The following is a 55,508-nucleotide window of genomic DNA, read 5'->3' as shown; positions in this document are numbered from 1 at the left end:
GCGAGCATCCGTACGACGCGCTCCAGCGCGTCCGACGGCAACTCGGATCGGTCAAGCGCGGCTGCGACGTCATCGACGGTTACGCTCCCGCGCTCCCTTCCCTTCGCGACGAGGTCCGCCACCTGATCTACGGATGGCGGACCACTTGGCAGCACCGATGCACCCACGGGAGACAGTCTGCAGTATTGGTTCCATCAAATGGCAGACCCATTTTTGTCACCGAAGGTAAGACGATCGTGTTTGCCGAATTGAGATCGTGATAATGTTTAGCCAGAGTTTGATCAGGATAGTAAAGCCAATTACGCGATCAGCATTCACGCGTCCGGCGACGCCGAAGGGCCGGACGCACCTCTTTCGCTGCCTGGAAGTCCTTGTCCGCACCCTTTGTCACCTCGTGGACCGCGCCAAATTTCCTGGTCAACCACCCTGGTTTGACGCTTGCGATCGCTGCCGAACCGTTACCGACCGAGCGTGATCATCGGCCCGCCGGAGCCCGCGGGCACGGGCGTCCCGCACGGCCCCCGGCCTTTACGATCTTGCCTCGGGCGCCCGCCTCCCGCCCCTCGGGCCCGTCCCCGGGCCGGGGATCGCCGCCCACGCTGCGTGACGGCCGGTCGGCCCGGGCTTTATGCAGCTCTTATGGCCGACATTCCGTTCTTCGTCATTCGCGGGAATTACCGGTGTTCAACTGCCACCGGCGACGCGGGTGCGCAGCACCCGGCGCTGCTGCTCCAGCGCCACCAGCTCCCCGAACAGCTTGTTGTACTCCTGCTGCTGCTCCACCGGGTTGAGCCGCTGGATCCGCGACTTGACCTGCGCGATCGCCCGGTCGAGCGGCATGGCCTCGGCGGCCGTCAGGATGTCGCCGGCGTAGCGCTCCTCGGCGTGCGCGTCCACCTGGATCGCCTCCACCGCGAAGCGGGTCACCAGCGCCCGCGCGCCCTCCTCGTGAGCGTGCTGCACCAGGCGCTCCACCCACTCCCGCCCGCCGGCCCCCGCCTGGGCGAGGCCCCCGGCGGCGACGATGACCCTGTGCAGCAGCACGTGGTCGGGCGCGGTGAACGCCTGCGGGTCGAGCGCGTCGAAGCGCGGCCCGAGCAGGGCAGGACGCTGCACGGCCAGCTTGAGCAGCTCGCGCTCCACGCGCACGCTCGGGTCGACCGGCGCCGCCTTGGGCGCGCGCTGCTGCCGGCCCTGCTGGGCGCCGCCCACCTCGGCGATGCGCTGCATGACGAACCGCTCGTCCATGAAGCCCAGCCACCGGTCGAGGTCGATGGCGTAGCGCTTGCGCAGGCCGGCGTCCTTGATGCCGGCCACGATCGGCGCCGCGGCGTCGAGCGCGGCGATCTTGCCTTCGTTGCTGCGCAGGTCGTAGCGGGAGATCGTGCTCCTGATCGCGAACTGGAACAGCGGCTCGCGGCTGGCGATCAGGTCGCGCACGGCGGCGTCGCCCTGCTTGATCCGCAGGTCGCACGGGTCGAGCCCGTCGCTCTGCACCGCCACGTAGGTCTGCGTGACGAACTTCTGCTCGTCGGCGAACGCCCGCAGCGCCGCCTTCTGCCCGGCCGCGTCGCCGTCGAAGGTGAAGATCACCTCGCCCCTGAACTCGGCCTGGTCGAGCAGGAAGCGGCGCAGGATCTTGATGTGCTCCTCGCCGAACGAGGTGCCGCACGTGGCCACCGCGGTCGGCACGCCGGCCAGATGGCAGGCCATCACATCGGTGTATCCCTCGACGATCACGGCCTGCGCGCGCTTGGAGATCTCGCGTTTTGCGAGGTCGATCCCGTAGAGCACCTGGCTCTTCTTGTAAAGCGGCGTGTCAGGCGTATTCAGGTATTTCGGCCCATCATCGGAATCAAGTAGCTTCCGTGCGCCAAATCCGATCACATCGCCCGTCGCGTCCCGGATCGGCCAGATCAGCCGCCCGCGGAAGCGGTCGATCGGCCCCCGCCGGCCCTCCTTGGCCAGCCCGCCCTTCACCAGCTCCTCGGCGGTGAACCCGCGCGCCATGAGATGGCGGCTCAGCGCCTCCCACTCGGCCGGCGCGTAGCCGACCCCGAACGTCTCGGCGTCGGCCCGCTCGAACCCGCGCTCCGACAGGAAGCGACGCCCCGGCGCCGCGTCGGGCCCCATGAGCTTGCCGGCGTAGAACTCGGCCGCCGCCCGGTGCGCCTCGATCAGCCTGGCCCGCTCGCCGTGGTCGCGCCGGGGGACGTAGCCGCCCTGCTCGTACTGGAGCTGGATGCCGGCCCGCTGCGCCAGCCGCTCGACGGCCTCGCCGAACGACAGGTGCTCGATCTTCTCGACGAACGTGATCACGTCGCCGCCCTCGGAGCAGCCGAAGCAGAAGTACATCCCGCGCTCGGGGGTGACGTTGAACGACGGGGTCTTCTCGTCGTGGAAGGGGCACAGGCCCTTGAGGTTGCCGCCTCCCGCGTTACGCAACTGGATGTGCTCGCCGATCACATCGGCGATGGGGGAACGCTCGCGTACGAGCGCGATGTCGACATCACGGATCCGGCCAGCCACGCCGGGAAGTCTATGCCGCCCCACCGACGGTTCTGCGCCCCGGACGTGTCCCGGACCGGTGCGGCGGGGAGGAAGGCGGAGGTTACCTCGTGGCTGCTAAAGGGGGAAACCGGTGATGCGGGGTCTCCGGGTCGGCTACAAAGGTAAAGGTTGTCGGTGGAAACGGTGACACGGGTGGAGATCATGCGATCGGGGCTTGTCGGACGATGGGCGGCCGTCACGGGCGCTGTGCTGTTGACCGGTGCCTGCACCCAGGCGACCGGGCTGGCGGGTGTCGGCGCCACGTCGCCCTCCACCGCCCCTGTGACCGGCACCCCGGTGGCGACGGCGACGATCCCGACGCCCAGCCATCTGGCGGCCGAGCAGCCGCCCGAGGGCGGCGAGCCGGTCAAGGTGCCGCCGCCGAAGCTGTCGAAGTACACCTACACCTTCCCCCTGAAGGGCTGTAAGACGGAGTACCAGCGCAAGCTGCTCGTGCTGCCCAAGACGACGATCTGGGCGCCGCAGGGATGCGCGTTCGTGGCGCCCGTCGGCGGCGTGGTGGACGAGGTGAACGTGCAGGACAGGTGGTCGCCGGGCACCGACGTGGGCGCCACCCGCGAGGGCAGGTTCGTCACGATCATCGGTGACGACGGCGTGCGCTACCTCGGCGGGCACCTCGACTCGGTGGCCGACGGGATCAAGCCGGGCGCGCGGGTCAAGGGCGGTCAGCTCCTCGGCCGAGTGGGCCGCACGGGCAACGCCCGCGACACCGGGCCGAACCTCTACTTCGCGATCTCGTGGAAGACCGGCCCTGCCTTCTGGTGGGTCCGCAGGGGCATGGTCGAGCCGTGGGACTACCTCGACGCCTGGCAGGAGGGCAACCGTACGCTGTCGCCGCGTGAGGAGACGCTGAAGCTGCGCGGGAAGCTCGGCGAGACGCCGCAGTGCGCCGTGCAGTGCGCCTCGGCCCGGCAGCAGCAGGAGCCGCAGGCGAGCAAGACCCCGCGGCCCCGCAAGAGCAGCAACCGCAACGACGATGACGACGACGTCATCACGCTCACCCCGACGACAGCTCCTTTGGATGGACGGTGACGCCGGACCTGATGAGCTCCTGGATGTCGTCCACGACGTCCCAGACGTTGACGTTCATGCCGGCGATCACGCGGCGGTCCCGCAGCCAGTAGGCGATGAACTCCATGCTCTCGGGGTCGCCCCGGTAGACGATCTCGTCGTGGCCCTCGATGTCGCCGGAGAACTCCATGCCCAGCTCGTACTGGTCGGTGTAGAAGTACGGCAACATGTCGTGGACGACCTCCTGGCCGAGCATCGACCTGGCGGCGGCCGGGCCGCCGTGCAGGGCGTTGGCCCAGTGCTCGACGCGGACGCGGCGGCCGTACAGGGGGTGGAAGGACTCCGCCACGTCGCCCGCCGCGTACACGTCGGGGTGCGAGGTGCGCAGGGAGGCGTCGGTGAGGATGCCGTGGCCGACGTCGAGGCCCGCGTCTCGGGCGAGCCCGACCTCGGGTGCGGCGCCGATGCCGGCCACGACCAGGTCCGCGGTGAGCCGCTCGCCGGAGCTGAGGCGCACGCCGGTCTCGGTGACCTCCGCGGCGGCCGTGCCGAAGCGCAGGTCCACGCCCTTGCTCGCGTGCAGGCGGGCGAACAGCTCGCCGAGCTCCTGGCCGAGCGCCCGGTTGAGCGCGGTGGGCTCGGGCTCGACGACGGTGACCTGGCAGCCGGCCGTACGCGCCGCCGCCGCCGTCTCCAGGCCGATCCAGGAGGCGCCGACGATCAGCACGTCCCCGCCTTCGGCGAAGCGGCGCTTGAGCGTCTCGCTGTCCTCCACCGTGCGCAGGTAGTAGGCGGGTCCCGGCAGGCGTCTGGGCACGGCGCCGGTCGCGATGAGCAGCTTGTCGTACGGTTGCCGCGACCCGTCCCCGAGCCTGACCAGGTGATGAGCCGGCTCGATGCGGGTGACCCTGGTGCCGAGCCGGAGATCCACGTCGTTGTCGGCGTACCAGCCGGGTTCGTGGACGAAGATCTCCTCCCGTCCGCTACCGCCCTGGAGGTACCCCTTGGACAGGGGCGGTCTCTCGTAGGGCCGCTCGGTCTCCGCGCCGATCAGCACGATCTCGCCGTCGAAGCCCTCCTCGCGCAGCGTCTGCGCTGCCTTCGCGCCGGCGAGCCCGGCTCCGACGATCACATATGTGGCCATGGGCGCAGTATGCGCCCGCCGGGGTCGTCGGGAAAGCCGGTTGTGCCAGGCGACCTGCCTCGTTGACGAACTCTTGATCAGTCTCTTGAGATCGGTTCCTTGATCAGCGGGAGAGCCTGCGGTGCCAGGCGACCGCCGACGTGTCGGTGAGCGAGGCGATCTGGTCGATCACCACGCGGACGCGGGCGGCGTCGTTCGCGGCCTCCAGGAACGCGGGCCGGAAGGCGGGCTCCAGCGTGCCCGGCGCGCCGAGCGTGATCAGGGAGGCCAGCTCGGTGATGAGGTCGCGCTGCCTGGCCTGGTTGGCGTGGTGGTCGGCGGTGGTCATCACGTAGTGCGCGGTGACGCCCTTGAGCAGCGCGCACTCCAGCCTGGTGGCGTGCGGCACGACCAGGTCGGCGCGGTGGCGGGAGCCGTACACCTCCTTGGTGGCGGCCTGCGCGGAGCGGCAGAACCGGCCGATGAGGCCGCTGGTGAGCGCCTTGAGCCCGGCCAGGTCGGCCATGGTGGCCTCGAAGCGGCGCGGCCAGAGCGGGTCGGCGATCAGCTTGGCGAAGACCTCCTCCAGCTCGTTGAGGTCGGCGCCGGGGGCGTACCAGGTGCGGGTGATCCGGCACACCTGGGCGCGCTCGACCGGCGACTGGAGCGCCTCGGGGGTGACGTGGCCGGAGTGCAGGGCGTCCTCCAGGTCGTGCACGGAGTAGGCGACGTCGTCGGCCCAGTCCATGATCTGCGCCTCGAAGCTCACGCGGCCCTCCGGCGCGCCCTCCCTGATCCACTCGAACACCGGCAGGTCGTCGTCGTACACGCCGAACTTGGCGCCCTTGTCGCACGTCCACGGGTACTTGATGGAGGCGTCGAGCGCGGCCCGCGTCAGGTTGAGGCCGGCGCTGCGGCCGTCCCCGGTGAGCACCTTGGCCTCCAGCCGGGTGAGCAGGCGCAGGCTCTGCGCGTTGCCCTCGAAGCCGCCGCACGAGGCCGACAGCGCGTTGAGCGCCATCTCGCCGTTGTGCCCGAACGGCGGATGCCCCAGGTCGTGGGCCAGGCAGGCGGTCTCCACCAGGTCGGGGTCGACGCCGAGCGTGGCGCCCATCTCCCTGCCCACCTGGGCGCATTCGAGGGAGTGGGTCAGGCGGGTGCGCGGGATGTGCTGGCCGCCGCCGAGCGTCTCTCCCGGGCCCACCACCTGCGTCTTCGCCGCCAGCCTGCGCAGTGCGGCACTGTGCAGCACCCGGGCCCGGTCTCGCTCGAACGCGGCGCGTTCCGGATTGCCGGGAAGTTCCGGAACCCAACGCTCCTGGTCATGCTCGTCGTAGTACGGCATCAGTGAAGTGATTTTATCCAGTTTCCGGTCTCCGCTAGTGTCAAGCCTCGCGAGAAACCCTTCCCCGGGAGCCCTCCCCCATGACGACAGCGTTCCGAGCAGTGCTGGCCTTTACCCTGCTCGCCGGCTTCTATGTGCTGGTCGGCCTCATCCTGGCGGCCGCGGTCTTCATCGACGTCATGCTCGTCGTCGACTTCCACGCCAACACGATCAAGTTCGCGGTCGTGCTCACCCTGGCGGCGGGCGCGCTGGTCCGCGCGCTGATCATGGTCAGCCGCCGCCGCGGCGGCGAGCAGCCGGGGGTGCCGGTCGGGCGCGAGCACGAGCCGGTGCTGTGGCAGACGGTCGAGGAGCTCTCACAGCGCGTACGCACCGCGCCGCCGGACGAGATCCGCCTGGTCGCGGAGGTGAACGCGGCCGTGTCCGAGGACACCCGCCTCCTCGGGCTGCGGGCGACGAGGCGGCGCATGTTCATCGGGCTGCCGCTGCTGCAGACCCTCACCGTGGACGAGATGCGCGCGGTCCTCGGGCACGAGCTCGGCCACTACAGCGGCGCGCACACCCGCCTGGGCGCGCCGGTCTACCGGGGCCGGGTCTCGCTCATCGCCACCGTGCAGGGCCTGCACAACCACCCGTTCATCCAGCGCCTGTTCACCTGGTACGCCAAGCTGTACCTGCGCGTCTCGCAGGCCGTCTCGCGGCGTCAGGAGCTGGAGGCCGACCAGCTCGCGGTCGCCATCGGCGGCCGGCAGGCGATGGCGGGCGCGCTGCGCAAGATCCACGCCACGGCGACCGGCTGGGACGTCTACGTCAACAACTACCTGTCGCTGACCGGCGCGGGAGGCGCCCGGCCCGCGTCGGTGTTCGGCGGCTTCCACGCGCTCATGTCCGACCCCGACCGCCAGGCCGAGATCGCCAAGCTGGGCGAGCAGCCCGAGGAGGTCTCCCCGTACGACTCGCACCCGAGCCTGGCCGACCGCCTGGCCGCCATCGAGCACCTGCCGGAGCCGCAGCACGTGCCGGATCCGCGCTCGGCCCTGACGCTGCTGGTGGACCCGAACGTGGCGGTGCAGGCGGTGGAGCAGTCCATGTGGAGCCAGGAGGCCCTGGCGACGCTGCGGCCGGTGTCGTGGGAGGAGCTGGTCTCGCAGGGCATGTACGCGGGCCGCAACGCCGACGCCGTACGCGACCTGGCCGTGGCCGGGCAGCAGGTGATGGGGGCGGCGCGGCCGTACCTGGACGCGGCGTTCGAGGCCATCGCGCGGGGGCGGCAGGCCGAGCTGGAGGCCAAGCTGCTGGAGCAGGGCTGGAACCCGTCCCCCACGTTGCTGGCCGGGGTGCTGGGGCAGGCGCTGGAGGCGGTGCTGATCCAGCTCGGCGAGGCCAGGTGGACGCTGTCGTGGTCGGGGCCCGCGCGGCTGCTGTTCGACGACGGGGAGGAGGTCGCCCTGTCGGAGTACGCGGCGCAGGTGGCGGCCAACCCCGCGGCGGTGGCGGGGCTGCGGCAGTGGCTGGGCGATCACGGCATGCGCCACGACTACGTGCCGCTGGAGGAGCCCAGCCCGGCCGCGCTGGGATAGCCACCGACCGGCGAGCCGGGGCCGGGTGCCCATGACTTCCGGGTCGGGGTGCCCGTCCCGGCTCCTGGATCAGGGAGCGAGTGCCCGTTCCAGGACGCCGCGGTGCTGGGCGACCCAGTCGTGGGCGGCCCCGACCTGCTCCACGACGCCGTCCGCGCACAGCCTGACCGCGTGCGGCAGCCCGGCCTCCGCGTCCGCCTCGATGCCGCGCCGGCACCGGTCCTGCCACCACAGCACGCTCTCCACCACCTCACCGCGCTCCGCCAGCCCGTAGCCGTCGCAGATCACCCGCAACCGCCGCGCCGCCTCCCCCGGCTCCGCGCCCGGCGCCAGGCCGGCGTACTGCCAGCAGACATGCGCCACGTCGTGGATCCGCCTGCCGGGCCCGGCGAGGTCCCAGTCGATGAACGCCACGGGCCGCAGCCCCGCGCCGCCGTCCCGGTAGACGGTGTTCTTCGGTGACAGGTCGTTGTGGCAGACGACCTCGCCGTCCCCCGCCGGCGGCGTGCCCGCCGTGAGGTCGTGGAACTCGCGGACGAGCCCCGCCACCCGCGCCAGGCTCCCGTCCGACGTGACCCCGTCCGGCTGGGTCCGCTCCCACGCCACGTGGCCGTCCACGAAACTGAGGATCTCGCGGCCCTGCTCGTCGAGGCCGAGGAAGCGCGGCGCGCCCGCCCAGCCGCGCCGCTCGAACAGGCGCAGCAGCTCGTGCACGTACGCGGCCCGCCGGCCGGGGACGCGCCGGACGGTGTCCCCGACGCGGACGACGGCGTTGACGAAACCGCCGGGAAGAGGTGTCTCTGACATGCACTCCAGCTTGCCCGGCCCGCACGTGCTTTGAGGCTTTGCGCGCCTCTTCCCGGATATCACGCTCGAAAGTCTCACTAGGCAGTGCAGTGAGACGATTGAGGGGAGCGAAAGGAGCCTCGACATGACAGAGGACGACATCATCACGTTCGTGAGCGGCCTGCCAGGGACCGCCGTGTTCACCGCCGGGCCCGGCGACGGGTCGCCGGAAGTGGCGTGGGGAGACTCGTTCTTCTTCTACGACCCGGACGGCCTGGACAGCATCCCGGCCGACGGCCGCCTGCCGTACGCGACGATCGTGACCAAGGACTACCCGGGCTTCGACACCGCCTCCGGCCTCGACCGGCCGGGCGTCTTCCGGCTGAACGTGGCGGTCGGCCGCGTCGTGTTCGAGCGGCTCGTCGGATATCCGCCCGCCGCGCACGCCGAGCACCACGCCGGCACGGACTACGCGGTTCTCGACCGGGTGATCCCGCATCCGCTGTACGCCACCCAGTCGTGGATCTCCATCCTGAACCCCGAGGACGCCGAGCCCGCCCAGGCGATCCTGCGCGACGCGCACGCCCGCGCCACCGAGCGCCACCGCCGGCCGCCCGGCAAGAGCCCCGCGTGATCGCTTCCCCGGCCCGCCGGGCGGCGTGGAGGGCCACGCGGGCCCGCTGAACGACCGGCGGGCTCGCGGCGGCGAGTTTCCTGGACGGCCTTGCCACACTGCGGCCGGTGACCGTACGGTCACCCTTAGCATTCGCCAGCCGAAGGAGGCGCTGTGAGCAGGAACGACGGCGGACCCCAGCCAGGCGCGACAATGCTCCCCCACCTCGCCTGGCGAGTGGAGGCGATGATCGCCGGCATCGCCGAGCGGCGCCCGCCCGCCACCGGCGCGATCGCGCAGGCGCTGCGGAAGGTGCCCCGCCACTGGTTCGTCCCCTCCCTCGGCCTGGTGCTCGACGACGACGGCGGGGCCTCCCCGATCGATCGCGACATCGACCCGCACGCGTGGTGGGACGCCGTCTACTCCGACCGGCCGATCGCCACGCCGCTGGCCGCGGGCGGCACCTCCTACACGTGCGTCAACCCCTCTCCCAGCGCCGTCGTCGACGTGCTGGAGCTCCTCGACCTCCGCCCCGGCCATCGGGTGCTGGAGGTGGGGACGGGCAGCGGGTGGGTCACGGCGCTGCTGTGCCGGCTGGCGGGCGAGTCGGGCCGCGTGACGTCGGTCGAGGAGGACGCCGGGGCGGCGGAGGCGGCCCGGCGGAACCTGGTGGCCGCCGGGGTCCGCCCGTACCTCGTCACGGGCGACTGCGCGCGCGGCTGCCCGGAGCGGGGCCCCTACGACCGGATGCTCGTGCCGTCCGCCGCTCCTGGGCCGTGGACCGCGCAGGCGGCGCCCGGAGCGGTGATCGTCGGCGGGAGCGGCCAGGCCGTGCGGCTGGTGGTGGCGGGGGCCGAGGACGAGCCGCGCGGGCCCTAGCCCGCGCGGGTCATCGTCTCCAGAACAGCAGGTGGGTGACGCCGCTGGGGCTCGGCACGGTGTCCAGGTGGAAGCGGTCGAGCAGGTCGGTGTGGCTCTCCCACAGCCGTTCGCCCCGGCCGAGCTCGACGGGCGCGACGGCGATGTGCATCGTGTCGACCAGGTCGGCCTCGAGGAACTCGCGGATGGTGGCGACTCCGCCGCCGAGGCGCACGTCCCGGCCGCCGGCGGCCTGCTTCGCCCGTGCCAGCGCCTCGGCCGGTGTCGCGTCGAGGAAGTGGAAGGTGGTGTCGGCCAGGGTGAAGGACGGGCGTTCGTGGTGGGTGAGCACGAAGACCGGGGTGCGGAACGGCGGGGTGTCTCCCCACCACCCCTGCCACTCGTGGTTCTCCCACGGGCCGCGCTGGGGGCCGAACTTGTTGCGCCCCATGATCTCGGCTCCGATGTCGCGGGTGTGGTCGCGCGTCATGTAGTCGTCCAGGCCGCGCGTGCCGCCGGGGTCGGTGCGGTTCACCCAGCTCGCGGTGGCGCCCGCCCACGACCACAGCGGGGCGGGGTCCGCGTGGCCGAAGGGCCGGTCCAGGCTCTGCCCTTCACCGGCGCCGAACCCGTCCCGCGAGACGTTGAAGCAGTGCACCCTCAACAGCTGTGACATGTCTCCTCCTTGGTCCGAGGCGTGCCCAGGCCGGGCGCACCTTCCCGGAGGTGGTCGGAGCGGCGGGCACGTTCTTGCCGTCCGGCGCCGGAAAAGGACGGGCAGCTTCCTGCGGGGCTCCTTCGTGTACGGCGCGGGCCGTCCACCGCCATTACCGAGGACTCCCTCATTAATGGCCCGGCGACTCCCTCTTCCGCTGGGCAAATTTGCCCGCAACCTCTTGACTTAATTTGCATGGACTCCATGATTAGTCGCAAGTCCGACATCCCCGCCGGCCTTGCCTAGGAGCCCCATGCGCAAGCTCGTACGCAGCCTCGCCCTCCTCGCCTTCCTCTGCGCGTCCATCCTCGTCGCGCCCTCGGCGGCCCTGGCCGCCATCACCGGCCAGTCGGCCACGAACACGGCCACGACCGTGACGTACCAGTTCACCTACACCGGCAGCCCCGCCTACGCCCGCACCTACGTCGACACCGACCGCAGCACCGCGACCGGCTTCGCCCAGGGCGGCGTGGGCGCCGACTTCTTACTCGAGAACGCCTCCCTGTACCGCCACAACGGCGGCGGCTGGAGCTGGACGCTCGTGGGCCCGGTGACGTACTCGGCCTCGGGCGGCACGGCCAGGTGGACGGTGTCGCGGGCGGACCTGGGCGAGAGCGCCACGCCGAACGACGCCGACCTCGTCTTCCAGGTCGAGTCCCCGCTGGAGACCTCCACCAAGTACACGCACGTTTACTCCGGCGGTGGAGGTGGCGGCGGCTCGGTCACGTACACCCCCACGACCGCCGACTTCGCCAACCCCGAGCGTGGCCTCTACCACCACACCGGCGACTGCGACAAGAACGACTTCTCCCTCGCCACCCTGCAGAGCTACCGCACCAGCCAGCACATCTCGCTGGTGATGTGCGTGTTCTACCTGGCCGAGTTCAAGACCACCGCGATCAGTCAGGCCGCGCTCGACCAGCTGCAGCAGCAGCTCGACACCGTGCGCGCGGCGGGGCTGAAGATGGTCCTGCGCTTCGCCTACACCACCTCCACCGACGGCGCCGACGCCGCCAAGGACCGCGTGCTGGCCCACCTCGACCAGCTCAGGCCGTACCTGAACGCGAACAAGGACGTCATCTACCTCATGCAGGCCGGGTTCATCGGGGCGTGGGGCGAGTGGTACTACACCCAGAACTTCGGTAACGCCGGCACCGTCACGGCCGCCGACTGGGCCAACCGCAAGGCCGTCGTGGACAAGCTGCTCAGCGTCCTGCCCTCGACGCGGATGGTGCAGCTCCGCACGCCCAAGTTCAAGCGCACGATGTACACGACCACCCCGGTCACCTCCGGCCAGGCGTACGGCGGCTCGGCCGTGGCGCGGCTCGGGCACCACAACGACTGCTTCCTGGCCAGCCCGGACGACTACGGCACCTACGAGAACGCGGCCGTCGAGTACCCCTACCTGGAGGCGGAGACCAAGTACGTGGCCATGGGCGGGGAGACCTGCAACCCCAACCCGCCGCGCTCCGACTGCCCGACCGCCAGGGACGAGCTGTCGCGCTTCCACTGGTCGTACCTGAACACCGACTACCACACCGGCGTGCTGGGAAGCTGGAGCACCGGCGGCTGCCTCGCCGAGATCACCCGCAGCCTGGGCTACCGCTTCGCCCTGCAGAGCGGCACGTACCCGAGCAGCGCCTCGCGCGGCGGCGGCCTGCCGGTCGGCATCACCCTCAGGAACGAGGGGTACGCCGCTCCGTTCAACCCGCGCGGCCTGGAGCTGGTCCTCCGCAACACCTCGACCGGGGCGCTGCACCGCTTCCCGCTCAGCGCCGACCCCCGCAAGTGGGCGGCCGGGGCCACCGGCACGATCACCCAGACCGTCGCCCTGCCCGCGTCCCTGCCCGCAGGCTCCTACGCGCTGCTGCTCGGCCTGCCGGACCCGCTGCTGCCGGCGCGGCCCGAGTACTCGATCCGGCTCGCCAACGAGGGCACCTGGGAGCCGGCGACCGGCCTGAACAGCCTGCTGCACACCGTCACCGTGAGCTGACCTGAGACCTACCGGCCCGCTGCCCCCCTCTGGGGGCAGCGGGCTTCTTGACCTCAAGCAAGGTTGAGTTCCTAGGGTCGTCGACGAGTCACTTCACGCAGAACGACCTCAAGGAGCTTGACCATGACGACACTGGTGACAGGCGCCACCGGGAACACCGGCCGGCACGTGGTGGCAGAGCTGGTCCGCCGTGGAGAGCACGTGCGGGCGCTGACGCGGGACCCGGCCGCGTGGGCGGGACGTTTTCCAGCCGGGGTGGAGCTGGTGACCGGCACCCACACGGCGCCCGACAGGCTCGACGGCGCCCTCGACGGTGTCAGCCGGTTGCACATCACGGTGACGGCCGGGCTCGCCGAGGTGGGGCCCGAGCTCGTCCGGCGGGCGGTCGCCGCGGGTGTCCGGCGCATCACCGTGTTGTGGGGCGGCTGGGTGGGCCCGGTCGAGCAGGCGGTGGCGGACTCGGGAGCGGAGTGGACCCGCCTGGAGGCGCAGGAGTTCATGTCCAACACGTTGACCTGGGCCGAGTCCATCCGAGCCGAGGGCGTGGTCCGGGAGCCGTACGACCATCCCAGCGCGCTGGTGCACGAGGCCGACATCGCGGCCGTGGCGGCGGTCGCGCTGCTCGACGACGGTCATGCGGGACGCGCCTACAACCTCACCGGGCCCGAGTCGCTGACCCCGCGTGAGCGGATCGCCATCCTGTCCCGGGCGATCCACCGCGACATCGCCTTCGAGGCGATCACGCACGAACAGGCGGTCGGCAGGCTGATGGCCACGGGCGTGTCCCGGGCGGACGCCGAGTATGTGGTCGGCTGGTACGCCACGCCCAGCCATTCCGCCACGACCGTGGACGACACCGTCGAACGGGTGACCGGACGTCCGGCGCGCACGTTCGGGCAGTGGGTGGACGAGCACGCGGAACGTTTCCTGAGCCGGGGATGACCGGCGGGCGGCGCCTCGCGACGTCGCCAGGCCCTGGCCTGGGAGGTCACGCATCGTCCGGCAGCGGTTCGCCGGTCTCCAGCAGCGACTTCAGGCTCGACACCACGTTCGGCCAGCCGTGGCTGACCATCTCGGCCAGGCTCGATCCGGGCCCGAAGCCGTCGTGCACGACGGTGAGCTTCACGACCTGCGCGGCCTCGGCCTCCTCGATCGTGAAGGTGACCTTCGAGCGGGCCTCGCCGGACAGCCGGGCGAGCAGCTCCTCGTCCCAGCCGAAGCGCTTGGCGAGCTCCGGGGTGATGGTGTGCCAGGTGTAGGAGAGCCTGCTGTAGGGTTCGGCCTCCAGCACGACCTGCTCCGGGTCGCTGATCAGCACGCCGTGGTTGTCCCAGGTCATCGGCGAGCCGACGGACCAGTCCGTGGTGAACTCCGTGGCCCAGTAGCGGCGGGTGAAGGCGGGCTCGGTCAGCGCCTGCCAGAGCTTCTGCGGGGTGGTGCGGATGTAGGTGGTGTAGACGAAGGTCGGCGCGTCTATCGGGGTCTCCTCCAGGGCGTGTTTCAGGTCGGCCAGGGCTTGGACCCTGGCCCGGTCGTAGCGGCTGATCCACCGGTGGGCGATCTCGTGCACGGGCGCGGCGTTGAGGTAGTGCAGCTTCTCCCGGCCCCGCCGCACGGTGGTGACGAGCCCGGCCTGCTCCAGCACCGCGAGGTGCTTGCTGACGGACTGCCTGGCCATGTCGAGCCCGGCGCACAGCTCGCGCAGTGTCTGCCCGTTGCGGGCGTTGAGCGAGTCGAGCAGCGCGCGCCGGCTCGGATCGGCCAGCGCCTTGAACACCTCGTCCATGCCCGCCTCCGCCATGCCCCCGCCCGTCCCCGTCTCCGGCTTGCCGTCTGTCGATATGCAGCCTCCCGGCTGCCTGTAATTTAGGCAGCCGGGAGGCTGCATGTCAAGGCGCGCGACTCCGATGCGCGCGAGGCTCAAACCGTTTGACGGCCCGTACGGGCACTCGGCACGATCTGCCCCGTGCACATCGAATTCGCGCGTTTCACCCCCGACCAGACGGAAGCCCTGGTCGACTTCCTGACCGGCGAGGACTGGCCCTTCCACGCGATCGTCCAGGAGGCGCCGGCGATCAGGCAGCGGGCCGCCGAAGGGCTCTACGACGACGCGGAGAGCCGGACGTTCTGGCTGCTGGCGGACGGGGAACGGGCCGGGCTGGTACGCCTGCAGGAACTCACCGATTTCACGCCCATGTTCGACCTCCGGATCCGCGAGGCCTGGCGCGGCCGCGGCCTGGGAACGGCGGCCCTTCGATGGCTCACCTCCTACCTCTTCACGGAATTCCCGGGGATCAGGCGCATCGAGGGCAATACGCGGCAGGACAACCACACGATGCGGGCCGTCTTCCGTAAGTGCGGATATGTCAAGGAGTCGCATTACCGCGAGGCGTGGCCGGCGCCGGACGGGACCGTGCACGACTCGGCGGGGTACGCGATACTGCGGCGCGACTGGGAATCGGGAACGGTGACGTCGCCCGATTGGAATGACGAGCCCGAGGCTTAGGTGATGGTCCGGAAAAGGAAAGGCGCGACCAGGCCGATGAGGGCCAGCGCCTCGGTGAGGACGAAACCGAGAAGCATGTTCTGGCGGATCAGGCCGTACGCTTCCGGCTGGCGGGCGATGGCCTGAACGCCTTGGCCGAAGATGATGCCCACGCCGATGCCCGGACCGATGGCGGCGAGGCCGTAGCCGATGGCGGTGACATTGCCGGATACCGCAGCGAGAACGTCCACAAGGTTCCCTTCTGAATGTCTGGTGAAGCGGAGTGTCGCCGTCACCACCATTCCGCCACATGGACACTTCGGCGGGAAATGCCCGGCCACACGAAAATGACCGTTCATGCTTGTCGATTAGATCGATGGACAAATTGATCTACATTTGATCAATGCTCGGAGGCAAGCAGGTGCGCGATCGACCGAGACGCGCTCAAGGAGCCTGGCTCTGACTCTCCGCGTCGCGTAAATCAAAACAAGCCATGCGGCTCCTTGGGGGCGATCGGGCCGCCGCCCCATTGATGAGCGCACTCATCCGGCCTTCTCCAGGAGCGGATGGCCGTGTCGAACGGGCGGCCCACCGGATCCGGAAGGGGCCGAGGGCCACCGACGGCTGATCTTCAATCCATGTCGATGTCGTCGAGGAGGTGGAGCAGGCGCGAGAGGACGCGCAGGCAGGCGTCGATCTCGGCCTCGGTCAGGTCGCCGCCGATCTGCCGGAGCACTCGCCGCTCGCGCTCGACCACCGCGCCGATGGCCTGCTCCCCCTCGTCCGTCAGCCGGATGAGCGAGGACCGCTTGTGCGCCGGGTTGGGCATGAACTCGACCAGCCCCAGCCCGGCCGCGTCGTTGGTCATGCGCTGGACGAACTGGCGGCTCAGCGCCTGGGCCCGGCCCATCTGCGGGACGGTCATGGGGCCGTGCTCGCGCAGCATGTTGAGCACGGCCCGCACCCCGACCGACAGCCCTTCGAGGGGCGCGTCCTGCTCCACCTTGCGCTGGGCGCGCCGGTACAGCGGGCCCACCAGGTCGAACACCTCCGCGAGCCGATCGGTCAGCGCGCCGGTCGCCGGGCTCGGGTCTGTCTCTCTCATCCGTCCATAATGACACCTAGGTTGTCATAGCGGGGTCAATATGACACCTTGGTTGTCATGAAAGATCTGTTCTGGATTGATCGCGGTACCGGCCGTCCCCTCGTCCTGCTGCACGGCGGCTTCCTCGATCACGGCATGTGGGAGGACCAGATCCCGGTCCTCGCCTCGCGTTACCGCGTGATCGCCCCCGACGCCCGCGGCCACGGCCGCTCCGCCAACGCCACCGGGGCCTACCGGCTCACCGACGACCTCGCCGCCCTGCTGCGGCACCTGGACGCCGGGCCCGCCGTCCTGGTGGGGGTCTCCATGGGGGCGGGGATCGCCGTGGACACCGCGCTGGAGCATCCGGAACTGGTCAGTGCCGTGGTCGTGACCGGAGCGGGGACGAGCCTGCCGTACTTCGAGGATCCGTGGACCACGCGGACCATGGCGGCCTGGCACGCGGCGATGGCCGCCGGTGACCTGGACGCGTCGGTGGAGGCGTTCACGCTGCTGGGTGTGGGGCCGCGCCGCACGCTCGGCGAGCTCGATCCGATCGTGGTGAGCCGGCTGATGCGGATGGCCAGGAGCACGATGTCCAAGCATGCCGTCGGCGAGCCCAACCATCTGGTGATGGTGACCGGCTCGTGGGAGCGGCTCGCGTCCATCGGCGTTCCCGTGCTGGCCGTTCATGGGGACGAGGACTCCGACGATCACATCGGGATGGCGGAGCGGCTCGTGCGGGCGGTGGCCGATGGGCGGTCGGTCTCGATCGGGGGGGCCGCTCATTATCCGAACATGGAGCGGCCTGATGTCTACAACACGGTTCTGGAGGAGTTTCTCGGCAGCCTCTGAGCTTGTCGCCGAGGTGCCGGTGTTCGTGTTCCTGGTCCGCTGGTCGCAGGAAGCCGCCGGTCACGAGTCGGGGTGGGCTCCAACGGCCCACCCGGTTCACGGGATTCGGGTGGGCGCCGGGAGTCAGCGGGTGTCGGAGTCGGTTTCCGCGAGGGCGGCTCGGCCGGCTTCGAGTCGGGCTACCGGGATGCGGAAGGGGGAGCAGGAGACGTAGTCGAGGCCTACCTCGTGGCAGAAGCGGACCGAGTCCGGGTCGCCGCCGTGTTCGCCGCAGATGCCCAGGTGCAGGTCCGGCCTGGCCTCCCGGCCCTCCCGCACCGCGATCTCCATCAGGCGGCCGACGCCCTCCCTGTCGAGGGTCTCGAACGGGGAGACGCCGAAGATGCCGGCGTCGAGGTAGTGGGAGAAGAAGGCCGCTTCGACGTCGTCGCGGGAGAAGCCCCAGGCCATCTGGGTGAGGTCGTTGGTGCCGAAGGAGAAGAACTCGGCGGCCTCGGCGATCTGGGCCGCCGTGAGGGCTGCCCTGGGGACCTCGATCATGGTGCCGATCAGGGCCTGCACCCCGGCCTCCGCGAGGATCTTGACGGCCTCCTCGCGTACCGACTCCAGCTCCTGTACGGCCGCCACCAGCGGGATCATGATCTCCGGACGCGCCCCGGGCACCTCGGCGGCCGCCTGGGCGATGGCGCGGACCTGCATGGCGAACAGGCCGGGGATGACCAGGCCGAGACGGACGCCGCGCAGGCCGAGCATCGGGTTCTGCTCGTGCAGGCGCTTGACCGCCGTCAGGAGCGTGCGGTCCTTGTCCGTGGCCTCGCCCGTGGCGACCTTGACCGACAGGTCCACGATGTCGGGCAGGAACTCGTGCAGGGGCGGGTCGATGAGGCGGATCGTGACGGGGGCGCCGTCCATGGCCTGGAATATGCCGATGAAGTCGGACTTCTGGAGGGGCTCCAGGGCGTCGAGGGCCGCCTGACGTTCCGCGTCGGTCGAGGCCAGGACGAGGTCCTCCACGAGCTGGCGGCGCTCGCCCAGGAACATGTGCTCCGTACGGCACAGCCCGATGCCCTGCGCGCCGAAGCGGCGGGCACGGGCCGCGTCCTCGGGGGTGTCGGCGTTGGCGCGGACACCGAGCTTGCGGGCCTCGTCCGCGTGGCGCATGATCCGGTCCACCGCCTTGACCAGGTCGTCCCGCGGCTCTGTGGCACCCTCGAAGTACTCGACCACGGCCGAGTCCACGACCGCCACCTCGCCGAGGAAGACCTCGCCGGTCGTGCCGTCGATGGAGATGACGTCGCCTTCGGAGACCACCACGTCCCCCGGCGCGATGAAGCGCTGCTCGGCCGTGAGGACCTCCAGCTCCTCGGCCCCGCACACGCACGTCTTGCCCATGCCGCGGGCCACCACGGCGGCGTGTGAGGTCTTGCCGCCGCGGCTGGTCAGGATGCCCTTGGCGGCGATCATGCCGGCCAGGTCGTCGGGGTTGGTCTCGCGGCGGACGAGGATGACGTCCTCGCCCTGCGCCGCCAGCTCGACGGCGCGCTCGGAGGAGAAGACGGCCTTGCCGACGGCGGCGCCCGGCGAGGCGTTCATGCCCTTGGCGATCTTCTTCTTCTTCTTCGCGCCGCCGTCGAAGCGGGGGAACATGAGCTGGGCGAGCTGGTCGCCGGTGACCCGGGTGACGGCCTCGTCCATGGTGATGAGGCCCTGGTCGGCGAGCTGGGTGGCGATGCAGAACGCCGCCGCCGCCGTGCGCTTGCCCACGCGGGTCTGCAACATCCACAACTTGCCGCGCTCGATCGTGAACTCGATGTCGCACAGGTCCCTGTAGTGGTTCTCCAGGGTCTCCATGATGCCGACCAGCTCGTCGTACGACTGCTTGTCGAGGTGCTCGAGGTCCTGCAGCGGGATGGTGTTGCGGATGCCGGCCACCACGTCCTCGCCCTGGGCGTTCTGGAGGTAGTCGCCGTAGATGCCCTGCTGGCCCGAGCCGGGGTCGCGGGTGAAGGCGACGCCGGTGCCCGAGTCGTTGCCGTAGTTGCCGAAGACCATGGCCATGATGTTCACGGCGGTGCCGAGGCCGGCGGGGATGCGCTCCTGGCGGCGGTAGAGGATGGCGCGCGGGGCGTTCCACGAGTCGAAGACGGCCATGACGGCCAGGCGCATCTGCTCGCGCGGGTCGGCGGGGAAGTCCTTGCCGGTCTGGTCGCGCACGATGCCCTTGTACGTCTCCACGAGCTGCTGCAGCTCGCCCGAGTCGAGGTCGGTGTCCTGGCGGCGGCCCTTGAGCTCGTCGAGCGCGTGCTCGAACAGGTCCCCGTCGATGCCGAGCACGGTCTTGCCGAACATCTGGATGAGCCTGCGGTAGGAGTCCCACGCGAACCGGTCGTTGCCGCCCGACTGCTTGGCCAGGCCGTGCACCGACTCGTCGTTCAGCCCGATGTTGAGAACGGTCTCCATCATGCCCGGCATGGAGAACTTCGCCCCGGAGCGCACGCTCACGAGCAGCGGGTCGTCGGCCTGCCCGAGCTTCCTGCCCATCTTGGCTTCCAGGGCCTCGAGATGCTCGGCGACCTCCTGGTCCAACCCGCTCGGTACGGAGCCTTCCGCCAGGTAGTGGCGGCACGCCTCGGTGGTGATCGTGAATCCATGCGGAACGGGCAGCCCGAGATTGGTCATTTCGGCGAGGTTCGCGCCCTTACCGCCGAGAAGATCCTTGAGATTCCTGTTGCCCTCGGTGAAGTCGTAAACGTACTTGGCCACCACAGCTCCTTCGAACGCCTCTGTCCCGGACTCTACCGGTGAAATTGATGATGAAACTGCACTCCTCGTATAAGTCAACGTTTGTACTGGTCAAGGCCACATGACAGGTCTAATCCAATTATACGACCCAAGTGCCGAAAATTGGATTAGACCAATTGGTTTACACCAATTGTTGAGAAAGGCGGGCAGGAGGTGCAGAATCGGATCACACCCCCATCAGGAGGCCCCCATGGCCACTCCTACCAAGCCCAAGAGGCGGCCCAGAATCATCGTCGGCTCCGCCAAGGCCGCGGTCGGTTCCGCGATCTACCTCGACGACCGGCTGCCGTTCGGGCGCTGGCTGCGCCCCCAGCTCCGCAAGCTGTTCCCCAGCCACTGGTCGTTCCTGCTGGGCGAGCTGGCGCTGTACTCGTTCGTGCTGCTGGTGCTCACCGGGACGTTCCTGACGCTGTTCTACAAGCCCAACCCGGACGTGGCGTACGAGTCGGTCGTGGAGATCAGCCTGGAGGTGCGTGGCGGGCTGCTCATGCGGCAGCTGCACCACTGGTCGGCGACGGTGTTCGTGCTGGCGATCGTGGCCCACATGTGCCGGGTCTTCTTCACCGGCGCGTTCAGGCGGCCGCGGGAGCTGACGTGGATGCTCGGCGTGCTGCTGTTCGGGCTGGCGCTGTTCGAGTCGTTCCTGGGGGTCTCGCTGCCCGCCGACCAGCTCGCGCTGACGGGGCTGCGGCAGGCGCAGGGGGTGCTGCTGTCGGTGCCGCTGGTGGGCACGTACCTGTCGGCGTTCGCGTTCGACGGGGAGTTCCCCGGCCAGGTGATCCCCCGCCTGTTCGCGCTGCACGTGCTGCTGGTCCCCGGCATCCTGCTGGCGGTGGTGCCGCTGCACGCCCTCATCCTCACCTGGCGGCAGAAGCACACCGAGCGCCGCGCCACGGCCGCCGGTGAGCACCAGGTCACCGGCGGGCCGTTCTTCCCCTACTTCGCGGTCAAGAACGCCGCCACGGCGCTGTTCACGATCGCCGCCATCGCGTTGCTGGCCACGTTCGTGCGGGTCAACCCGGTGTGGGAGCACGGGGCGTACCGGCCGGGCGCCCAGCCGCCCTCGGCGCAGCCGTTCTGGTACGCCGGGGTGCTGGACGGCGCGCAGCGGCTGGTGCCGGCGTGGGAGATCCCGGTGGGCGGGTTCGTGCTGCAGGTCGGGCTCTGGATCCCGCCGCTGATCCTGCTCGCCTTCTTCGGCCTGCTGCTCGTGTATCCGTTCGTCGAGCGCCGCTACACCGGTGACCGCGACGTCCACCACCTGCTGGACCGGCCGTCGCAGGCCCCGGTGCGCACGGCGCTGGGCGTCGCGGTGATCACGTTCTTCACCACGCTCTGGGCGGGCACGTGGGTGTCGGCGGCGCCGCCCGCGATGCACTCCGCGCCCGGACTGCCGCCGCCCCCGCCCGCGCCGCCGGCGCTGCTCACCGTGCCGCCCGACACGTACGCGCTGATCGTCGGCGGGCTGCGGGCGGCCGTGTTCGTGCTGCCCGTCGTGGCCTTCCTCGTCACCCGGGCGATCTGCCGCAGGCGTTCGGCGTAGGTGGCCCGCCGCGCCACGCGGGCCGGCTGCCGCGGGTGTTCAGCGCAGGGGGTTGTCCTCGGGCGGGCTGCCCGGCACGCCGTCGCGGGGCGGCAGCCACAACACGAACGTCGCCCCCTCCCCCAGCCGCGAGAACACCGCCACGCGGCCCCCGTGCGACTCCACGATCTGCCGGACGATCGCCAGGCCCAGGCCCGTGTGGCGGTCCCTGCGGCTGGCCTCGCCGCGCCAGAAGCGGTCGAACACCCGCGCCTGGTCCGACTCCCGCAGCCCCGGCCCGTCGTCGCGGACCGCCGCCCACAACCAGCCGTCCGTCCTGCCCGCCCCGGCCCTGATCCTGCCGCCGGGCGGCGACAGGCGCACGGCGTTGGACAGCAGGTTGGACACGGCGCGGCGGAGCGCGTCGGAGTCGCCACTCATGTCCAGCCCCGCGCCGAGCTCGCGGGTGATCGTGATGTCGCGCTCGGCGGCCGGGGTGGCGTACTCCTCGCACGCCTCCCCCACCACCCTGGCCAGGTCCAGATCGGTGTCGGCGAACGCGGTGCCCTGCCGCCTGGCCGTGGCCAGCAGGTCCTCGACCAGCCTGGTCATCCGGGTCGTCGCCCGGTCCACGATGGCCACGGCCCTGGCCCGCTCCTCCTCGCTGGCGTCGGGGACGGCCAGCACGGCGTCCACGTTGGCCCTGATGATGGTCAGCGGGCTGCGCAGCTCGTGCGAGGCGTCGTCGATGAGCTGCCGCTGCGCGCTGAACGCCTCCTCCAGCCGGTCGAGCATGGTGTCGATGGTGTCGGCCAGGTCCTTCAGCTCGTCGCGCGGGCCGTGCAGCTTGATGCGCCGCTTCAGGTCGGTGGCCTGGATCTCCTCGGTCGTACGGGTGATCGACCGCACCGGCCGCAGCACCCGGCCCGACAGCACCCAGCCGATGCCCAGGCTGGCCACGTACAGGCCGGCCAGCGTGAGCAGCGAGTACGTGCGCAACGTGTCCATCGTCGCGACGTTGACCGCGTTCTCGACCTCCTCCACGAAGACCACCTCGCGCTTGCCGAGGTAGGTGTTGCCGCTGTAGGTCTTGGCGTACTCGGTCGTGATCGGGCGCTGCTCGCTGGTCTTGGAAACGGCGTAGTAGATGCCCCCGAGCACCACCGTGGCCAGCACGAACAGCAGCCCCGAGTACAGGACCGTGATCCGGAAGCGGATGGTGTGGATCACGACGACGGCTCCCTGAGCCGGTAACCCCGGCTGATCACGGTTTCGATCAGGCCGTCCTCCTGCAGCTTGCGGCGCAGGTTGCCGACCGTGACGCGGACGGTGCTGGTGAACGGGTCGGCGTGCTCGTCCCAGACGTGCTCCAGCAGCTCCTCGGTGGACACGACGTGACCCGGGCGGGTCATCAGGTAGTGCAGCACGCCGTATTCCTTGGGGGTGAGCGCCAGGGACCTGCCGTCCAGCGACACCTCCAGCCTGGCCGTGTCGATCCGCAGGCCGCCCACCTCCAGCACGGACGTGCCGCCGCCGGAGTCCCTGCGCAGCAGCGCCCGCACCCTGGCCAGCAGCTCGGGGAAGGCGAACGGCTTGACCAGGTAGTCGTCCGCGCCCTCGTCGAGGCCTCGGACGCGGTCGTCCAGCCGGTCCCGGGCGGTCACCATGATGATCCGCGCCCCCTGGCCCGCCGCGCGCACGGTCCGGCAGAGCTGGAAACCGTCGCCGCCCGGCAGGTTCAGGTCGAGCAGGACCAGGTCGTAGGTGTTGACCAGCAACTTCTCGTGCGCGGCGGGCGCGTCGTAGGCGACGTCCACCGCGTAACCCGCCCGGACCAGGCCCACGCGCAACGCGTCGACCAGGTCCTCCTCGTCCTCAACCACAAGCAGTCGCATGCCCTGGACCCTAGTTTCGGATGATGCGTTCCGCGATGGGCGCGGCCCTGTCGATGGGGATGGCGAAACCGATGCCGATGTTCCCACCTCCCCGGGAGGCCGCGATCGCGGTGTTCACCCCCACCACCTCGCCCCGGGCGTTCACCAGCGGGCCGCCCGAGTTGCCGGGGTTGATGGAGGCGTCGGTCTGCACGGCCGTGCGGCGGGAGCCGCCCAGCCGTACCTCCCTGTCCAGGGCGCTGACGATGCCCGAGGTGACCGTGCCGGACAGGCCCAGCGGCGAGCCGATGGCCAGCACCTGGTCGCCGACGGCCAGGTCCGCCGAGCGGCCGAGCGTGGCCGGGGTGAGCTCCTCCGGATAGTCCACCTCCAGCACGGCCAGGTCCTCGTCGTCGTCCGCGCCGGCCACGCGCGCGGTCAGCCGGCTGCCGTCGTGCAGCACCACCGTCACCGTGCTGGTGCCGCTGACGACGTGGGCGTTGGTGAGGATGTGGCCGCGGTCGTCGATCACGAAGCCGGAGCCGCCCGAGCTGCGCGTCTCCACGGAGACCACGCTGGGCAGCACGCGGGCCGCCGTCGCGCTCAGCCCGGTCAGGCTCGCCGGCGGCGCGGGGGCCACCCTCGGCAGAGCGGCGGCGGGGGCCGGCTCGGACCCTTCGAAGAGCCTGGCCCCCGCCGCGCCCGCCGCCGCCCCGGCGAGCGCCGCGACGAGCGCGGCGGCCACCAGGATGCGACCACCCCTGGGCGGCGACGTCACGGGGGTCTGCGGTGCGGGAGTCTGCTGTGCGGGAGCCCGCTGTACGGGGTGCCGCGTCGGCGGCCCGATCAGCGGTGGCCCGATCAGCGATGGCGCGGCCGACAGCGGCGCGATGGGCGGTGGCGCGGGCCGCAGTGGCACGACGGGCGGTGGCACGACGGGCGGTGGCGCGGGGAGTGGCGTGACGGGGGGTGGCGCGGCCGGAGCGCCGTTGTGCGGCGCCTGCTCGCGTACGCCCACCGGAACCGTGCGGAACTCCGGCCCGCGCGGGCTGCCCAGACCTCTCATGGCAGCCTCGAGAACCACAACATCGACGCCGCCGCCGCGATCAACGCGAAGATCAGCCCCGCCCCCACGAACCACTGCCAGACCTCCTGCTGCTCGGTGCGGTAGCCGACCGACGTGCCGATGTCCTCGTAGACCGCCTGCAGCTCGTCGCCGCTGGCCGCCTCGTAGAAGCCGCCGCCCGCCGACTCGGCCAGGCCGCGCAGCGCGGGCCCGTCCACCGGCACCGGGACCTCGCGGCCCGACAGGCTGATGGTGCCGTCCGGCGTGCCGTACGCGATGGTGGTGACCGGGATGCCGCGCGAGGTCGCCTCGGCGGCCGCGTCGTTCACCGTGCGGCCGCTGGTGTTGGCGCCGTCGGACAGCAGCACGATGTGCGCGGGCGGCGCCTCCTCCTCCGAGTCGAGCGCGGCGATGGCCTCCAGCGAGGAGAAGACGGCCTCGCCGATGGCGGTGCCCGAGTCCATGCTCAGCCGGTCGAGCGCGCTGAGCACCGCCGGCCGGTCCGTGGTGGGCGGCACGGCGACGGAGGCCGCGGAGGAGAACGACACCAGCCCCAGGTTGAACCGCTCGGGCAGCCCCTGGACGAACTGCCTGGCCGCCTGCTTGGCCGCCTCGAACCGGTTCGGTGAGACGTCGGTGGCGCCCATGGACGCCGACACGTCGAACGCCACCATGATCGTCGCCCGTTCCCGCGGCACCTGCACCTCGGCCGTCGGCCGGGCGAAGCCCACCACGAGCAGCGCGAACATGAGCAGCAGTGCCGCCGCGGGCACGTGCCTGCGCCATCCCGGCCGCCGTGGCGCCACCTTGTCGAGCAGGTCGAGGTTGGTGAAGCGGACGGCGTAGGCGGTCCTGCCGCGCAGCGCCATGATCACGTACGTGACCGCGAGCAGGGCCACCGGGATGAGCAGCAGCAGCCAGACGGGCGCGAGAAGGCTCACGCCACGTCACCTCCTCCCTCTGGTGATCGTCGCCGCCCGGACGGCGGCCCGCCGGGGCCGAGCGGGCCGGCCGCGAGCGAAGCGAGGCGGCGCTGGCGCATGACGTGCTTGACCAGGTCGCGCACCCAGTCCCGGTCCGTACGCAGCCGCAGGTGGGTGGCCCCGGCCCGGCGCAGCGCCTGCGCGATGGCGTCGCGCTGCCCGGCCGCGGCCTCGGCGTAGCGCCGGCGCAGCCGGGCGCTGCCGGTGGCCACCTCGCGCCGCCGCCCCGTCTCCGGGTCGATCAGCGTGAGGATGCCCACGTCGGGCAGCGTCAGCTCGCGCGGGTCAAGCACCTCCACGGCCAGCACCTGGTGCCGGGCGGTGAGCCGGCGCAGCGGCAGCTCCCAGGTCTCGGGGGTGTCGAGGAAGTCCGACACGACCACGACCAGGCCGCGGCGCCGTACCACTCGGCCGAGCTGCTCGGCCGCCACGCCGAGCAGCGGCTCGGCCACCCCCGGCGGGGTGCGGGGCAGCCCGAACGCCCCCTGCAGCAGCGCCATCAGGTGCGGCCGGCCCGTCCTGGCGGGCAGCGTCCTGACGCCGCCGCCGTGCAGCAGGTGGGCGCCGATGCGGTTGCCCGTCCGCTGGGTGAGGAAGCCGACCGCGGCCAGGGCTGACAGGGCCAGCTCCCGCTTCTCCATCGCGGCGGTCCCGAAGTCCATGCTGGCGGTGGCGTCGAGCAGCGCCCAGATCTCCAGCTCCCGGTCGGCGACCAGGTCCCGGACGTGCGGCTCGCTCGTGCGTGCGGTGACGTTCCAGTCCATCCGCCGCACGTCGTCGCCCGCCGTGTACGGCCGGGACTCCGCCGGTTCGCTGCCCGGACCTGGCACCAGGCCGAGGTGTTCGCCCTGGAGCAGCCCATCCAGCCTCCTGGTGATGGTCAGTTCGAGCCTGCGCAGCGCGGGCTCGGCGATCAGGTACGGCTTCATGCCACCGCGTCCTGCCGGGTGTCGTACTGCTGGGTCTCCTGGCTCGGCGCGATGACCGGCAGCGGCACGGCCGCCAGCACCCGGTCCACGATCTCCCTGGGCATCACCCCGTCGGCCAGCGCGTCGAAGGAGAGCACGAGCCGGTGCGCCATGACGTCGTGCGCCAGGTCCCGTACGTCCTCCGGCAGCACGTAGTCGCGCCCCCGCAGCAGCGCCAGCGCCCGGCCGGCCGCCAGCAGGCCCAGCGTGGCCCTGGGGCTGGCGCCGAACGCCAGCAGCCGCCCCACGTCCCGCACCCCGTACCGCTCCGGGTCGCGGGTGGCGTAGACGAGGCGGACGGCGTACTCGGCGACCGCGTGATGCACGAAGACCTCCTGGGCCCGGCGCTGCAACGCGACGACCTGTGCCGGGTCGAGGACGGGCTGCGGCGACGGCGGGTCCACGCTCATGCGGTAGACGATCGCCAGCTCCTCCGATTCGCTGGGATAGTCGACGTCGATCTTCATGAGGAAGCGGTCGCGCTGCGCCTCGGGCAGGTGGTAGACGCCCTCCGACTCGATCGGGTTCTGGGTGGCCAGCACCAGGAACGGCGTCGGCACCTCGTAGGTGACACCCCCGATGCTGACCTGACGCTCGGCCATGATCTCCAGCAGCGCCGACTGCACCTTCGCGGGCGCCCTGTTGATCTCGTCGGCGAGCAGCAGGTTCACCATGACGGGCCCGAGCTCGACGTCGAACGACTCGGTGGAGGGCCGGTAGATCCTGGTGCCGACGATGTCGGAGGGCACCAGGTCGGGCGTGAACTGGATGCGGGCGAACGTCCCCCCGACCACCGTGGCCATGGTCTCGGCGGCCAGCGTCTTGGCGATCCCGGGGACGCCTTCGAGCAGGCAGTGCCCCCTGGCGAGCACCGCCACGAGCAGCCGCTCGACCATCTGGTCCTGCCCGACGATCACTCGCTTGACCTCGAACAGGGCCCGCTCGAGCAGTGCGGGATCGGTCACGGCTGCACGCTCCCCTTGTAGCAGTCGTCCACGACGACGCGCAGCTCCAGAGCGGTCGGTTCCGGGTCGGCGAACGCGGCGCTCGCGGTCATGAGCAGCGCGCCGGCGGCGAGCAACACAAGAGCGAAACGTGATGTACGCATGGATTCCTCGTCCCTCGTATCGGCTTACGCCACATGTCATCAAGCGACCGCGAAAACCCGCGTAACCGCCGCCTTTACACGATTTTTCGGTCGAGAGGGTTGGACCTCCGGCATGACGCCCATCCAGCGCTACCTCGCAGAGGAGGTCGCCCTCGACCACGTGGACGGCGCGTCCTTCGACGGCACCGGGCAGCGTGACGACGCCGACGCGGCGGCGCGGGCGTACGGGCGCGTCCTGGACTGGTTCGGCCGCCACCTGGCCTGATCAAGCGCGAAGGACGGCCACCCCGTACGGGGTGGCCGTCCTGTTCCCTGCGGTGCTCAGCCGATCAGGTACCTCATCGCCTTCCTGAGCGCCGCGGCCTGCTCGGCCGCGCTGCCGAGCTGCTCCACCCCGAACCCCAGCAGCACCGTGTCCCTGGTGGTCACGGCGGCCGTGGTGTCGGCCTGGTCGCGGGCGAAGTCGCCGGCGCCGGTCGGGCTGCCCGCCGGCGGGCCGGGGACGGTCCACGGCCCGAGCCCGGTCTCGAATCCCTCGGACTCGACCGCGGTGCCGCCCACGACGACGCGGGTGTCGTCCACGAACGCGCCCACCCCGCCGGTGCCGGGGTCGGTCACGTAGCTGATCGACACCTCGACCTGCTGCCCGGCGTACGCGGACAGGTCGAAGGCGACCTGGTGCCAGCCGCCCGTGTCAGGGCCGGTGGTGAACCGGTGCCACTGGCCCGTGGTGCCGGTCGGCGTGCAGGGGTTGCCCGGGGTCAGGTAGTGCAGCAGCCACGGGTGCTCCTCCAGCAGGAACCCGGCCTCGCACTCGGCCGGCACGCCGGTGTCGGTGCCGCCGTTGAGGTCCGGCAGCGTCGTCCAGTTGTCCTGGCCGACGGTGTGAGCCTCGACGATGACGTTGTCGTAGCTCTCCTCCGTGTCGAAGGAGAGCTGGAAGGCCAGCTGCGGCTGCTGCGCCGCCGTCACGGAGCCCAGGTCGATCGTCCTGGTCAGCCGCATGTACGAGTCGTCGGCGTGCGGCCCGGCGACGTACCACTCGCCCTCGGCCGGATCGAACGGCCCCGGGGTGCCGAGCCGGTAGTCGGCCGCCGGCGTGCCGGTGAACCTCGGGAAGTCGGTGCCCATGGGAAGCAGGACCCCGGCCTCGTCCAGCGGGTTGTCCACCGTGGCGGGACCGCCGAACGTGCCGCTGAGCCCGGCCAGCGGGCCGGTGCCGGTGAAGCCGCTGGGGTCGGCGCGCGGGATGCGCCCGGCGACGCCCAGGTAGTACTGGGTGAAGTCGTCGGCCAGCAGCAGGCACTCGTCGAACAGGCCATCGATGGTGGTGACCACGCAGTCGGCGTCCGGGTTGCCGTCGAGGCCGTAGTAGATGCCGCCGACGATGGTGTCGAGGATGCCGTAGTACGCGGCGGTCTCGCCGGTGTAGAGGAGCTTGCCGCCCTCGTTCAGGTAGTCGCGGACGGAGATGGTCAGGTCCTGCTGGGACCGCTTGACGTCGGCGTCGGGCAGGTCGCCGAGCGGGGTCACCGTGACCACGTCCTGCTGGTCCATGGACAGCCGGTTGTCGCCCAGCTCCCACACCAGGCCCTTGAAGTGCGACAGCACACCGAGGTGGTGCGGCACGCCCTGGGCGTCCACGTCCCACGTCTCGGAGCCGTACCCGGCCGCCTTCAGCGCCTGCTGGTACGTGGCCGTGTACTTGGGCGCGGTCACCGACGCCGGGTAGTCGGGGTTGAGGCCCGTGTAGTCCTCGTTGGCCACCACCAGCACCTTGGCGCCGGAGTCCTTGGCCAGCGTGTAGGTGAAGCGGCTGCTGGAGACGGTGCCGGCGCCCGGCTTGAAGCCGGTGAACCAGACCTCGACCCTGTCACCGGGTCTCGCGCCGCTCACGGTGCCGCGGTACTCGGCGAAGTACAGGTCGTTCTCGTCGCCGTACCGCTCGCCGCCCTTCCACTCGCTCACGGACCTGGTCTGCGTGGGGCCGCCGTTGATGCGGTAACGCAGCGCCTTGGCGCCCAGCGACCGGCGCGCGATGACCGCCACCGGCTGCGGGTCGCCGTACGAGACGCTGAAGGAGTCCGGCCTGAAGTCCGGGACCGTGCGCCCGATCACGGAGACCGGCCTGTCCGGCGTGTGCACGGACTTGGCGGTGGCGACGGCCAGGGGGACGTTCATCAGGAACTCCTCCTGGATCAGCCGCTCGTCGTCGGGGAAGGTGAAGCCGAGGCCGCCGGCGCAGCTCTCCTCCGTCCACTCGTCGTCCGGGTACTTCGCCGCCGCCGCCTCGCACGTGGACATCTCGGGCGTGATGGACAGGGCCCCGCGCACGTTCGTCGTGTGCCCGTCGGTGTCGCCGTTGGTGGTGTAGAGCTCGGCGCCGATGTCCGGGTCGTACGTCGGCACGGCCGGGGTGGCGTCGTCGCCCAGCAGCGCCTCGAAGATCAGGTCGTCGGGCGCCGGGGTGGCCTGCTGCCAGCTGATCCCGTACAGGAGGAGCATGGCGGCCGAGTGGTAGTTGATCAGGTACGTGAACTTCACCCGCCTGGTCAGGTTGTCGTACGCCACGGTCTCCGGCTCCGACTGCGGCGCCGCGCCGCGGTAGGTCTGGCTGGAGAACAGGCTGGAGGAGCCCTCGTCGTCGTAGCGCCACTTGTAGGCGAAGTTGCGGTTCAGGTCGACGCCGTCGTTGCTGGTGATCTGCCCGTCGCCGTCGTTGTCGCGCAGGTTCTTGCGCCACAGGCGGTTGCCGGGGGTGAAGGTGTGGTCGTAGCCGTCGGGGTTGGCGACCGGCAGGAACCACAGCTCGGTGGTGTTGACGAGCTGGGTCAGCTCGGCGTCGCTGCCGTAGCCGTCGAGGAAGTGGTGCAGCAGCCGCCGCACCATCTCGGGCGTGATCCACTCGCGGGCGTGCTGGGTGGCCGAGTAGAGGATGGCCCGGCGGCTGCCGTCACGCAGCTTGCGGGCGTCCTTGGTCACCTTGATCGCGGTGATCGGCGTGCCGTTGAGGCTGTTGCCGAGGTCGACGACCTTGGCGATGCCGGGCTTGGCGCCGGCCGCGGCGATGATCTCCTCGCGGATGCCGCCCGCGCCGGCGTACCTCTTGAACACCCCGTCGGCCTGCTGCGCCGCCCGGGCGCCGGCCGCCTGGGTCCTGAGGGTGACCCCCTGCTTCGCGAGCGTGTCGGCCAGCGCGGCGGCGAGGATGACCTCGACGGTGACCTTGCCGTCCGCCCGCTTGACGATCCGCATCTCCTCGCGGTCCACGCCGGCGGCCACGAGCGTGGCCAGCTGGTCCGCGGTGAGCTCGCCGGTGTAGACGAAGACCCCGTCAGGCCCCGCCGCGGGCTTCGGCACCGCCGAGGCGGGCGGGATCGTGAACGAGCCGAGTAACAGGAGCGTGCTCGCGAGCATGAGCAGTACGCGCTTCATCGCGCCTCCGAGAAGAAGCCCCCGAATGCCGCTAGGGATGCCCGCAATGTCCGTGTATGTGGCGGGCTTGTCAATCACTGCGGCCACATCCGGTCAAAGTTCAACCAGATAGCGATCGGCGTCGTATGACCACGCGAACGGCGAAGAATCCGCGCGTCACGGCGAGGTGGCGGTGAGGCGGCGGAGCGTCCCCCTGGAAGGCCGCCAGCGCGGGTCGGCGGGTGGGGTGTGGTGGGCTTGCCGTAAAGAAAAAGCGGGCTGCTCCCCGAGGAGCAGCCCGCCACAGAGCCCAAATGCCCTAAATGCGCTAGTCGTTCAGGTGCTGGCGCAGGTAGGACTCGACACCCTCGATCGGGATGCGCTCCTGGGCCATCGTGTCGCGCTCGCGGATCGTCACGGCCTGGTCTTCCAGCGTGTCGAAGTCGACCGTGATGCAGAACGGCGTGCCGATCTCGTCCTGCCGGCGGTAGCGGCGGCCGATCGCGCCCGCGTCGTCGAACTCGACGTTCCACCGCCGCCGGAGCTGGGCCGCCAGGTCGCGGGCCTTCGGCGACAGGTCGGCGTTGCGCGACAGCGGCAGCACCGCGGCCTTGACCGGCGCGAGCCGGTGGTCGAGCCGCATGACCGTGCGCTTCTCCATGACGCCCTTGGCGTTGGGCGCCTCGTCCTCGGTGTACGCGTCGAGCAGGAACGTCAGCGTGGCCCGGTCGACACCGGCCGCCGGCTCGATGACGTAGGGGACGTAACGCTCCCCGCTCTCCTGCTCGAAGAAGCTCAGGTCGACGCCCGACGCCTTGGAGTGGGCCGTCAGGTCGAAGTCGGTGCGGTTGGCGATGCCCTCGAGCTCACCCCACTCCGAGCCGGCGAAGTTGAAGCGGTACTCGATGTCGACGGTGCGCTTGGAGTAGTGGGACAGCTTGTCCTTGGGGTGCTCGTACAGGCGCAGGTTGTCCTTGTTGATGCCCAGGTCGGAGTACCAGCGGTAGCGCTCGTCGATCCAGTACTGGTGCCACTCCTCGTCGGTGCCGGGCTTGACGAAGAACTCCATCTCCATCTGCTCGAACTCGCGGGTGCGGAAGATGAAGTTGCCCGGCGTGATCTCGTTGCGGAACGACTTGCCCTGCTGGCCGATGCCGAACGGGATCTTCTTGCGCGCCGACTGCTGCACGTTGAGGTAGTTGATGAAGATGCCCTGGGCGGTCTCGGGCCGCAGGTAGGCCAGGCCCGACTCGTCCTCGACCGGGCCGAGGAAGGTCTTCAGCAGGCCGCTGAACTGCCTGGGCTCGGTGAAGGTGCCCTTGTTGCCGCAGTTGGGGCAGGTGATGTCGGCCAGGCCGGCCTCGGGCGCCTTGCCGTTCTTCTCCTCGTACGCCTCGATCAGGTGATCGGCGCGGAAGCGCTTGTGGCAGGACAGGCATTCGGTCAGCGGGTCGGTGAAGGTGTCGACGTGGCCGCTGGCCCGCCACACCTCGGGCGCCAGGATGACGCAGGAGTCGAGGCCCACCACGTCGTCGCGCGACTGGACCATCGACAGCCACCACTGCCGCTTGACGTTGTTCTTCAGCTCGACGCCCAGTGGACCGTAGTCCCACGACGCGCGCAGTCCGCCGTAGATCTCGCTCGACGGGTAGACGAGCCCGCGGCGCTTGGCGAGGCTGACGATGGTGTCCATGACGTCGGTGCGTCGTGCCATGTGGTTGGTTCTCTTTCCGGCTGGAGGTCGGCGAGGGAAATCGGTGAGATCCCAGCTTAGGGGACGGGCACCCGCTCTCGCGCGGGAGTAATGCTACGCCCCGTCCCGGGTGTAGACGTCCTCGTACGCACTGGGCTCGTTCAGCATCAGAATCATCAGGGGATACATCACCATTCGGGCGGCGGACAGCGCCCTGCGGTAGAAGCCGGCGCCCTCCCATTCCGTCACCAGCGCCCACAGATTGGGCTCGTCCACCGAGCGGGCCAGCCGGCCCCGCTGGTAGCCGGGCTGGGTGGCGAACGTGTCGAGGATGGCGTGGCCCTGCTTGACGAAGTCTTGGGACTGGGACTCTGGAACGGTGTATCGGATCACGGCGAGCACCCGACCAGCCTAAAGGCGGTGGCCTCGCGTGTGACCCCGAACGTGCGCGAGGCCCGCGCCCGGGGCCCGATCTCCCGTAGGCTTCGGGGCGTGGCCCCTGACAACAAGCAGCCCCAGGGCGAGCGGTTCTTCACGCCGGGCGCGACCGGTTTCCGCAAGGCGGTCGAGCAGCGCAGCGCGGTGCCGATGACGTTCCTGTTCACGCAGGTGCCCCGGTGGGTGGCGCCGGTCCTGCTGGTGATCCTGCTGCTGACGGGGTTCGCCGTGACGAGCTGGCTGGGCGGGCTGGCCGTGCTGCCGGTGCTCGCCTTCGTGGGGTGGCTGGCCTACCTGTCGTGGCCGTCCCTGGGCGTCGGCGGGAAGCTGTTGCGGGTCGCCATGCTCACCTTCCTGGTGCTCCTGGTGGCGACCCGCTTCGGGGCTCTCTAGGGCCTTCGCGGCTCTCTACGGCGAGTGCCGTCTAGGGCAGCAGCGTGTAGCTGGGGAAGTTGCCCGGGAGGCGTTCGCCGTCCGGGCCGCTGGTGGCGGCGCGGACGAGCAGGTCGCCGCCGACGAACGCGCCGCGCCACGACGCGCCGAACCCGCCGAACAGCTCATCGCGGTCCCCGCGCGAGCGCGGCCGGTTGTGACCGACCTTGAAGGCGCGCACCTCGGGCGCGAGCCGGGCGAAGGTGTCCTCCGACTCGCAGGAAAGGGTGGCCACCAGGGCGCCGTTGCTGGCGTTCATCGCGGCCAGCAGCTCCGCCTCCGTGTCCACCAGCACGATCGTGTCCACGGGGCCGAACGGCTCCGCGTGGTGGAGGGGTGAGGAGGGCGGCGGGTTGAGCAGCGCCGTCGGAGCGAAGTAAGCGGAAATATCCTGACCGGGGAGGAAGTGTCCGGAGTCGAGGGACGCCCGGTGGATCGGCACGCCGCCCCTCGTGACCGCCTCGTCCACCTGGTCGGCCAGTTCCTTGGCCTTCGAGGCGTTGATCAGCGGGCCGAAGTCGAGTGAGGGCAGCTCGTCGTCCGGGTCCGCCACGGCCAGCGGGTGGCCGAACCGCAGCGAGCCGACCGCCTCCAGGTAGGCCCCCAGGAACTCGTGGAACAGCGAGCGCTGCACGACGAAGCGCGGGTAGGCGGTGCAGCGCTGCTTGGCGTAGTCGAAGGAGCCGCGGATCTGCCGGGCGAGCAGGTCCCAGTCGCCGTACTCCCAGACGCCCCAGCAGTTCAGCCCCTCCTGCTCCAGCACGTGACGCCGCCCGAGGTCGGCCAGCGAGGTGGCCACCTTGGCCCCGGCGCCCCTGCCGCCCACGAACGACACGCAGCCCAGCGAGCCCGAGCCGACGAGCACCGGCGACAGCTCCGCCCCTCCCCCGCTGACCAGCGTGAACGGCAGCCCCTCCCGTACGGCCAGCGCGCAGGCGAGGGTGAGGCAGCACAGGCCGCCGTCGGTGGGTGTCTTGGCGATCACCGCGTTGCCGGCCAGCGCCTGCACGAGCATGGAGTGCATGAGCACGCTCATCGGATAGTTCCAGCTCGCGATGTTGCTGACCGGGCCCGGCAGCGGCGTGCGGCCGGCCACCATGCGGTCGATCTCCTCGACGTACCAGCGCACGCCGTCCAGGCAGCGGTCCACGTCGGCGCAGGCGGTCTTCCACGGCTTGCCGATCTCCCAGACCAGCAGCAGGGCGAGCAGGTCGCGGTGCGCGGCCATGGACTCCACGGCCGCCAGGACCATGGCCTTGCGCTCGGCGAGCGGCAGGTGGCGCCAGCGCTGGTGCTCCTCGACGGCGCCCGCCACCGCCCGCCCCGCGCCAGCCCGGTCGAGCCTGGGCAGGCCGGCGATGGCGGTGCCGTCGAGCGGCGAGAAGCCGGGCACCGGACGCCCGTCGCGGTGCCAGATGCCGCCCCAGTGATTCAGCACGCGGTCGTCGTGGAAGGCTTCGGGGGCCGCCGAACAGCAACGTTCGTAGGCGTCCCGCCAGGACGTGCCCGGCTTGAGCCGCATGTCCATCCTCCTCAGTCGCATCTTGGTCGGATTCGATCAGATCGCGGTCGCATCCCGTTCGGATCTCAGTCGGACCAGTCGGCGGTGATGAGCTCGGGCAGCGGCTCGAACTCCTTGACGGACTCCAGCGATGGGCCCATGGCGGCGTTCGCCTCGCGTTCCACCATCACCTCCACCAGCACCGGCAGCCTCTTGTCCGCGGCCTCGGCGGCGGCCCAGGCCAGCGCGTCCCGGATGTCGCCGGGCAGCTCCACCCGGCGCGCCGGGCAGCCGAACGCCTCCATGGCCATGACATGGTCGATGCCGCCCTCCCCGTAGTGCAGGTCGACGGCGTAGTTCATGCCGTACGGGAGCTCCGCCTGCCTGATCAGCCCCAGATACTCGTTGTTGATCATGACGATGACGAACGGCACCCGGTACTGCGCCGCCACCGCCACCTCCTCCATCAGGAACTGGAAGGAGTAGTCGCCGACCACCGCCACGACCTGCCGCTCGGGATGGGCCAGCTTGACCCCCATGGCGGCGGGCACCTCCCAGCCCAGCGGCCCCGCCTGCCCGCAGACCAGGTAGCGGCGCGGCAGGTAGGTGGTCTGGAACTGGCCGGACCAGATCTGGTACAGCCCGATCGCGGTGACGAACGTGGTGTCCCGCGGGAAGTACTCGTTGATCTCCTTGAACACCCTGGGCGGCTTGATCGGCACGTCCTCGAAGTCGTCCCTGCGGCCCATCGTGCCGCGCAGCTCGGCCACCCTGCGCGGCCACTTGCCCGGCTCCCTCGGCCCGCCGCGCCGGCGCGCCTCGTCGCGCAGCTCGGCCAGCACCGGGCGGGCGTGCCCGAGCACGCCCAGGTCGGGCTCGAAGACCCGTCCGATCTGCATGGGGTCGATGTCCACGTGCACGAACTTGCGCCCCCGCCGGTAGACGTCGAGGTCGCCGGTGTGCCGGTCGCCGAAGCGGGCGCCCACGGCCAGCACCAGGTCGCTCTCCAGGAACGCGGCGTTGCCCCACCGCGTCTGCGTCTGTATGCCGGCCATCCCGGCGAACAGCGGGTGGTCCTCGGGGAAGGCCCCCTTGCCCATGAGCGTGACCTGCACCGGGACCTGCAGGTGCTCGGCCAGCGCCCGCAGCTCCTCGGTGGCGTCGCCGATGATCACGCCACCGCCCGCCAGGATGATCGGCCGCCTGGCCTCCTCCATGAGGTCCATGGCCGCCCGGACTGCCTTGGGCAGCGGGCGGGGCACCTCGACGGGCAGCGGCGCGTCCAGCGCGGGGTCGTACCGGCAGGAACCGCGCTGGACGTCGAGCGGGAGGTCGATGAGCACGGGGCCGGGCCGTCCTGACCGGGCGATCCTGAACGCCTCCCTGAACAGCCACGGCGCCTGCGCGGGCTCCTTGAGCTGCACCGCCCACTTGGTCACCGGCTTGGCGATCTCCACGATGTCCACCGCCTGGAACGCCTCCTGGTGCAGCTTGGAGGTCACGGCCTGCCCGGTGACGCAGATCATCGGGATCGAGTCGGCCAGCGCGGTGTAGAGGCCGGTGATCATGTTCGTGCCGGCGGGGCCGCTGGTGCCGATGCAGACGCCGACGTTCCCGGTGACCCTGGCCCAGCCGTCGGCCGCGTGGGTGCCGCCCTCCTCGTGGCGTACGGTGATGTGCCGGATCGAGCTGTTCTGGAGCGCGGCGTAGAGCGGGAGGATGGCCGCGCCGGGGATGCCGAAGACGGTGTCCACCCCCTCCGACTCCAGCACCTGGACCACGGCCTCCATGCAGGGGATCTTCTTCACGCGTTCAGCCTTTCGATCACCTTGAGCAGGGCGGAGTGGTCGAGCGAGCCGTGGCCCTGCGCCCTGGCCGCGGCCACGAGCTGGGCGACCTGACCGGTGAGCGGCAGGCTGACGCCGGCCTCGCGGGCCGCGGCCAGGGCGATGCCCATGTCCTTGTGGTGCAGGTCGATGCGGAAGCCGGGGACGAACTCCCGCTTGACCATGGTGTGCCGCTTGAGCTCCAGGATCCGGGAGCCCGCCAGGCCGCCGGCCAGCACGTCGAGCCCCTGTGCCGGGTCCACGCCCGAGGCCTCCAGCAGCACGATCGCCTCCGACACGAGCCCGTAGATGCCGCCGACGACGAGCTGGTTGGCGGCCTTGACGGTCTGGCCCGCGCCGGCCGGGCCGACGTGCACGACGGTGACGCCGAGGCGGTCCAGGACGGGCCTGGCCGCCTCGACGTCCTCCGGCGCGCCGCCGACCATGATCGACAGGGTGCCGTCGATCGCGCCGCGCTCGCCGCCGCTGACGGGGGCGTCCAGGGCCCGTACGCCGGCCTCCGCGGCCCGCCTGGCCACCCACCGGGAGGTCTCGGGCTTGATCGTGCTCATGTCGATGTAGAGGAGGTTCGGCTTGCCGTACTCGATGACGAGCGGCGCGACCTGCTCCACCTGCGGCGAGTCGGGCAGCATCGTGATCACGACGTCCGCGCCGGCGACCGCGTCCACCACGCCCGTGGCGGCCTTGCCGCCCAGGGCGACGAGCTGCCCGAGGCGCTCGCTGCTCACGTCATAACCGGTCACGACATATCCGGCTTTGAGGAGGTTGGCGGCCATCGGGCTGCCCATGATCCCCAAGCCGACGAACCCGATGTTCATCCTTGCCTCCAGTCGAACGCGCCCGGCCCCTCGTGCCGGTACTCCAGGCCGACGTGGCCGCGGTACCCCGCCGCCTCCAGGTGCGCGAAGATCTCCGGGTACGGCATCCGCCCGCTCCCCGGCCGCCCCCTGCCGGGATCGTCGGCGATCTGCACGTGCCCGAACCGGCCCGCGTGCCGGTCGATGAGCGCGAGCACGTCCTCGCCCATCCGGTGCAGGTGGTAGAGGTCGGCCAGGAACGCCACGTTGTCCCTGCCCACCTGGTCGATGAGCTCGAACGCCGAGCCCGCCGAGGTGATCGGGTAGAGCGGGTTCTCGTGGGAGTTGAGCGCCTCGACGACCACGGTGGCGCCGATGCCCCTGGCCGCGTCCGCCGCCCTGCGCAGGTTCGCCACGGCCAGCTCCCTGTCGGTGCCGGGGCCGTTGCCGTACAGGGCGTTCAGCACCGGGCAGCCCAGCTCGCCGGCGAGCTGGACGGCGACGTCGATGTTGGCCTGGAAGCGGGCCGAGCCCTCGGGCCTCGCCAGCAGGCCGCGCTCGCCCGCCGCCATGTCGCCGGCGTCGAAGTTGAGCCCGACGAGGCGCACCCCGGCCTCCTCGATGGCCTGCCGCAGCTCCGCCAGGGCCGCGCCGCCGGGGTCAGGGCCGTCGAACGGCCACCACAGCTCGACCGCGTCGAACCCGCACTTGGCCGCCGCCGCCGGGCGCTCCAGCAGCGGCAGGTCGGTGAAGAGGATGGAGAGGTTGACGTCGAATCTCATGACAGCACCGATCGCATGAGCCGGGCGGTCTCCGAGGGGGTCCTGCCGACCCGCACGCCGACCGCCTCCAGGGCCTCCTTCTTGGCCTGGGCGGTGCCGGACGAGCCGGAGACGATCGCGCCCGCGTGGCCCATCGTCTTGCCCTCGGGGGCGGTGAAGCCCGCCACGTAGGCCACGACCGGCTTGGTGACGTTCGCGGCGATGTAGGCGGCGGCGCGCTCCTCGGCGTCGCCGCCGATCTCCCCGATCATCACGATGGCGTCGGTGCCCGGGTCGTCCTGGAACGCCTGCAGGCAGTCGATGTGCGTGGTGCCGATGACCGGGTCGCCGCCGATGCCGACGGCGGTGGAGAAGCCGAGGTCGCGCAGCTCGTACATGAGCTGGTAGGTCAGCGTGCCCGACTTCGAGACCAGCCCGATGCGGCCCGCGGAGGTGATGTCGGCGGGGATGATGCCGGCCGAGGACTGGCCGGGGCTGATCAGGCCGGGGCAGTTGGGCCCGATGATCCTGGTCCGGCCGCCCGCCAGCGCGCGGAAGCGCACGGCGTCGTGCACCGGCACGCCCTCCGTGATCACCACGCAGAGCGGCACCTCCGCCGTCACGGCCTCCTCCACGGCCGAGGCGGTGAAGCGCGGCGGCACGAAGATCACCGACACGTCGGCCCCGGTCTCCGCCGCCGCCTCGGCGACCGAGCCGAACACCGGCACCGTGCGCTCCCCGAAGTCCACCGACCGGCCGCCCTTGCCGGGCGTCACCCCGGCCACGATGTCGGTACCGGCGGCGAGCATGCGGGCGGTGTGGCGGGTGCCCTCCGCGCCCGTCATGCCCTGGACGAGTACCCGGCTGTCCTTGGTCAGAAAGATCGCCATTTACGCACCTGCCGCGAGTCTGGCCGCCATCTCGGCGGCGCCGTCCATGGTTGCGACCTGGCGGACCGCCGGGTGGCGGGCATCGCTGAGGATGCGCCGGCCCACCTCGGCGTTGTTGCCGTCCAGCCGTACGACGATGGGCGTGCCGTGGCCGCGCTCGCCGAGCAGCTCCAGCGCGGTGACGATGCCGTTCGCCACCGCGTCGCAGGCCGTGATGCCGCCGAAGACGTTGACCAGCACCGAGCGCACGTCGGGGTCGGCCAGGATGATCTCCAGCCCGTCGGCCATGACCTGGGCGGACGCGCCGCCGCCGATGTCGAGGAAGTTCGCGGGATCGGCCCCCGCCCCGGCCACCACGTCGAGCGTGCTCATGACCAGCCCGGCGCCGTTGCCGATCACGCCGACCGTGCCGTTCAGCTTGACGTAGTTGAGCCCCTTGGCCTTGGCGCGGTCCTCCAAGCTGTCCGTGCTCTCGGCGTAGCCCTCCCAGGAGTGGCGGAAGGCCGAGTTGTCGTCCAGGGTGACCTTGCCGTCGAGCGCCACGATCCGCTGGTCGGTGGTGCAGATCAGCGGGTTCACCTCGACGAGCAGCGCGTCCTCCTCGATCAGGACCCGCCACAGCTTCTCCAGCACCGGGGCCGCCTGCTCGGGCAGGCCGGCCTTGGCCGCCAGCAGCTTGGCCGTGTCGGCGTCCACGCCCGTCACGGGGTCGATCGGCAGCTTCACGAGGGCGTCGGGGTCGGTGGCCGCCAGCTCCTCGATCTCCATGCCGCCCTGGCCCGACACCATCGCCAGGAACCCGCCCTCGGCGCGGTCCACCAGGAAGGCCGCGTAGTACTCCTCGAACGGCACCGTCGCGGCCTCCACCAGCACGCGGCGCGCGATGTGCCCCTTGATGTCCATTCCGATGACGCGATCGGCCTCCGCCTCGGCCGCGACCGGCCCCGCCGCCGGTCTGATCCCGCCTGCCTTGCCCCGTCCACCGGTCTTCACCTGGGCCTTGATGACAACGGGCGTGCCCAGCCCTGCCGCGATCTCGCGGGCCTCGGCCGGGGTGGCCGCGGTCCGGCCTGCGGGAACAGGGATCCCGTGACGCCCGAAGAGCTCCTTCGCCTGGTATTCGTACAGGTCCATTCGAGCCTCCTTTGTAGACGGTATACCGTATGGAGTATCCTCCGTCTAGGGTCTCGACAGGGGTCTGTATAGCGGGATATTCCATACAGTATGGAGAATGCAATTAAGGACTGGCGGGGGCGGTCGTACCGTCCGGGGCCGGTCCCCGCCGACCGCACCCGCATGTTCCGGCTGGCCCTGGCCGCGATGGCGGCGATCAGCCCGCTCCAGTACGGCTACGCCGCGCTGCACGCCAGGCAGGCCTCCGGGCTGACCCTGCTCGCGATCTGGATCGCCTGCCAGGCCGCGGGTGCCCTGCCCGCGCTCCACCTCGTCCGGCGGGGGCGGCTCGGCGTGCGCGCCTGCCTGTCGGCCGGCGCCGTCCTGAGCGGCCTCGGCCTGGTCACCGCGGCCCTGGCGCCCGGTGTCTCCGGCCCGTCCGGGCCGGTGCCAGGTAACGGCCCGTCGGCGCCGGGCGCCGCCGGCCTGCCCGCCCTGATGCCGGGCGCCGGCGACCTGGCGGCGCTGCTCTCCACCGGCGGGCTCCTCACGCTCGCCGGTTACGCCGTGCTCGGCGGGCTGGGGGCGGGGCTGGTCTACGGGGTCTGCGGCGAGGTCGTCTCCTCCTGGTACCCGGAGCGCCCGGCCGCCCGCGTCGGCCTGATCACCGGCGCCTTCGGGTACGGCGCGGTGCCCCTGCTGCTCTGGGCCGGGATCGCGCCGAGCATGGCCCCGGCCGCCTTCCTGGTCTGCGCCGTGCTGGCCACGGCCGCCATCGCCGCCGCCGCCCGCCACCTCCGGCTCCCGCCGGCCCAGTGGTGGCCCGGCGACGTGGACCCGCGCACGCACGCCCTGGACGCGGCCCGGCTGCGTACCTCCCCGGAGGCGGTCAAGCAGTTCGGGCTCGCGCAGGCGCTGCGCACGCGCACGCTCCCGGCGCTCGCGCTGATGCTGGTGTGCGCGGGAGCGGTGTCCGTGTTCGACGTGATCGTGGTGGCGGGCACCGGCGCCTGGGGCGCGCTGGCCCTGCTGGTGGCGCTGAACGGCGCGGGCAGGTCGGTGGCCATGCGCGCGGCCGAGCTCTTCGGCCGCCGCCGGGTCCTCGCGGGCGTCTTCGGCGCGCTGGCGCTGGGCCAGGTCCTCCTGGCGGTGGCCGTCCAGAACGCGGCGCAGGCGCAGGGGACGGCCGTCGCCGTGCCGGAGGCGACGGTGGGCACCCCCTTGCTGTGGCTCGGGGCGGTGGCGGCCGGGCTGGGCGGCGGGGCGTTCTACCCCCTGCTCGCCAGCCTCGTACGCGAGCTGTTCGGCACCGAACGCGCCACCGAGATCCACGCGGTCGTCTACAGCGCCAAGGCCGTGGCGGGCGTGGTGGCGGTGTCCCTGGCCCTCACCGCGCTGACCGCCCCCGGCGGCGCCCTGCTGGCCGCGGCCGCGCTGGCGGCCCTGCCCGCCCTGGCGACGCCGCGCCTGCGCATCCCGGGCCTGCCCGCCACGATCCCGCTGTGACACCGTCCCAGCCCAGAGGGCGACTCCCTGTAACACAACGGGCTGTGACGCGACGCTCTGTGACGAGACTCACGAACGCGGATAACCCCCAGACGGTATGCTGTAGGCAGTCGACCAAAAACCGTAAAAGCACCCATACCTGGAGACGTCACCATGTTGCTGTCGGATCAGGCCGGTCAGACGGCGGCCCCCAAGATTCCCCGCCCCGCCACGCTCAGGGAGAGCGTGATCGAGGCCATCCAGGAGCTCATCGTCTCCGGCCAGCTCAAGCCCGGCCAGCATCTGGTCGAGAGCGAGCTGGCCGAGCTGCTCGGCGTCTCCAGGCAGCCCGTACGTGAGGCGCTCCAGCAGCTCAGCGGCGAGGGCTGGGTGGATCTCCACCCGGGCCAGGGCGCGTTCGTGCACGTGCCCACCGTGGAGGAGGCCGACCAGCTCCTCGCGGTCCGCACGCTGCTGGAGACCGAGTCCGCCCGGCTCGCCGCGCTTCACGCCGGCGAGGACGGCGTGAAGCGGCTGCGCGCCCTGTGCGCCCGCGGCATCGCCGCCGTGCAGTCCGACGACGTGGACGGCGCCGTGGCGACCAACTCCGAGCTGCACACCCTGGTGACGGCGCTGTCGGGCAACAAGGTGCTGGCCGAGCTGGCCGCCCAGGTGGCCAGGCGGGTGCGCTGGTACCACACGCCGGTGGCCCGCCAGCGCGGCATGGCGTCGTGGGACGAGCACAAGGCGCTGATCGACGCCATCGAGGCCGGCGACGAGCGCAAGGCCGCGAAGATCATGCGGGAGCACACCGAGCACACCCGCGCCTCGTACATGGAGCAGCGGGAGGGCGAGCCCGCGGAGCCCGCGCCCAAGCCGGCGCGCCGCCGCAGGCCCCGCCGGCTCGGGTGACCCACCGGCCCGGTTGACCTGACGTTCACAGAAATCCACATGCTCCGAAACACCCCGGGTAGAGGGTGGGAGCCATACCGATCGGAGGTGTATGACCGTGAAGGCGTTGTGGCGCTTTCTCCGTGGTGATCCTCTGGGCCAGGCGGCGGACGGCCGAGCCATCGGCCTCGGCCTGAGCGCAGCGCTCAGGAAGCACTACTCAGCGGACGAGGCGGACCGCTACCTGCGCCAGTGGAGCGCGCAGCAGGAGCGCGAGGTCCGCGAGCAACCGCGTCACTGAGCCGCGGCAGGGGGGCGGCCACCCACAAGCAGCCACCGGCCCCCGCGCGCGGCCCGTTCAGCGATCGGCGGTTTCCGGCTCCTCCACCTTCCTCTTGGCGTCGCGAGACGACTTCACCAAGCTGAGGACCGTGGTGACGGCGAGAGTGCCGAGGATGATCCCGAGAGAAACCAGGATCGGGATCTCCGGCGCCCAGGACACCCCGTCGTGGTGCAGGGCTTCCAGGATCAGCTTCACGCCGATGAACGCCAGCACCACCGACAGCCCCTTGCTCAGGTAGACCAGCCGGTCGAGCAGGCCCCCGATGAGGAAGAACAGCTGCCGCAGCCCCATGAGGGCGAAGGCGTTGGCGGTGAACACCAGGTAGGGCTCCTTGGTGAGCCCGAAGATGGCCGGGATCGAGTCCAGCGCGAACAGCAGGTCGGTGGTCCCGATCGCGACCATCACGATCAGCATCGGGGTGACCATCCTGCGCCCGTGGTGCACGGTCAGCCGGGCGCCGTGGTAGGTGTCCGTCGTCGGCAGCACCCGGCGCACCGTGCGCAGGGCGATGTTCTCGGAGAACTCCGCCTCCTCCTCCTCGTGCCCGATCAGCTTCCACGCCGTGTAGACGAGGAAGGCGCCGAACACGTAGAAGAGCCAGTCGAACCTGGCGACGGCCTCCGCGCCGACGGCGATGAAGCCGCCACGCATGACCAGCGCCAGGATGATGCCGATGAGCAGTACCTTCTGCCGGTACTGCCGCGGCACCTGGAACCGGCTCATGATCAGCAGGAAGACGAAGAGGTTGTCCACGCTGAGCGAGTACTCGGTGATCCAGCCGGCGAAGAACTCCCCTCCGTGCGCCGGCCCGGACAGCAGGAGCAGGCCCACGCCGAAGACCACGGCCAGGCCCACGTAGAACGAGACCCAGCCCACGCACTCCTTGAAGCTGGGCTCGTGCGGATTGCGGGCCACGAGCCAGAAGTCGAGCGCGAGCACCAGGCAGAAGCCGCCGATGGTGGCGGCCCAGACCCAGAACGGCAGATCCATCGCCGGGACCATCTACCTGCCCCCCTTCCCTGCACTCTTCCCTGCACTCTTACGGGCGCTCTTGCGCGCGCCGACGATCCGGGCGAAGCGGAGGTACTTCTCGAGCAGTTCCCCGGCGAGCGGGTTGTCGCCGGCCCTGCGCATGAGCCAGTGCGGCATGAACCGCTCGTGCACCCACAGGAAGCCGATCGCGAAGCCGAGGGCGATCATCGCCTGGTACGCCAGGAACGGCCCCACTCCTTCGAGCAGGCCGCCCGTCGGGGCCAGGATCTCCTGGGCCAGCCTGGACACCGGGAAGGCGGCCATCCAGTACAGGCCGACGGGGCCGAAGGTGCCAGGGCGGAAGACGCCGTGGCCGAGCAGCATGCTGTAGAGACCGCCGAAGAGGGCCAGCGGCGTGGCCAGCGCCAGCGCCGCGAGCCCCGCCATGCCGGTGGACTGCCCCGCGAGCAGGGTCAGCCCACCGGCCATGGCTCCGGCGACGGCTCCGATAGACGCCCCTGGCAGGGCGAGTTCGAGGCTGTGCCGTCCGACCATCAGCCCACGACCACACCGTAGGCGAACAGGCTGTAGAGCAGCATCCCCAGGTAGAACACCGCGCCGAAGCCGATGATGACGTTCGACCACCACCTGGGCCTGATCGGCTTGGGCAGCATGCGGTTGTTCACCAGGAGCAGGGTCACGCAGTACGCGCCCATCGCGAACGTCGACAGGAACGCCAGCGTGTCCAGGATCCCGCTGGGACCGTCGGCGGGGCCGAACAGCAGGACCAGGATGCCGAACAGGATCACGCCCCAGAGGAAGACGGCGTACAGCTTCGACATGCCCAGCTTCTTCGCCCCGGGGACGAAGTTGTAGGTCATGTCCGCCTGGCCGCGCGAGAACGAGTCGAACAGCCCCAGCGTCGCGTTCAGGCCGATCAGCGCGATGAACCCGAGGAACACGACCCCGAGAACCGAGCTGCCCGCCGAGGAGACGGCGTTCGACATCGCGGTCAGCGCCACCTCCCGGTCGTCGCCCTGAATGGCCGTCCGCACGGCCGGGTCGAGCCGCACCGCCGCCTGCGCGATCACCGTGAAGGAGATCGTGACCAGCATGGTGATGCCCCAGAACAGCAGCAGCGCGTCGAAGGTGACCCAGCGCCGCCAGCCCTTCCACTTGGCCATCTCGGCCGGGTCCTCGGTGTCGAACATGAACCCGCGGGACGGCCGCTCCTCCTCCTCGCCCGCGTGGCGCAGCCCGCGGATCTTCGGCTGGTGCGCGCCCATGCCGGCGCCGGAGTCACGCAGGTGCAGCGTGTACCACATCTGCTGCATGCCCGAGGGGCCGGCGAAGGCGCAGGCGCCGACGATGACGGGGAACCAGGCGGCCGTCATGGCCTCCGCCGGCAGGTAGCCGATGGAGAACATGCCGGTGATCGTGGTGACCACGTCTCCCCAGGAGCCGACCATGGCCGCGACCACGGCGGTGCCGAGCACGAGCGCACCGATCAGCAGGGAGAGCACGTTCTCGAGCAGGTTGTAGATCACCTTGGCGAGGGTGAAGACCACGCCGACGAGGATCAACCCGGCGATCGCGGTCACCATCCAGGGTATTCCGGTGATCTCCTCGAACGCCGCCGCTCCGGCCGACAGGTGTCCCGGCCAGATGTAGACGGCGATCGCCACGATGAAGAAGAACCACATCAGCGGTTTGAACACCCTGGCCGCGCCGGAGAAGATGCTCTCCCCCGTGGCCATGGCGTAGCGGGCCATCTCCAGCATCACCACGGCCTGCAGGGTGACGCCGATCAGGAACAGCCACCTGATCTCGGGCCCGAACAGCAGCACCAGCCGGGGCCACATGTACGACTCGCCCATGCCCACGCCCAGGGCGACGAGGAACACCGTCGGCCCGAGAATGTGCACCGAGGGAGGCGCGTCGGGGAGCTTCCTGATGGGCATCGGCTCGAGCCGGCCCGCTTTCCATACTCGTTGATCCTCGACCGGCGGCGTGGCCGTCGCCGGTGGTGTATTCGATGTGTCCACCTACGGACCTCCTGGGGGGTTGTTGCCTTCCTCTGCGCCCCGAATTGCCCCCTCGCCTGGTGCTGCTGGAGCTCGGCTCTTAGCCCAGCAGCCCGGCCGCCCTGGCCCAGCGGTACTTGGCACCGAGGACCGCCACGGGCTTTTCCGTCGTGTACGGGTACGCGACCACGCCATGCTCGAACAGGTACTCGCTGGCCTCCTCAACCTCGGTGTCGCCGGCCAGTGACGCCACGACCGGCTTGACGTTGCCCTTCGCCCGCTCCTCCGCCACCACGCGGGCGATGAGCTCGGCGAAGACCATCGGCGGCGTCACGATCGTGTGCCAGTAGCCCAGGACGAGCGCGTGGATGCGCTCGTCGCTCAGGCCGAGGCGGACCGTGTTCTCGTAGGTCGAGGGTGGCTCGCCGCCGGTGATGTCGATGGGGTTGCCCGCCGCGCCGAACGGCGGGATGTAGGCGCGGAACGCCTTGTCCAGGTCGTCGGGGATGTCCATGAGGGTCAGCCCCGCGTCCACGATGGCGTCGGACAGCAGCACGCCCGAGCCGCCCGCGCCGGTGATGATGACGACGTTCTCGCCCTTGGGCGCCGGCAGGATCGGCAGCGCGCGGGCGTACTCCAGCATGTCGTTGAGGCCGGGTGCGCGCACCACGCCGGCCTGGCGCAGGATGTCGTCGTAGACCTTGTCGTCGCCGGCCAGCGCGCCGGTGTGCGAGCCCGCGGCCCGCGCGCCCATCGCGGTGCGCCCGGCCTTGAGCACGATGACCGGCTTCTCCTTGACCACGCGGCGGGCGGCCTCGACGAAGCCGCGCCCGTCCTTGAGGTCCTCCAGGTGCATGGCCACGGCCTTGGTGTTGTCGTCCTGCTCGAAGAAGGTCAGCAGGTCGTCCTCGTCCACGTCGGCCTTGTTGCCGACGCCGACGATGGCCGAGACGCCCATCTTGGTGGTGCGGCTGAAGCCCAGGATGGCCATGCCGATGCCGCCGCTCTGGGAGGTCAGCGCCACGCTGCCGCGCACGTCGTACGGGGTGCAGAAGGTCGCGCAGAGGTTCTCCGGCGTGTAGTAGTAGCCGTAGATGTTGGGGCCGAGCATGCGCACGCCGTGCCTGCGGGCGATCTCGACGATCTCCTTCTGGCCCTCGACGTTCCCGGTCTCGGCGAACCCGGACGGGATCATGATCGCGCCCGCGACGCCCTTCTCGCCGACCTCCTCCAGCGAGGCGGCGACGAACTTGGCGGGGATCGCGAAGACGGCCACGTCCACGTCGCCGGGCACGTCCGCGACGCTCTTGTACGCCTTGAGCCCCATGATCTCGTCGGCCTTGGGGTTGATCGGGTAGATCTGCCCCTGGTAGCCGCCGTTGATGAGGTTCTTCATGACCGAGTTGCCGATCTTGCCGGTCTCGGCCGAGGCGCCGATCACGGCGACGGAGCGCGGCTTGAAGATGCGCTTCATCTGCCGCAGGATCTCCTCGCGCGGCAGCCGCTCGACCTCGGGCTGCGGCTCTCCGATGAGGATGCGCACGTCGGCGGCGACCGCGCCGTTCGCGTCGGCGAAGACGGGGTTGAGGTCCACCTCGACGATCTCGGGGATGTCCGTGACGAGCCTGCCGACGCGCTCGATCAAGCTCGCCAGCGCCTGCCTGTTCGCGGGCTCGGCCCCGCGAGCACCGCGCAGCACCTCGGCTGCCCTGATGTCGTCCAGCATCCTGAGCGCATCATCACCCGAAACCGGGGCAAGTCGGAAGGTCACGTCCTTCAACACCTCGACCAGGACGCCGCCGAGGCCGAACGCGATCACCTTGCCGAAGGTGGGATCGGTGACCGCTCCCACGATGACCTCGTGGCCGCCGCCGACGAGCTGCTGCACCTGGATGCCGTCGATCTTCGCGTCGGGGTTGTAGGCGCGGGCGTTGGCCAGGATCGTCTCGTACCCCTGCCGCACCTCCTCCTCGCTCCTCAGGCCGACCAGCACGCCGCCGGCGTCGGTCTTGTGCAGGATGTCGGGCGAGACGATCTTCAGCACGACCGGGAGCCCGATCTCCCCCGCCAGCCGCGCCGCCTCGTCCGCCGAGGTGGCCAGCCCTTCGCCCGGGGTGGCGATGCCGTACGCCTGGCACAGCTCGCGGCCCTCCGGAGCCGTCAGGGCGTTACGCCCTTCGGCGAGTGCCTTCTCGATGACTTCCCTGGCGGCCACTTAGATGACTCCGTTCGTCTTGAGTTCAGCCAGCTCGTCCGCGCTGACACCGAGCTCGCCGTAGATCTCCTGGTTGTGCTCGCCCAGCAGCGGCGGGGTCCGTACGTCCACCGGGGAGTCCGAGAGCTGCAGGGGGCTGCCCACCGTCACGAACTCGCCGCGCGTGGGGTGCTCGACCTTGACGACGATGCCCTCCTGCTGCAGGCTCTCGTCCTCCACCAGCTCCTTGGTGGACAGGATCGGCCCGCACGGGATGTTCTCGGCGTTGAGCCGGTCCAGCACCGTCCACTTGTCGTGGCGGATCGTCCACTCCTCGATGAGCTGGAACATCTTGTCCAGCTTCGGCAGCCGCGCCTCCGGCGTCGCCCACTCGGGGTCCTCCGCCAGCTCGGGGCGGCCGATGATGTTCGCGATCGGCTTCCAGCCGACCGGCTGCACGATGACGTAGATGTAGTCGTTCGGGCCGCCGGGGGCGCAGCGCACCGCCCAGCCAGGCTGGCCGCCGCCGCTGGCGTTGCCGGATCGCGGCACCTCGTCGCCGAACGTCTTGTTCGGGTACTCGCGCAGCGGCCCGTGCGCCAGGCGCTGCTGGTCGCGCAGCTTGACGCGGCACAGGTTCAGCACGGCGTGCTGCATGGCCACCTGTACGCGCTGCCCGCGCCCCGACTGCTCGCGCTGGTAGAGGGCGGCCAGGATGCCGGCGACCGCGTGGATGCCGGTGCCCGAGTCGCCGATCTGCGCGCCCGTGGCCAGCGGCGGGCCCTCCTCGAAGCCCGTGGTGCTCATCGAGCCGCCCATGGCCTGGGCGATCACCTCGTACGCCTTGAACTTGGCGTACCGGCCCTGGCCGAAGCCCTTGATCGAGGCGTAGATGAGGCGGGGGTTGAGCTCCTGGAGGCGCTCCCAGGGGAAGCCCATGCGATCCACCGCGCCGGGACCGAAGTTCTCCACCAGGATGTCGGCGCTCTTCACCAGCTCGGTGAAGATCTCCTTGCCGCGCTCGCTCTTCATGTTGAGGGTGATGCTGCGCTTGTTGCAGTTCAGCATCGTGAAGTAGAGGCTGTCGACGTCGGGCAGGTCGCGCAGTTGCTGCCGGGTGATGTCGCCGGTGGGGGCCTCCAGCTTGACCACGTCGGCGCCCAGCCAGGCGAGCATCTGGGTGGCGGACGGGCCCGACTGCACGTGGGTCATGTCGAGGACGCGGACACCTTCGAGAGCCTTCATCTCTGCGTTTTCCCCTACTTGTACATGGTCTGGTTCATGGTTCCGGGGGCGTACACCTCTGGGTCGACCCAGACGTTGATCAGCGAGGGCTTGCCCGACTGGCGGGCCCGCTCCAGCGCCGGGCGGATCTCGGCGGGGTCGCGGACCTCCTCGCCGTAGCCGCCCAGCAGCTTGGCGAACTCGCCGTAGCGGATGTCGCCGAGGGTGTTGCCGACGCGGGCGCGGTCCTCGCCGTACTTGGCGGCCTGGCCGTACCTGATCTGGTTCATCGAGGAGTTGTTGCCGATGACGCCGATGAACGGCAGGTCGAAGCGGACCATCGTCTCGAAGTCCCAGCCGGTCAGGCTGAAGGCGCCGTCGCCGAACAGGCAGAGCACCTCCTTGTCGCGCCGCGCCTGCTTGGCGGCCATCGCGAAGGCCATGCCGACGCCGAGCGTGCCGAGCGGGCCCGGGTCCATCCAGTGGCCGGGCGACTTGGGCTGCACGACCTGGCCGGAGAAGGTGACGATGTCGCCGCCGTCGCCGATGTAGATGGTGTCCTCGGTGAGGAACTCGTTGATCTCGTGGACGAGGCGGTAGGGGTCGATGGGCTGGGCGCCGGAGAGCTGGCGGGGCAGCCGCTTCTCGTAGGCCTGGGTCTCGACGTTGCGCAGCTCCTCCAGCCACTCCTTGCGGCGGGCGGCGCCGTTCTCGATGCGGCCGCTGGCCGCCTGGGCGGCGGCGGCGAGGATGAGGCCGGCGTCGCCGACGATGCCCAGGTCGATGTCCCGGTTCTTGCCGACGGTGCGGTAGTCGAGGTCGATCTGGACGACCTTCGCGGTCGGCGACAGGCGCTTGCCGTAGCCCATCCGGAAGTCGAACGGGGTGCCGACGATGATGATGAGGTCGGCCTCGGTGAAGGCGTACCGGCGGCTGAGCTGGAAGTGGTGCGGGTCGCCCGGCGGGAGCGTGCCGCGGCCGGAGCCGTTCATGTACGCGGGCACGTTCAGCGAGCGCACGAAGTCGATGGCCGCGTCGGTCGCCCGGCAGGTCCAGACCTGGCTGCCGAGCAGGATGCACGGCTTCTCGGCGTGCGCCAGCATGTCGGCCAGCCGCTCGACGGCCTCCGGGTCGCCCGCCTGCCGGGTGGAGGCCCGGTACTGGCCGGCCGTGGGGATGCGTGCCTTCTCGATCGGCACCTTCGCGTCGAGCACGTCACGCGGGATCTCCAGGAACGACGGCCCCGGCGCGCCGTGGTAGCACTCGCGGAAGGCCATCGACACGATGTCGGCCACCCGCTCCGTGCTGGGCACCGTGGCCGCGAACTTGGTGATCGGGGTCATCATGTCGACGTGCGGCAGGTCCTGCAGCGAGCCCATCTTGTGCTGGCTCAGCGCGCCCTGCCCGCCGATGAGCAACATCGGGCTCTCGGCCCGGAAGGCGTTGGCCACGCCGGTGACCGCGTCGGTCGTGCCCGGGCCGGCGGTGACCACGGCGCAGCCGGGCTTGCCGGTGATGCGCGCGTACCCGTCCGCGGCGTGCGCGGCTACCTGCTCGTGGCGTACGTCGATGACCTCGATGCCCTCATCGACGCAGCCGTCGTAGATATCGATGATGTGGCCACCGCAGAGCGTGTAGATCACGTCCACGCCTTCGGCTTTGAGTGCCTTGGCTACGAGATGACCACCGGAGATCGTTTCCGACATCATGCCACCCTTTCCCGGCGACGAAATGCTGTCTTCCGCATACTGCATACCGTATGAACGCAATGGTTACCCCCCAGCGAAGGGTGTGTCTACCCCCCAGAGGGCAACTCGATCAGTTCGATCTGTTCGCCGGCCCGTCCGGAGGGGCCGGCGCCGGTGCCGCTCCCCACGGCGAACCGGGCCCGTCGTGCCCCCACCGGCACCGCTCCCGGCCTCCTGATCGCGTCGCGCACCCACCCCGGCCCCGGCAGCCCCGGCGACAGTGACGGCCACAGGCACGCTCCTTGACCCCTGATTTTCCATACTGTATACGGAATACACGATCCGACGCGAGAACGGAGCGCAGCATGAAGGTCGCTGTTCTTGGCGCCGGCGCCATCGGCGCATACGTGGGGGCCGCCCTCCACAGGGCGGGAGTCGAGGTGCACCTCATCGCGAGAGGCGCGCACCTCGAGGCGATTCGCCGCGCTGGTGTGCGGGTGCTCACCCCCAGGGGCGACTTCGTCGCCCATCCCCATGCCACCGACGACCCCACCGAGGTCGGTCCGGTGGACCACATCTTCCTGGGCCTCAAGGCGAACAGCTACGCCTCCGCGGGCCCCATGATCCAGCCGCTCCTGCACGAGGCCACCAGCATCATCGCCGCGCAGAACGGCATCCCGTGGTGGTACTTCCACGGGCTCAAGGGCCCCTACGAGGGCTACCGCATCGAGAGTGTCGACCCCGGCGGCGCGGTGACGACCGCGCTGCCCCTGCACCGTGCCATCGGCTGCGTCGTCTACGCCGCCACGGAGATCGAGGAGCCTGGCGTCATCCGCCACCTCGAAGGCACCCGCTTCTCCATCGGCGAGCCTGACGGCACGCTGACCGAGCGGTGCGCCGGCTTCAGCCAGGCCGCCGTCGAGGGCGGGCTGAAGTGCCCGGTGGAGCGCGACCTCCGCCGGGACGTCTGGATCAAACTCATGGGAAACATCGCCTTCAACCCGATCAGCGCGCTGGCCAGGGCCACGATGGCGGGCATCTGCCGCCATGACGGCGCCAGGGAGCTGGTCGTCGCCATGATGCGGGAGACGGTGGACGTGGCCAGGCGGGTGGGCTGCGATCCGGGGATCTCCATCGAGCGCCGCCTGCGCGGCGCGGAGAAGGCGGGCGAGCACAAGACCTCAACGCTCCAGGACCTGGAGAAGGGCAAGCCGCTGGAACTCGACGTGCTGCTGGCCGCGGTGGTCGAACTGGCCGACCTCACCGGCGCGGAGGTGCCCACACTGCGGGCGATCCACGCGGTGAGCGACCTGCTGAACGAGAACCTTGTTCGTGCGGTCTAGCTCGGAATACCGTAGATTGCATACTGAATGGAGGGCAATGAGCCAGTTCGAGCCGGTGCAGAAGGCGGTCATGGACGGCGCGGCGGCACCCGCCGCCGTCTCGGCGCCGTCGTCGCTCGCGGTCGAGCCGGCCGAGGAGCAGAGCTCACGCTCATCGGGTTCCCCCGTGGCAACTCGATGAACGTCTACCCGGGCGAGCGGCGGCCGGCCCCCACAGGCGTCACCTCGGGCGCCGGCAACGGCTCTGCCGGCGCACGATCACCGGGGTGATGACGGGATGCCGTGCGGCGCGCCTGGCCCCCAGCCGCCGTCCGGCATCCCACCAACACATCCCAGATTTTGACAACCATTTTCATTCCGACGCATACTGACTCACATGATGTCAGGATTTTCCCGGTCGAGGGCTGTCGGTGTGCTGGCCGCAGCCGCCCTGCTCACCGCCACTGCCGCCTGCGGATCCGGCTCCGGATCCGCGCAGACCGCCACCACCGCTTCCGGAGCTGCCGGCGGGAAGCCCGAGGTCGTGGCGGCGTTCTACCCGCTGCAGTGGCTGACCGAGCAGGTCGGGGGATCCGACGCGACCGTGACCGGCCTGACCGCGCCCGGCGTCGAGCCGCACGACCTGGAGCTGAGCATCCAGCAGGTCACCGAGCTCAAGGACGCCGCGCTCACCGTCTACATCAAGGGCATCCAGCCGGCCGTGGACGACGCCGTGGACGCGGAGAAGAGCTTCGACGCCGCCACCGCCGTCACCACCATCCCCGCCGGCGAGCACGCCGAGGAGGAGGGCCACGCCGAGGAGGAGCACGGGCACGAGGAGCTGTCCTACGACCCGCACCTCTGGCTCGACCCCTCCCGCCTGGCCACCGTCGCCACCAAGCTCGGTGAGCGCCTGGCCACGGCCGACCCCGCGCACGCCCAGGGCTACCGGGACCGCGCCGCCAAGACGGCCGCCACGCTGGGCACGCTCGACCAGGAGTTCACGCAGGGGCTGAGCACCTGCAAGACCAAGACGCTGGTCACCGCGCACGAGGCGTTCGGCTACCTGGCCGACCGGTACAAGCTCAAGCAGGTCGGCATCACGCTCGACCCGGAGACCGAGCCGTCGCCCACCCGCCTGTCGGAGGTGGCCAAGCTGGCCAAGGCCGAGGGCGTCACCACGATCTTCACCGAGTCCCTGGTCAGCCCCAAGGTGGCCGAGGTGCTCGCGAGCCAGGTCGGAGCCAAGACGGCCGTGCTCGACCCGCTGGAGGGCAAGCCCTCGGGGGATTACCTGTCCGCCATGCGCGATAACCTCAAAACACTACAAACAGCACTGGGGTGTACGGCATGAGCGAAACGGCCTTCGCGATGACCGACGGCCGGGTCTCCTTCGATGGCAAGCCCGTCCTTCGAGGGATCGACCTGACCGTCTGTCCCGGGGAGGTCGTCGCCCTTCTGGGCGCCAACGGCTCGGGCAAGTCGACGCTGGTCCGCACGCTGCTCGGCCTCACGCCGCTGACCAGCGGCCAGACCCTGGTGTACGGCACCCCGCCCGGCAGGTTCCGCGAGTGGTGGCGCATCGGCTACGTGCCGCAGCGGCTCCAGGTCGGCGGCGGCGTGCCCGCGACCGTGCGCGAGGTCGTCGCCTCGGGCCGGATCGCCAGGCAGAGCCGGTTCCGCAGGACCAGCGCGGCCGACAAGGCGGCCGTGGCGAGCGCCCTGGAGGCCGTCAGGCTCGCCGACCGGGCGGGCGATCCCGTGCAGTCGCTGTCAGGGGGGCAGCAGCAGCGGGTGCTCATCGCCAGGGCGCTGGCCGGGGAGCCTGACACGTACGTGATGGACGAGCCCACCGCGGGCGTGGACGCCGAGACCCAGCAACTGCTCGCCGACACGCTGGCCAGGCTGGTCGAGGCCGGCAGGACCGTGGTGCTGGTGGCGCACGAGCTGGGCCCGCTGGAGCCGATCATCACGCGCGGCGTGGTGATCCGCGAGGGTCGCATCGCCCACGACGGCCGGCCGCCCCGCCCTGAGGGCGACTGCGCCAGGCCGGGGCACGAGCATCAGCACCCGCACGCCGAGGAGCCCGTGGGGGGCCCGCTCACCGGGTGGCAGGGGGAACCAAGGTGATCTTCGAACTTCTCCAGGAGGAGCTCTTCCAGCTCGCGCTCATCGCGGCGCTGCTGGTGGGGCTCTGCGCGCCGGCCGTCGGCACGTTCATCGTGCAGCGGCGGCTGTCGCTGCTGGGCGACGGCATCGGGCACGTCGCGCTGACCGGCGTGGCGCTCGGCTTCCTGACCGGCACCACGCCCGTGCTCACCGCCGTGCTGGTGTCCATCGCCGGCGCCGTGGCCATCGAGCTGGTCAGGGCGCGCGGGCGCACCAGCGGCGACGTGGCGCTGGCGCTGCTGTTCTACGGCGGGATCGCCGGCGGCGTCATGCTCATGGGCATCGCGCCCGGCGGCAGCAACGCCAAGCTGAACTCCTACCTGTTCGGCGCCATCGCCAGCGTCACCGTCGAGGACATCTGGGTCATCGCCGCGCTGGCCGCCGCCGTGATCGCGGTCGTCGTGATCTTCGGCAGGGAGCTGTTCGTGCTCTGCCAGGACGAGGAGATGGCCAAGGCCAGCGGCCTGCCGGTGCGCTTCCTGAGCCTGCTCATCGCCGTCACCGCCGCCCTCACCGTCGTCATCGCCATGCGGGTGGTCGGCCTGCTGCTCGTCAGCGCGCTGATGGTGATCCCGGTGGCCACCAGCCAGCAGCTCACCCGCGGCTTCCGCACCACGATGGGGCTGGCCATGCTGTTCGGCGTGCTCGCCTCCGTGGGCGGGCTGCTCGCCTCCACCTACTCCGCCAAGGTCCCGCCGGGGGCCGCGATCGTGCTTCTTGCGCTCGCCGGCTTCGTCCTGGCCCTCGGTGTCGGTAAATTCGTACGGCGAGGCCGTACCCAGGAGTCGACATTGAGCGAGCGACCAAAGCTGCGCGTCGAGGAGGTCGCATGACGACGAGGCGCGATGCAGTGCACGACACCCTCCGCCAGAGCGAGGGTTTCCGTAGCGCGCAGGACGTCTATGCCGAGATGCGCCTGCACGGGGCGAAGATCGGGCTGACCACCGTCTACCGGGCGTTGCAGGCGC

The 55,508-nt window shown here is 70.8% G+C and carries 52 protein-coding genes (2 of these 52 only partly in view); 20 read left to right on the top strand and 32 right to left on the bottom strand.

The features are described 5' to 3' along the window. Positions 1-155 carry the beginning of an RNA polymerase sigma factor RpoD gene (gene rpoD, locus AB0I79_RS12405; protein ID WP_043627522.1) on the bottom strand. Its footprint begins 982 nt before the window's first position, so only the first 155 of its 1,137 coding nucleotides appear in the window; it begins with the start codon at positions 153-155; its stop codon lies beyond the left edge, outside the window. A gap of 529 nt (positions 156-684) precedes the next feature. After that, positions 685-2,529, bottom strand: coding sequence for a DNA primase (dnaG, locus tag AB0I79_RS12400; RefSeq protein WP_357870902.1), 1,845 nt, complete (start codon positions 2,527-2,529; stop codon positions 685-687). 183 nt (positions 2,530-2,712) lie between these two features. Between dnaG and AB0I79_RS12395 the strand changes: the two genes are divergently transcribed. Next, the gene (locus tag AB0I79_RS12395) at positions 2,713-3,603 is read left to right on the top strand and encodes a M23 family metallopeptidase (RefSeq protein ID WP_357870899.1); all 891 of its coding nucleotides are present in this window, start codon (positions 2,713-2,715) and stop codon (positions 3,601-3,603) included. Here the strand turns inward: AB0I79_RS12395 and AB0I79_RS12390 are convergent. Then, the gene (locus AB0I79_RS12390) at positions 3,569-4,726 is read right to left on the bottom strand and encodes an FAD-dependent oxidoreductase (protein ID WP_357870897.1); all 1,158 of its coding nucleotides are present in this window, start codon (positions 4,724-4,726) and stop codon (positions 3,569-3,571) included. The genes AB0I79_RS12395 and AB0I79_RS12390 overlap by 35 nt on opposite strands. A 103-nt stretch (positions 4,727-4,829) precedes the next feature. Beyond that, positions 4,830-6,050, bottom strand: a complete 1,221-nt coding sequence (locus AB0I79_RS12385) for a deoxyguanosinetriphosphate triphosphohydrolase (protein WP_357870894.1) — start codon at positions 6,048-6,050, stop codon at positions 4,830-4,832. Between the two features lie 80 nt (positions 6,051-6,130). On the opposite strand from AB0I79_RS12385, the gene AB0I79_RS12380 reads away from it, so the two are divergent. Then, positions 6,131-7,630, top strand: coding sequence for a M48 family metallopeptidase (locus AB0I79_RS12380; RefSeq protein WP_357870891.1), 1,500 nt, complete (start codon positions 6,131-6,133; stop codon positions 7,628-7,630). A gap of 69 nt (positions 7,631-7,699) precedes the next feature. Here the strand turns inward: AB0I79_RS12380 and AB0I79_RS12375 are convergent, their stop codons facing one another. Then, a complete protein-coding gene (locus tag AB0I79_RS12375; RefSeq protein WP_357870888.1) occupies positions 7,700-8,437 on the bottom strand; it encodes a phosphotransferase in 738 nt (245 codons plus the stop codon). 124 nt (positions 8,438-8,561) lie between these two features. On the opposite strand from AB0I79_RS12375, the gene AB0I79_RS12370 reads away from it, so the two are divergent. Continuing rightward, entirely contained in the window at positions 8,562-9,050 is a 489-nt protein-coding gene (locus AB0I79_RS12370) for a DUF6194 family protein (protein ID WP_357870885.1), read from the top strand. A 153-nt stretch (positions 9,051-9,203) separates the two neighbouring features. Then, positions 9,204-9,908, top strand: a complete 705-nt coding sequence (locus tag AB0I79_RS12365) for a methyltransferase domain-containing protein (RefSeq protein WP_357870882.1) — start codon at positions 9,204-9,206, stop codon at positions 9,906-9,908. Positions 9,909-9,918: 10 nt separating this feature from the next. Here AB0I79_RS12365 and AB0I79_RS12360 read toward each other — a convergent pair whose 3' ends face one another. Continuing rightward, entirely contained in the window at positions 9,919-10,563 is a 645-nt protein-coding gene (locus AB0I79_RS12360) for a dihydrofolate reductase family protein (protein ID WP_357870880.1), read from the bottom strand. Between the two features lie 292 nt (positions 10,564-10,855). Here AB0I79_RS12360 and AB0I79_RS12355 point away from each other — a divergent pair, with 292 nt between their 5' ends. Together AB0I79_RS12355 and AB0I79_RS12350 are read left to right on the top strand one after the other, a co-directional pair. Continuing rightward, positions 10,856-12,595 carry a DUF4832 domain-containing protein gene (locus AB0I79_RS12355; RefSeq protein ID WP_357870877.1) on the top strand — a complete coding sequence of 580 codons (1,740 nt, stop codon included), beginning with the start codon at positions 10,856-10,858 and terminating at the stop codon, positions 12,593-12,595. A 123-nt stretch (positions 12,596-12,718) separates the two neighbouring features. Beyond that, positions 12,719-13,537, top strand: a complete 819-nt coding sequence (locus AB0I79_RS12350; RefSeq protein ID WP_357870874.1) for an NmrA family NAD(P)-binding protein — start codon at positions 12,719-12,721, stop codon at positions 13,535-13,537. 46 nt (positions 13,538-13,583) lie between these two features. On the opposite strand, the gene AB0I79_RS12345 is transcribed toward AB0I79_RS12350, so the two are convergent. Beyond that, the gene (locus AB0I79_RS12345) at positions 13,584-14,381 is read right to left on the bottom strand and encodes a metalloregulator ArsR/SmtB family transcription factor (protein WP_357870871.1); all 798 of its coding nucleotides are present in this window, start codon (positions 14,379-14,381) and stop codon (positions 13,584-13,586) included. Between the two features lie 180 nt (positions 14,382-14,561). On the opposite strand from AB0I79_RS12345, the gene AB0I79_RS12340 reads away from it, so the two are divergent. After that, positions 14,562-15,101, top strand: a complete 540-nt coding sequence (locus AB0I79_RS12340; protein WP_357870868.1) for a GNAT family N-acetyltransferase — start codon at positions 14,562-14,564, stop codon at positions 15,099-15,101. Here AB0I79_RS12340 and atpE read toward each other — a convergent pair. Both atpE and AB0I79_RS12330 read right to left on the bottom strand, forming a co-directional pair. Beyond that, positions 15,098-15,331, bottom strand: coding sequence for an ATP synthase F0 subunit C (gene atpE / locus AB0I79_RS12335; RefSeq protein ID WP_357870865.1), 234 nt, complete (start codon positions 15,329-15,331; stop codon positions 15,098-15,100). The two genes, AB0I79_RS12340 and atpE, sit on opposite strands and share 4 nt — an antisense overlap. 380 nt (positions 15,332-15,711) lie before the next feature. Next, positions 15,712-16,185 (bottom strand): MarR family transcriptional regulator, encoded by a 474-nt coding sequence (locus AB0I79_RS12330; protein ID WP_357870862.1) that lies wholly within the window; start codon positions 16,183-16,185, stop codon positions 15,712-15,714. 57 nt (positions 16,186-16,242) lie between these two features. On the opposite strand from AB0I79_RS12330, the gene AB0I79_RS12325 reads away from it, so the two are divergent. Then, the gene (locus AB0I79_RS12325) at positions 16,243-17,019 is read left to right on the top strand and encodes an alpha/beta hydrolase (RefSeq protein ID WP_357870859.1); all 777 of its coding nucleotides are present in this window, start codon (positions 16,243-16,245) and stop codon (positions 17,017-17,019) included. Between the two features lie 123 nt (positions 17,020-17,142). Here AB0I79_RS12325 and ppdK read toward each other — a convergent pair whose 3' ends face one another. Continuing rightward, on the bottom strand, positions 17,143-19,782 hold the full coding sequence (ppdK, locus tag AB0I79_RS12320; protein WP_357870856.1) for a pyruvate, phosphate dikinase: 2,640 nt from the start codon (positions 19,780-19,782) through the stop codon (positions 17,143-17,145). A 229-nt stretch (positions 19,783-20,011) separates the two neighbouring features. Here ppdK and AB0I79_RS12315 point away from each other — a divergent pair, with 229 nt between their 5' ends. Further along, positions 20,012-21,364 (top strand): cytochrome b N-terminal domain-containing protein, encoded by a 1,353-nt coding sequence (locus AB0I79_RS12315; protein WP_357870853.1) that lies wholly within the window; start codon positions 20,012-20,014, stop codon positions 21,362-21,364. Between the two features lie 39 nt (positions 21,365-21,403). Here AB0I79_RS12315 and AB0I79_RS12310 read toward each other — a convergent pair whose 3' ends face one another. From AB0I79_RS12310 to AB0I79_RS12280, 7 genes are read right to left on the bottom strand one after another with little or no spacing between them, the layout of a single operon-like run. Further along, positions 21,404-22,573 carry a HAMP domain-containing sensor histidine kinase gene (locus AB0I79_RS12310; protein ID WP_357870851.1) on the bottom strand — a complete coding sequence of 390 codons (1,170 nt, stop codon included), beginning with the start codon at positions 22,571-22,573 and terminating at the stop codon, positions 21,404-21,406. After that, complete coding sequence (locus tag AB0I79_RS12305; RefSeq protein ID WP_357870848.1) at positions 22,570-23,238, bottom strand: response regulator transcription factor; 669 nt, start codon at positions 23,236-23,238, stop codon at positions 22,570-22,572. The genes AB0I79_RS12310 and AB0I79_RS12305 overlap by 4 nt, the downstream gene beginning before the upstream one ends. A 10-nt stretch (positions 23,239-23,248) precedes the next feature. After that, positions 23,249-24,283, bottom strand: coding sequence for a trypsin-like peptidase domain-containing protein (locus tag AB0I79_RS12300; RefSeq protein WP_357870846.1), 1,035 nt, complete (start codon positions 24,281-24,283; stop codon positions 23,249-23,251). Continuing rightward, on the bottom strand, positions 24,280-25,224 hold the full coding sequence (locus AB0I79_RS12295; protein ID WP_357870844.1) for a VWA domain-containing protein: 945 nt from the start codon (positions 25,222-25,224) through the stop codon (positions 24,280-24,282). Before AB0I79_RS12295 ends, AB0I79_RS12300 begins: the two co-directional genes overlap by 4 nt. Then, the gene (locus tag AB0I79_RS12290; protein ID WP_357870841.1) at positions 25,221-26,195 is read right to left on the bottom strand and encodes a DUF58 domain-containing protein; all 975 of its coding nucleotides are present in this window, start codon (positions 26,193-26,195) and stop codon (positions 25,221-25,223) included. Before AB0I79_RS12290 ends, AB0I79_RS12295 begins: the two co-directional genes overlap by 4 nt. Continuing rightward, positions 26,192-27,199: a MoxR family ATPase gene (locus tag AB0I79_RS12285; protein ID WP_357870838.1), complete on the bottom strand. Its 1,008-nt coding sequence runs from the start codon at positions 27,197-27,199 to the stop codon at positions 26,192-26,194. Before AB0I79_RS12285 ends, AB0I79_RS12290 begins: the two co-directional genes overlap by 4 nt. Beyond that, positions 27,196-27,342 (bottom strand): hypothetical protein, encoded by a 147-nt coding sequence (locus AB0I79_RS12280; RefSeq protein ID WP_357870836.1) that lies wholly within the window; start codon positions 27,340-27,342, stop codon positions 27,196-27,198. Before AB0I79_RS12280 ends, AB0I79_RS12285 begins: the two co-directional genes overlap by 4 nt. Before the next feature lie 112 nt (positions 27,343-27,454). Between AB0I79_RS12280 and AB0I79_RS12275 the strand changes: the two genes are divergently transcribed. Further along, positions 27,455-27,607 carry a hypothetical protein gene (locus AB0I79_RS12275; protein WP_357870834.1) on the top strand — a complete coding sequence of 51 codons (153 nt, stop codon included), beginning with the start codon at positions 27,455-27,457 and terminating at the stop codon, positions 27,605-27,607. A 56-nt stretch (positions 27,608-27,663) separates the two neighbouring features. Here the strand turns inward: AB0I79_RS12275 and AB0I79_RS12270 are convergent, their stop codons facing one another. The 3 genes from AB0I79_RS12270 to AB0I79_RS12260 all read right to left on the bottom strand — a co-directional run bounded on the left by AB0I79_RS12270 (position 27,664) and on the right by AB0I79_RS12260 (position 32,851). Next, positions 27,664-30,777, bottom strand: coding sequence for a M14 family zinc carboxypeptidase (locus AB0I79_RS12270; RefSeq protein WP_357870831.1), 3,114 nt, complete (start codon positions 30,775-30,777; stop codon positions 27,664-27,666). A 307-nt stretch (positions 30,778-31,084) separates the two neighbouring features. Continuing rightward, entirely contained in the window at positions 31,085-32,470 is a 1,386-nt protein-coding gene (locus tag AB0I79_RS12265) for a glycine--tRNA ligase (RefSeq protein WP_357870828.1), read from the bottom strand. A gap of 93 nt (positions 32,471-32,563) precedes the next feature. After that, on the bottom strand, positions 32,564-32,851 hold the full coding sequence (locus AB0I79_RS12260; RefSeq protein ID WP_344471108.1) for an antibiotic biosynthesis monooxygenase: 288 nt from the start codon (positions 32,849-32,851) through the stop codon (positions 32,564-32,566). 90 nt (positions 32,852-32,941) lie between these two features. On the opposite strand from AB0I79_RS12260, the gene AB0I79_RS12255 reads away from it, so the two are divergent. Then, positions 32,942-33,280: a DUF6703 family protein gene (locus tag AB0I79_RS12255; protein ID WP_357870825.1), complete on the top strand. Its 339-nt coding sequence runs from the start codon at positions 32,942-32,944 to the stop codon at positions 33,278-33,280. Between the two features lie 31 nt (positions 33,281-33,311). On the opposite strand, the gene AB0I79_RS12250 is transcribed toward AB0I79_RS12255, so the two are convergent. Genes AB0I79_RS12250 through sucC form a run of 6 tightly spaced genes read right to left on the bottom strand, consistent with a single transcriptional unit; the run spans position 33,312 to position 40,249 of the window. Next, entirely contained in the window at positions 33,312-34,847 is a 1,536-nt protein-coding gene (locus AB0I79_RS12250; RefSeq protein WP_357870822.1) for an aldehyde dehydrogenase family protein, read from the bottom strand. 59 nt (positions 34,848-34,906) lie between these two features. Then, positions 34,907-36,628: a glyoxylate carboligase gene (gene gcl / locus AB0I79_RS12245; protein ID WP_357870819.1), complete on the bottom strand. Its 1,722-nt coding sequence runs from the start codon at positions 36,626-36,628 to the stop codon at positions 34,907-34,909. Then, positions 36,625-37,485, bottom strand: coding sequence for an NAD(P)-dependent oxidoreductase (locus AB0I79_RS12240; protein ID WP_357870816.1), 861 nt, complete (start codon positions 37,483-37,485; stop codon positions 36,625-36,627). Before AB0I79_RS12240 ends, gcl begins: the two co-directional genes overlap by 4 nt. Further along, positions 37,482-38,246, bottom strand: coding sequence for a TIM barrel protein (locus AB0I79_RS12235; protein WP_357870813.1), 765 nt, complete (start codon positions 38,244-38,246; stop codon positions 37,482-37,484). Before AB0I79_RS12235 ends, AB0I79_RS12240 begins: the two co-directional genes overlap by 4 nt. Continuing rightward, a complete protein-coding gene (sucD, locus tag AB0I79_RS12230; protein ID WP_357870810.1) occupies positions 38,243-39,115 on the bottom strand; it encodes a succinate--CoA ligase subunit alpha in 873 nt (290 codons plus the stop codon). Before sucD ends, AB0I79_RS12235 begins: the two co-directional genes overlap by 4 nt. After that, positions 39,116-40,249, bottom strand: a complete 1,134-nt coding sequence (gene sucC / locus AB0I79_RS12225; protein ID WP_357870807.1) for an ADP-forming succinate--CoA ligase subunit beta — start codon at positions 40,247-40,249, stop codon at positions 39,116-39,118. A 90-nt stretch (positions 40,250-40,339) separates the two neighbouring features. On the opposite strand from sucC, the gene AB0I79_RS12220 reads away from it, so the two are divergent. The 3 genes from AB0I79_RS12220 (at position 40,340) to AB0I79_RS12210 (ending at position 42,905) form a co-directional block, all read left to right on the top strand. After that, entirely contained in the window at positions 40,340-41,734 is a 1,395-nt protein-coding gene (locus AB0I79_RS12220; protein WP_357870804.1) for a hypothetical protein, read from the top strand. Between the two features lie 153 nt (positions 41,735-41,887). Continuing rightward, positions 41,888-42,625 (top strand): GntR family transcriptional regulator, encoded by a 738-nt coding sequence (locus AB0I79_RS12215; protein WP_357870801.1) that lies wholly within the window; start codon positions 41,888-41,890, stop codon positions 42,623-42,625. A gap of 91 nt (positions 42,626-42,716) precedes the next feature. Continuing rightward, positions 42,717-42,905: a hypothetical protein gene (locus tag AB0I79_RS12210; protein ID WP_357870799.1), complete on the top strand. Its 189-nt coding sequence runs from the start codon at positions 42,717-42,719 to the stop codon at positions 42,903-42,905. Positions 42,906-42,962: 57 nt separating this feature from the next. On the opposite strand, the gene AB0I79_RS12205 is transcribed toward AB0I79_RS12210, so the two are convergent. The 6 genes from AB0I79_RS12205 to AB0I79_RS12180 form a co-directional block, all read right to left on the bottom strand. Further along, entirely contained in the window at positions 42,963-43,937 is a 975-nt protein-coding gene (locus AB0I79_RS12205) for a TerC family protein (RefSeq protein WP_357870796.1), read from the bottom strand. A 12-nt stretch (positions 43,938-43,949) separates the two neighbouring features. Next, complete coding sequence (locus tag AB0I79_RS12200) at positions 43,950-44,408, bottom strand: hypothetical protein (protein WP_357870794.1); 459 nt, start codon at positions 44,406-44,408, stop codon at positions 43,950-43,952. 65 nt (positions 44,409-44,473) lie between these two features. After that, positions 44,474-45,880 (bottom strand): Nramp family divalent metal transporter, encoded by a 1,407-nt coding sequence (locus AB0I79_RS12195; RefSeq protein ID WP_357870791.1) that lies wholly within the window; start codon positions 45,878-45,880, stop codon positions 44,474-44,476. Between the two features lie 163 nt (positions 45,881-46,043). Then, a complete protein-coding gene (locus AB0I79_RS12190; RefSeq protein WP_357870789.1) occupies positions 46,044-48,158 on the bottom strand; it encodes an acetate--CoA ligase family protein in 2,115 nt (704 codons plus the stop codon). Next, entirely contained in the window at positions 48,159-49,382 is a 1,224-nt protein-coding gene (frc, locus tag AB0I79_RS12185) for a formyl-CoA transferase (RefSeq protein ID WP_357870786.1), read from the bottom strand. 14 nt (positions 49,383-49,396) lie between these two features. Next, positions 49,397-51,070 (bottom strand): thiamine pyrophosphate-binding protein, encoded by a 1,674-nt coding sequence (locus AB0I79_RS12180; protein ID WP_225272759.1) that lies wholly within the window; start codon positions 51,068-51,070, stop codon positions 49,397-49,399. A gap of 344 nt (positions 51,071-51,414) precedes the next feature. Here AB0I79_RS12180 and AB0I79_RS12175 point away from each other — a divergent pair, with 344 nt between their 5' ends. The 6 genes from AB0I79_RS12175 to AB0I79_RS12150 all read left to right on the top strand — a co-directional run. Further along, positions 51,415-52,392, top strand: coding sequence for a 2-dehydropantoate 2-reductase (locus tag AB0I79_RS12175; protein WP_357870783.1), 978 nt, complete (start codon positions 51,415-51,417; stop codon positions 52,390-52,392). Between the two features lie 37 nt (positions 52,393-52,429). After that, the gene (locus AB0I79_RS12170; RefSeq protein WP_357870781.1) at positions 52,430-52,573 is read left to right on the top strand and encodes a hypothetical protein; all 144 of its coding nucleotides are present in this window, start codon (positions 52,430-52,432) and stop codon (positions 52,571-52,573) included. 195 nt (positions 52,574-52,768) lie between these two features. Further along, positions 52,769-53,725: a metal ABC transporter substrate-binding protein gene (locus tag AB0I79_RS12165; RefSeq protein ID WP_357870778.1), complete on the top strand. Its 957-nt coding sequence runs from the start codon at positions 52,769-52,771 to the stop codon at positions 53,723-53,725. Then, entirely contained in the window at positions 53,722-54,501 is a 780-nt protein-coding gene (locus AB0I79_RS12160) for a metal ABC transporter ATP-binding protein (RefSeq protein WP_357870775.1), read from the top strand. Before AB0I79_RS12165 ends, AB0I79_RS12160 begins: the two co-directional genes overlap by 4 nt. After that, positions 54,501-55,373 (top strand): metal ABC transporter permease, encoded by an 873-nt coding sequence (locus AB0I79_RS12155; RefSeq protein WP_357871643.1) that lies wholly within the window; start codon positions 54,501-54,503, stop codon positions 55,371-55,373. The genes AB0I79_RS12160 and AB0I79_RS12155 overlap by 1 nt, the downstream gene beginning before the upstream one ends. Next, positions 55,370-55,508 carry the 5' portion of a transcriptional repressor gene (locus tag AB0I79_RS12150; RefSeq protein WP_357870772.1) on the top strand. 251 nt of this gene lie beyond the right edge of the window, so the window shows 139 of its 390 coding nt (coding positions 1-139); the start codon lies at positions 55,370-55,372; its stop codon lies off the right edge, out of view. The genes AB0I79_RS12155 and AB0I79_RS12150 overlap by 4 nt, the downstream gene beginning before the upstream one ends.

It is taken from the genome of Nonomuraea sp. NPDC050202 (genome assembly GCF_040656115.1).
In the GTDB taxonomy this organism is placed as follows: Bacteria; Actinomycetota; Actinomycetes; order Streptosporangiales; family Streptosporangiaceae; genus Nonomuraea.
This window is presented reverse-complemented; position numbering and strand designations above follow the sequence as displayed.

Excerpts from the sequence above, each read along its gene's own strand:
- AB0I79_RS12395 (WP_357870899.1), top strand. The coding sequence starts at position 2,713 with ATGCGATCGGGGCTTGTCGGACGATGGGCGGCCGTCACGGGCGCTGTG.
- AB0I79_RS12390 (WP_357870897.1), bottom strand. The coding sequence starts at position 4,726 with ATGGCCACATATGTGATCGTCGGAGCCGGGCTCGCCGGCGCGAAGGCA.
- AB0I79_RS12385 (WP_357870894.1), bottom strand. The coding sequence starts at position 6,050 with ATGCCGTACTACGACGAGCATGACCAGGAGCGTTGGGTTCCGGAACTT.
- AB0I79_RS12380 (WP_357870891.1), top strand. The coding sequence starts at position 6,131 with ATGACGACAGCGTTCCGAGCAGTGCTGGCCTTTACCCTGCTCGCCGGC.
- AB0I79_RS12375 (WP_357870888.1), bottom strand. The coding sequence starts at position 8,437 with ATGTCAGAGACACCTCTTCCCGGCGGTTTCGTCAACGCCGTCGTCCGC.
- AB0I79_RS12370 (WP_357870885.1), top strand. The coding sequence starts at position 8,562 with ATGACAGAGGACGACATCATCACGTTCGTGAGCGGCCTGCCAGGGACC.
- AB0I79_RS12360 (WP_357870880.1), bottom strand. The coding sequence starts at position 10,563 with ATGTCACAGCTGTTGAGGGTGCACTGCTTCAACGTCTCGCGGGACGGG.
- AB0I79_RS12355 (WP_357870877.1), top strand. The coding sequence starts at position 10,856 with ATGCGCAAGCTCGTACGCAGCCTCGCCCTCCTCGCCTTCCTCTGCGCG.
- AB0I79_RS12350 (WP_357870874.1), top strand. The coding sequence starts at position 12,719 with ATGACGACACTGGTGACAGGCGCCACCGGGAACACCGGCCGGCACGTG.
- AB0I79_RS12345 (WP_357870871.1), bottom strand. The coding sequence starts at position 14,381 with ATGGACGAGGTGTTCAAGGCGCTGGCCGATCCGAGCCGGCGCGCGCTG.
- AB0I79_RS12330 (WP_357870862.1), bottom strand. The coding sequence starts at position 16,185 with ATGAGAGAGACAGACCCGAGCCCGGCGACCGGCGCGCTGACCGATCGG.
- AB0I79_RS12325 (WP_357870859.1), top strand. The coding sequence starts at position 16,243 with ATGAAAGATCTGTTCTGGATTGATCGCGGTACCGGCCGTCCCCTCGTC.
- AB0I79_RS12315 (WP_357870853.1), top strand. The coding sequence starts at position 20,012 with ATGGCCACTCCTACCAAGCCCAAGAGGCGGCCCAGAATCATCGTCGGC.
- AB0I79_RS12305 (WP_357870848.1), bottom strand. The coding sequence starts at position 23,238 with ATGCGACTGCTTGTGGTTGAGGACGAGGAGGACCTGGTCGACGCGTTG.
- AB0I79_RS12300 (WP_357870846.1), bottom strand. The coding sequence starts at position 24,283 with ATGAGAGGTCTGGGCAGCCCGCGCGGGCCGGAGTTCCGCACGGTTCCG.
- AB0I79_RS12290 (WP_357870841.1), bottom strand. The coding sequence starts at position 26,195 with ATGAAGCCGTACCTGATCGCCGAGCCCGCGCTGCGCAGGCTCGAACTG.
- AB0I79_RS12280 (WP_357870836.1), bottom strand. The coding sequence starts at position 27,342 with ATGCGTACATCACGTTTCGCTCTTGTGTTGCTCGCCGCCGGCGCGCTG.
- AB0I79_RS12275 (WP_357870834.1), top strand. The coding sequence starts at position 27,455 with ATGACGCCCATCCAGCGCTACCTCGCAGAGGAGGTCGCCCTCGACCAC.
- AB0I79_RS12270 (WP_357870831.1), bottom strand. The coding sequence starts at position 30,777 with ATGAAGCGCGTACTGCTCATGCTCGCGAGCACGCTCCTGTTACTCGGC.
- AB0I79_RS12265 (WP_357870828.1), bottom strand. The coding sequence starts at position 32,470 with ATGGCACGACGCACCGACGTCATGGACACCATCGTCAGCCTCGCCAAG.
- AB0I79_RS12250 (WP_357870822.1), bottom strand. The coding sequence starts at position 34,847 with ATGGACATGCGGCTCAAGCCGGGCACGTCCTGGCGGGACGCCTACGAA.
- AB0I79_RS12240 (WP_357870816.1), bottom strand. The coding sequence starts at position 37,485 with ATGAACATCGGGTTCGTCGGCTTGGGGATCATGGGCAGCCCGATGGCC.
- AB0I79_RS12235 (WP_357870813.1), bottom strand. The coding sequence starts at position 38,246 with ATGAGATTCGACGTCAACCTCTCCATCCTCTTCACCGACCTGCCGCTG.
- sucD (WP_357870810.1), bottom strand. The coding sequence starts at position 39,115 with ATGGCGATCTTTCTGACCAAGGACAGCCGGGTACTCGTCCAGGGCATG.
- sucC (WP_357870807.1), bottom strand. The coding sequence starts at position 40,249 with ATGGACCTGTACGAATACCAGGCGAAGGAGCTCTTCGGGCGTCACGGG.
- AB0I79_RS12220 (WP_357870804.1), top strand. The coding sequence starts at position 40,340 with ATGGAGAATGCAATTAAGGACTGGCGGGGGCGGTCGTACCGTCCGGGG.
- AB0I79_RS12215 (WP_357870801.1), top strand. The coding sequence starts at position 41,888 with ATGTTGCTGTCGGATCAGGCCGGTCAGACGGCGGCCCCCAAGATTCCC.
- AB0I79_RS12210 (WP_357870799.1), top strand. The coding sequence starts at position 42,717 with ATGACCGTGAAGGCGTTGTGGCGCTTTCTCCGTGGTGATCCTCTGGGC.
- AB0I79_RS12205 (WP_357870796.1), bottom strand. The coding sequence starts at position 43,937 with ATGGATCTGCCGTTCTGGGTCTGGGCCGCCACCATCGGCGGCTTCTGC.
- AB0I79_RS12200 (WP_357870794.1), bottom strand. The coding sequence starts at position 44,408 with ATGGCCGGTGGGCTGACCCTGCTCGCGGGGCAGTCCACCGGCATGGCG.
- AB0I79_RS12195 (WP_357870791.1), bottom strand. The coding sequence starts at position 45,880 with ATGCCCATCAGGAAGCTCCCCGACGCGCCTCCCTCGGTGCACATTCTC.
- frc (WP_357870786.1), bottom strand. The coding sequence starts at position 49,382 with ATGAAGGCTCTCGAAGGTGTCCGCGTCCTCGACATGACCCACGTGCAG.
- AB0I79_RS12180 (WP_225272759.1), bottom strand. The coding sequence starts at position 51,070 with ATGATGTCGGAAACGATCTCCGGTGGTCATCTCGTAGCCAAGGCACTC.
- AB0I79_RS12175 (WP_357870783.1), top strand. The coding sequence starts at position 51,415 with ATGAAGGTCGCTGTTCTTGGCGCCGGCGCCATCGGCGCATACGTGGGG.
- AB0I79_RS12170 (WP_357870781.1), top strand. The coding sequence starts at position 52,430 with ATGAGCCAGTTCGAGCCGGTGCAGAAGGCGGTCATGGACGGCGCGGCG.
- AB0I79_RS12165 (WP_357870778.1), top strand. The coding sequence starts at position 52,769 with ATGATGTCAGGATTTTCCCGGTCGAGGGCTGTCGGTGTGCTGGCCGCA.
- AB0I79_RS12160 (WP_357870775.1), top strand. The coding sequence starts at position 53,722 with ATGAGCGAAACGGCCTTCGCGATGACCGACGGCCGGGTCTCCTTCGAT.